Source organism: Pseudaestuariivita atlantica (genome assembly GCF_001205715.1).
Classification (GTDB): domain Bacteria; phylum Pseudomonadota; class Alphaproteobacteria; order Rhodobacterales; family Rhodobacteraceae; genus Pseudaestuariivita; species Pseudaestuariivita atlantica.
In genome coordinates this window covers 560,412-616,911 of sequence record NZ_AQQZ01000001.1, presented here as the reverse complement: position 1 = coordinate 616,911, position 56,500 = coordinate 560,412, and the positions used below count along the sequence as shown (strand labels likewise).

Below are 56,500 nucleotides of genomic sequence, written 5' to 3'. Positions count from 1 at the left end.
CTCTTCCACCGTGCCCGCGTTGATGTCGCGCAGTTCGACCCGACCGTCGCCGAACCCGATCACCACGATGTCGCAGATATCGATGAAGAGCCCGTTTTCAACCACGCCCGGCATCTGGTTGAGAACCATCGCCAGCTGGCGCGGGTTGCCGATGCGCTTGAGGTGGCAGTCGAGGATGTAATTGCCCTCGTCCGTCACGAAGGGCGCATCGCCGTTCATGCGCAGGGTGGTGTTGCGGCCCAGAACGTCCATCTGGATCAGCGTTTCCTCGACCAGCGCCTTGGTGGTCTGCCAGCCGAAGGGGATGACCTCGCACGGCAGGGGGAACGCGCCCAGCGTTTCGACCTCCTTGCCGATATCGGCGATCACGACCATCTGGTCCGACGCCGTCGCCACGATCTTTTCCTGCAAGAGCGCCCCGCCGCCGCCCTTGATGAGGTTCAGGTCGCCGTCGAATTCGTCGGCCCCGTCGATGGTGAGGTCGAGCCAGCGCGCCTCGTCGAGGCTGACCACCTCGATCCCCACTTCGCGCGCCAGCGCCGCGGTGCGGGTCGAGGTCGGCACGCCTTTGAACTTGAGCCCCTCCTGGCGCACCATCTCGCCCAGGCAGCGGACCAGCCACGCGGCGGTCGAGCCGGTGCCGAGCCCCACGCGCATCCCCGATTCCACGAGGTCGGCGGCGCGTTTGGCGGCCACGAACTTGGCCTTGTCGATGGGCGAGAGGTCTCCGGTCATGCTCTGCTCCGCGGTTCGGGTTGCGGGCTTATACGGGCTTTGCCACGGGCCGCCAACTGCTTGGCGCCCAGTTAGCACTGTTTCCGGGCCGGAGACAAAAAAAACCGCCGCACAGCGTGGGGCGCTGGCGGCGGAGAGGTGAGCAATCGCCCGTGTGGGACCCTTGAGACCCGGAAATCGGCATTGCGGAAGGCAGATCCGGAATGCGAGGCCGCGCGGACAGGCAGTGTTGCGCGGGCATGACGCTTGGGGAGCGCCACGGGGTCAAGGCACGGGGATGCAGGCAGAAAGGGTCAGAGAACCGGCAGGTAGAGCGCGGCGAGCAGCATCACGGTCAGTGCGGCGGCGCCGGCGGCATCCTCGATCAGGGTGGACCGGCTGCGGCGGAGGGTAGTTTTGACTTGGGCGTACATTGTTGGTGACCTGCTCTCGATCATGTTTGTTGCTTATTTGTTCTCATACGGGAAACGGTCTGTAAAGAACTTTTTGAGAACATTTGCGAACAAAATGACAATGGAGCGATCAACCCACTGAAATCAAACGGATCGCCCGATCCTGTTCCATCAGCCACAAAAGAACACGCGCGGCGCGGCCACGGGTCGTGTCGAGCGTGGGATCCTGTTCCAGCAGCGCGCGGGCATCGGTCTGCGCGGTGGCCATCAGGCCGGCCTGCCGTTCCAGATCGGCGATGCGGAACCGGGGCAGGCCCGATTGCGCCGTGCCGATCAGGTCGCCCGCGCCGCGCATCTCGAGATCGGTTTCGGCGATGCGGAAGCCGTCCTCGGTCTCGCGCATGATCTTGAGCCGTTTCTCGCCCGCCTCCGACAAGGGCGCCTGGTAGAGCAGCAGGCAGGTGGAGGCCTGGTCGCCGCGCCCGACCCGGCCCCGCAACTGGTGCAATTGCGCGAGGCCAAAGGATTCGGCGCGTTCGATCACCATGATCGTGGCGTTGGGCACGTTCACGCCGACCTCGATCACCGTGGTGGCGACCAGCACCGCCGTCTCGCCCCGCTGGAAGGCCGCCATGGCGGCATCCTTGTCGGCGGGCGGCATCTGGCCGTGCACGAGGCCCACATGGCCTTCGCCCAGGGCCGCGCGCAGGCGTTTGAACCGCTCTTCGGCGGCGGTCATGTCGACGACCTCGCTTTCCTCGACCAGCGGGCAGACCCAGTAGGCCTGCCGCCCCTCCTCGATCGCCTTGCGGAGCCGCGCGACCACGTCCTCCATCCGGCTGGTGGGGACAAGCGCGGTGGTGATCGGTTTGCGGCCGGGCGGTTTTTCGTCAAGGATCGACACGTCCATGTCGCCGTATTGCGCGAGGCTGAGCGAGCGCGGGATCGGCGTGGCCGTCATCACCAGCACGTCCGCCGCCGCCCCCTTGCGGCCCAGTTCCAGCCGCTGGCGCACGCCGAACCGGTGCTGTTCGTCGACGATGGCAAGCCGCAGGTCGGCAAAGGCCACGTCCTGCTGGAACACCGCATGGGTGCCGACCAGAAGCTGGATATCGCCGCGTTCGAGTGCCGCGAGCTTCGCGCGCCGCTCCGCCCCCTTGTCGCGCCCCGTGAGGATTTCGAGTACCACGCCCGCCGCCTCGGCCAGCGGTTGCAGCCCTTCGAGGTGCTGACGCGCGAGGATTTCGGTCGGCGCCATCAGCACGGCCTGACCGCCGGCCTCGACCGCCGTCAGCATCGCCATCAGCGCCACCAGCGTCTTTCCCGCGCCCACGTCGCCCTGCAACAGGCGGTTCATGCGGCGCTCGCTCGCCATGTCCTCGGCAATCTCCGCAATCGCGTGGGTCTGGGCATCGGTCGGCTGATAAGGCAGGCTTTTCAGCACCTTGCGCTGCAAAGCTCCGGTACCGCGTGAAGGCTGGCCCTTGCCGCTGCGGTGGCCGCGACGGGCCAGCGCGAGGGTCATCTGGTGGGCGAGAAACTCGTCATAGGCCAGCCGCTGCCGCGCCGGGTGCTCGGCCGATATGTCGGCAAGCCGCGCGGGCGCGTGGGCCTGACGGACCGCATCGGCCCAGCCGGGCCAGCCTTTCGACGCGACCAGCGGCGCGTCGATCCATTCGTCCAGACCGTCGGGCAGCCGGGCCAGCGCGCTTTGCATCGCCTTGTAGATCCCGCGCTGGGTCACGCCCGAGGTCAACGGGTAGACCGGTTCGAACGCTGGCATCTCGCCCGCCTCTTCGGGGCGCAGCATGTAGTCGGGGTGCACCATCTGGGCGATCCCGTCGAACAATTCCACCCGGCCCGACACGACGCGGCGCTGGCCGGTGGGCAATTGCCGGGACAGGTAATCGCCGCGGGCGTGGAAAAACACCAGTTCGAACGAGGTCTCGGCATCCTCGACCGTGACGCGGTAGCGCCCGCCCTTGCTGCGCGGCGGCACATGCGCGCCGATCGTGACCTCGACCGTCAGGACGGCGGGAAGGTCAGCGCCGCGGATCGTGGGGCGGCGCGCGCGGTCGATCCCAGAATGCGGCAGCGTCAGGATCAGGTCGCGCGGCTTGGTCACGCGCAGGTTTTCATAGGCCTTCGCCGTCTTCGGCCCGATTCCTTCCAACGTGTCGAGCCCCGCGAAGAGCGGGAACAGGACCGGCGGGCGGCCTTTCGGAGCCTCGGTGGTCATGCGTCCCCGATCAGCGCGAGCCAGCCGTCTTCATCGAGCGTCTCGATGCCCAGATCGGCGGCCTTTTTCGCCTTGGACCCGGCACCGGGACCGGCGACGAGGATGTCGGTCTTGGCGGACACCGAGCCCGAGACCTTGGCGCCGAGCGCCTCGGCCCGCGCCTTGGCCTCGGCCCGCGTCATGCGTTCGAGCGTGCCGGTGAAGACGACGGTCTTGCCCGCGACGGGGCTGCCGGAGGTGTCGGGGGCGGTGGCTTCCTCGATCGTCAGGTGCGCGACGAGGCGGTCGATGGCGGCGCGTTCGCGCGGTTCGTTCAGCGTGGTGACAAGGCTTTGGGCCAGCACCTGCCCCACCCCGTCGATGCCCACGAGGTCGTCCCATGCGGGGCCGGGTTCGGCCGCCTCGGCCATGGCCGCGATCAGCGCGTCCCACGTGCCGTAATGGGTGGCGATCAGGTTGGCCGTCTGCTCGCCCACGTGGCGGATGCCGAGCGCAAACAGGAACCGGCCGAGCGGCACGGTACGGGCGGCGTCGATCGCGTCGAAGAGGTTGGAGGCCGATTTCTCGCCCCAGCCCTCGCGGTTCTTCAGCTGTTGCAACCCGCTGCCGTAGCGGTCGCGCAGGGTGAAGATGTCGGCGGGTTCGGAAATCCAGCCATCGGCGTGGAATTGTTCGACCTGCTTGGCACCCAGCCCATCGATGTCGAAGGCGGCGCGGGAGACGAGATGTTTCAGCTTTTCAACCTGTTGCGCGGGGCAGATCAGGCCGCCCGAGCAGCGCCGCACGGCATCGCCCGGTTCGCGCGGCGCGGGGCTGCCGCAGCGCGGGCAGGTATCTGGAAAGACGAAGGGTTCGGCGCCCTCGGGGCGTTCGGCGAGGTTGACGTCGGCCACCTTGGGGATGACGTCGCCGGCGCGGTAGACCTGCACGAGGTCGCCGACCCGGATGTCCTTGCCGTCGCGGATGGGGGCGCCGTTCGAATCGCGGCCCGCGATGTAATCCTCGTTGTGCAGCGTCGCGTTCGACACGACGACGCCGCCCACGGTCACCGGGGTCAGGCGCGCGACGGGGCTGAGCGCACCGGTGCGGCCCACCTGGATGTCGATGGCTTCGAGCCGCGTCCAGGCCAGTTCGGCGGGAAACTTGTGCGCGATGGCCCAGCGGGGCGTGGTGGAGCGCAGGCCGAGCCGCGCCTGAAGCGCGAGGTCGTCGACCTTGTAGACGACGCCGTCGATGTCATAGCCGAGGCCCGCGCGGTCGGTCGCGATCTGGTCGTAATGGGCGAGGATGTCGTCGAGCGTGTCGCAGCGGCGGGTGCGCGGGTTGGTCTGGAACCCCAGCGAAGCGAGCCGGGCGAGCGCGTTCATCTGCGTGTCGGCCAGCGGTTCCGACACCTGCCCCCAGGCATAGGCGAAGAACCTCAGCGGGCGCGCGCGGGTGATCGCGCTGTCGAGCTGGCGCAGCGACCCGGCGGCGGCGTTGCGCGGGTTGGCGAAGGGTTTCGCCCCGGCCTCTGCCTGCCGGGCGTTGAGCGCGGCGAAATCGGCGTGGCTCATGTAGACCTCGCCCCGCACTTCGAGGATGTCGGGCGCGCCGTCGAGCGTTTCGGGAATGTCGTCGATGGTGCGGGCATTGGCGGTCACGTTCTCGCCCACGCGGCCATCGCCGCGGGTGGCCGCCTGCACCAACTTGCCGGATTCGTAGCGCAGCGACAGCGACAGCCCGTCGATCTTGGGCTCGGCGGTGAAGGCGAGCGGCGCATCGTCGTCAAGGCCGAGATACCGCCGGATCCCGGCGATGAACTCGGCCACGTCATCGCGATCGAAGGCGTTGGCAAGCGACAGCATGCGTTCGGCATGTTCGACCTTGGCAAAACCGTCCGAGACGGGCGCGCCGACCTGGTCGGTGGGGCTGTCGCTGCGCTTGAGGTCGGGAAAGGCGGCTTCAATCGCGGCGTTGCGTCGTTTCAGCCGGTCATATTCGGCATCGCTGATATCGGGCGCGTCGTCGCGGTGATAGGCGAGGTTGGCCGCACCAAGCGCTTCGGCAAGCCGCGCGAGTTCCGCCCGTGCCGCCGCCTCGTCCATCCCTGCGATGTCGGGAAATTCGTCTGACATTGCCGCCCCCGGTTCGGTCCCCGCGTCGCGACAAGTGTTATTGCGCCCGCCCGGTCAGGTCCAGCACCGGGCGGACGGGATCGGGTCAGGCGCCGACGGCGAACCGGGGCGACTCCTCTACCGGTTCGGGATCGCGCAGGACGTAGCCGCGGCCCCAGACGGTTTCGATGTAATTGTCCCCGCCCGTCGCCTCGCTCAACTTCTTGCGCAACTTGCAGATGAACACGTCGATGATCTTGAGTTCGGGTTCATCCATGCCGCCGTAGAGGTGGTTGAGGAACATCTCCTTGGTGAGCGTCGTGCCCTTGCGCAGGCTCAGCAGCTCGAACATCTGGTATTCCTTGCCGGTCAGGTGCACCGGCTTGGAATCCACCGTCACCGTTTTGGCGTCGAGGTTGACCGACACCCGCCCGGTATTGATGATCGACTGCGAATGGCCCTTGGACCGGCGAATGATCGCGTGGATGCGCGCGATCAGTTCCTCGCGGTGGAAGGGTTTGGTCAGGTAGTCGTCGGCACCGAAGCCGAAGCCCTTGATCTTGTTCTCTGTATCGTCGGAGCCCGACAGGATCAGCGTGGGCGTATCGATCCGCGCCATGCGCAGTTGCCGCAGCACTTCGTGACCGTTCATGTCCGGCAGGTTCAGGTCGAGCAGGATCAGGTCGTAATCGTAGAGCTTGGCAAGATCGATCCCTTCCTCACCGAGGTCGGTGGCGTAGACGTTGAGGTTGGCATGCGTGAGCATCAGTTCGATGCTTTTCGACGTTGCCGGGTCGTCTTCGACCAAAAGGACGCGCATCTATTCTCTCCAAAATGTGTTTGTTTCGCAAACACAGTCGCCAAGAAAAGTTAATCAGCGGTTACTGTCCCTGAACAAATACTGAAACAACTTAAAGTTGTCTATACTTTTGCAGCGCGGTCGTCTTCAGGGCCTCTTCCCCGTGTTCGGCGGCAAGCCCCACCCACTCGGCAAATTCGTCGGCGCTGATGTCGTAGGTCCTGAGCGCCTCTTCCTGCGTCATCAGCCCGTAGAGCACCCCGCGGATCACCGCGGCCTTGCGCGAGGCGACCCATCGTCGCGTGTCGGGCGGGGGCAGGTCCGCACGGGTCATTACCGAGCCATCGGGCAACGTCACGGCGCGCGGCCCTTCGACTTTCTTCAGAAACATCACCGGTCCCTCTCGTTGGCGTGCAGGGGTTGTCGCGGCTCGCGCTTAACGACCGGTGAAACGACACCTTGAGAGTGTGTCGGATTTTCATATATTGCCGGGGTTCCCCTAGGACCCGTGGAGACCCCGCCCATGCCGCTTGACGCGCGCCTCAATTCGCTTGGATTTGCCAAGCCCCCGGCCGAGACCCGCGTGGTCGTGGCGATGTCGGGCGGCGTGGACAGTTCGGTCGTGGCGGCGGAGCTGGCGGGCGAAGGGTATGACGTGGTGGGTGTGACGCTGCAGCTTTACGATCACGGCGCGGCACTGGCCAAGAAAGGCGCGTGCTGCGCCGGGCGCGACATCCACGACGCGCGGCGCGTGGCCGAGGAGATGGGCTTTCCGCATTACGTGCTGGATTACGAGAACGTCTTCCGCGACGCGGTGATCGACGAGTTCGCCGAAAGCTACCTTGCCGGCGCGACCCCGGTTCCGTGCATCCGCTGCAACGAGCGGGTGAAGTTCCGTGACCTGCTGGAGACGGCGAAGGACCTCGATGCCGATTGCATGGCGACGGGGCATTACATCCAACGCAAGATGGGCGATGCGGGGGCCGAGTTGCACCGGGCGGCGGATGCGGCGCGGGACCAGAGCTATTTCCTGTTCTCCACCACGCGAGAGCAGCTGGATTACCTGCGCTTCCCGTTGGGGCATCTGCCGTCGAAGGCGGAGACGCGGGCGCTGGCGGTCAAGCACGGATTGCCGGTGGCCGACAAGCCCGACAGCCAGGACATCTGTTTCGTGCCCGACGGCGATTACGCGCGGGTGATCGAGAAGCTGCGCCCCGGAGCGGCGGAGCCGGGCGAGATCGTGGACCCCGAGGGCCGCGTGCTGGGCACCCATCGCGGCGTGATCCACTACACGATCGGGCAACGGCGGGGGCTGGGCATCGGCGGGCTGGCAGAGCCCTTGTACGTGGTGCGGCTGGATGTCGACACGCGGCGCGTGGTCGTGGGCCCGAAAGAGATGCTTGCCACGCGCACGGTGCCGGTCAGGGAGGTGAACTGGCTGGGCGACGGCGGGTTCGAGGACGTGGCCGAGCGCGAGATCACGGTCAAGGTCCGCTCCACCCGCCCGCCCGCGCCCGCGATCCTGCGCGCGCGCCCCGGCGGGTTGGCCGAGGTGGAACTCCTGTCGCCCGAACAGGGCGTGTCGCCGGGACAGGCCTGCGTGTTCTACGCCCCCGAAGGCTCGCGCATCCTTGGTGGCGGCTGGATCTGGCGCGGCGCGTGAGGCGGGTGATGGTCGGGTGAGGATCACCCGACCTACTTTTCGATAGCGGAGCGGGTGTGTGTCGGCTGGGGATCAGCCGACCTACTTTCAGTTAGCGGAACGGATGGGCGTCGGCTGAGGGTCAGCCGACCTACTTCTCGGCAGCGGGACGGATGGGTGTCGGCTGGGGATCAGCCGACCTGCCGTGAGCCTCTTGTAGGTCGGCTGCTAGTCAGCCGACCGCCTTTCAGGACATGCCGGGGGTCACGTGGATGAGCGTTGGGGCGTCCGCGGCGAAGGCCTCCTGCACCGCGCGCGTCATCTCGGCGAGCGTGGCGGGGCGTACGGCATACGCGCCCCAGGCGCGGGCCAGCGCACAGAAATCGGGGTTTTTCAGGGTGACCGCGTTGGGGGCGATCTGGGCGGCGACCATGCTGTCCTCGATCTCGCCCAGTTTCTCGTTGTCCCAGACGAAGATAGGCAGCGGCAGGCCCAGTTCGACCGCCGTACCCAGCTCCTGGATGGTGTATTGCAGGCCGTAATCGCCCGCGATGGCGAGCGTCGGCAGGCCGGGTCGCCCCACCGCCCCGCCGATCGCGGCGGGCAGCGCGTAGCCGAGCGTTCCGAACCCCGTGGGGTGGTGCCAGTGGCCGGGGCGGTCCATGTCCCAGACCTCTTTCGCGGCATAGGCGAACTGGGTCATGTCGGAATAGATCATGCAGCCTTCGGGCAGCGCCGCTTTCAGCGCGTCGATCACGGGCAGGATACCGGGGCGCTCGGCGTCGACTTCGGCGCGCCACGTCTCCTTGGTTCTGGCCACATCACGCGGCTGCCACGGGTGTGCGCGTTCCGACATCGGGAAAGGTCCCTCCGGCAGGTGCGCGGAGATTGCGGACAGTGCCTCGCCCGCATCGCCCTGGATCGCGATGGACGCGAATTGATGCGACAGCACCTCGGCATCGATATCGACGCGGATCAGCGGACAATCGTGCCCCAGTTCGTCGCGCCAGAGGTCGGTTTCGCTCAACTCGCACCCAACCACCATGAGCAGATCCGCCTGCGCCACGATGGCGGCGCTGGACGGACGCGCAAGATAGCTGCCGAAATGCAGCGGCGCGCCGGGCGGAACCACGCCGCGCCCGGCATAACTGACGAAACTGGCCGCGCCGCACCGCGATAGAATATCCTGTGCCACGTCCCGACACTGCCTCGCCCCGCCGCCAAACACCACAAGAGGCCGTTCGGCCTGCACCAGCGCATTTGCCGCCCTGGCCGCCAACCGGTCCTGCACACCCGCGCCGTGAAACGGAGGGCCATCCGGTACCTGCACCGGTTCGGGCGGTGCAGCGGCAACACCTTCGGCCTGCTTGATCGGCACTTGAACATGTTTGGAGCGGGGCCGTTCCGCGAAAAACTCGAACCACGCCCGGTCGATCAGGGCATAGGCCGCATCTGCCGTGGTTGCCTGATACGACCAGTCGCAGACCGTGCGCGCGGCGCCCGCCTGGTCGAGCATCTGGTGCAGCTGGCCGCGTGTCGCCGCGACGTCGTCGAGGCAAGAGGAGATCACCAGCATCGGCACGCTGTCGCTATAGGCCTGTCCCATGGGGGTCATGATGTTGCACAAGCCCGGCCCGGTGATGACGTAAGCCACGCCCGGACGGCCCGTGGCGCGGGCGTATCCGTCGGCCATGAAGCCCGCGCCCTGTTCGTGGCGGGCGAGGACATGGGTGATGCCCGCCTCCTCGATCCCGCGGTACATTTCCTGGTTGTGCACGCCGGGGATGCCGAAGATCACGTCGACCCCGCGGGCCTTCAGCATGTGCGAGATTTGGGCGCCTAGGGGGCGGTCGGGCATTCAGGCTCTCCAGAAGCGGATGGTGAAGAGGACGAAGACGGCCATCAGTTCCAGCCGTCCGATCAGCATGGCGATGGTCAGGATCACCTTCTCGGTATCGCCGAGCATGCCGAAATTGCCCGCCGGCCCGATCTGGTCGCCAAGGCCGGGGCCGATATTCGACAGGGCCGCCGCCGCGCCCGACACCGACGTCACGATGTCCTGCCCCGTCATGCCGAGCGCGACCGAGATCACGCCGAGCGTGACGAAGTAGAGGACGAAGAAGGCCATGACCGAGTTCAGCACGTCCTCGTCCACGGGCCGGCCGTTATACTTGGGCGTGAAGACGCCGTGGGGCGCGAGGATGCGGCGCACCTGCGCACGGATCGAGGCAAAGAGAAGCTGGTAGCGGAACACCTTGACCGAGCACGAGGTCGAGCCGGCGCAGCCGCCGATCAGCCCGGTGAAGAAGATCAGCGCGATCATGAACGGCCCCCAAAGCTGGTAATCGGTGGAGGAATAGCCGGTGCCGGTGATGATCGAGGTCACGTTGAAGAGCGCCTCGCGGAAGACCTCGGCGCTGAACGTGTCGAACCGCATGGCATAGCCAAACGAGGCAAGCAGCGTGATGCCCGCGACCAGCGCGAGGAAGACCTGCACCTGCCGGTCCTCGAACAGCGGCCGGGCGCTGCCGGCGGTGATCTGGACGAAACGCACGTATGGCAGGGCCGAGGCGAGCATGAAGAACACCGCGACATATTCCACCGCGCCCGGAAACGCGCCGAACGACTTGTCGGAATTGCCGAACCCGCCGGTCGACAGGGTGGTCATGGCGTGCACGGTGGCATCGAAGGCCGTCATCCCGCTGGCAAGGTAGGCCAGCGCGCAGGCCAGCGTCAGGGTGAGGTAGATGGTGGAGATGCGGGCCGAGATCTCGGTCGCGCGGGGCAGGATCTTGCCGAAGGTGTCGAACCCTTCGGAGCGGAAGATCTGCATGCCCCCCACGCGCAGTTCCGGCAAAAAGACCATGGCGACGACGATGATCCCGATCCCGCCCAGCCATTGCAGGATGCCGCGCCACAGCAAGAGCCCCTTGGGCAGATCGTCGAGCCCGGTGAACACCGTGGCCCCGGTGGTGGTGAGGCCTGACATCGCCTCGAAATAGGCATCGACGAAATCGGCCTCGGTCGCGCCGAGCGCGAAGGGGATGGCGCCGAAGAAGGGCAGCGCGGCCCAGACGCCGGTGGTGAGCAGGAAGGTCTGCTGCAGCGACAGCCCGCCGCTGATGCTGTTGGAACAGGACAGCGACAGGGTCAGCCCGCAGACGACGGTGATGATGGCGCTTTCGGCGAAGACGGGCCAGTGCCCGCGCCCTTCGGCCAGATCGACGACCATCGGGAGCAGCATGGTTGCGCCCAGCACCGTGACCAGAAGGCCGATGACGTATCCCACGGGACGCATGTCGAACATGGGGTTAAGCGGTGTCTCAGGTCGCGGCCACTGTCAAGCGGGCGCGCGAGGTCAGCGCGGCACTGTGGCCCCGCGCCTGCGCCGGGACAGTTCGCGGTAGAGCGCCTCGCGCGAGACGCCGATCTGCGCCGCGACCTCCTGGTACCGGCCCTTTTCGGGCATCTCCCCCGCCTCCCCCAGCCACGCGTCGAGCCGGTCGGCCACGGTGGCAAGCGACCGGATCTCGGCGCTCATCCGGGCCGATTGCAGGGAACGGGCGAGGTGGCGGGACCAGTCCCGCGCCGCATCGGGAGTGGCGTCGAGCCGGTCGAGGAAGCCTTGCACCGTGAGCCACCGCAGGTGCGTCTCCCCGGCCGCGACCCCGTCGCAATGGTAGGCCATGGCATAGGCCGCGGCTTCGGCGACGACCTCTCCGGCCCGGTATTGCGACAGCGTGAGCGCCGCGCCCGAGCGGGTGTGGCGGACGAGGTCGATCCGGCCCTCTTCGACAAGGTACATGCGGGTGACCGGGTCGTCGAACCGGAAGAGCCGCGCGCCGCGCGCGCAGGCCGTGTGCGGGGCATCGGAGAAAAGCGAGGCAAAGCCGTGGGACATGATCGCTATCATATGGCGGTCGGATCGGCGCGGCTAGCCTGTGGTGGATGACCCTGACCGGAGATTGCCATGTTCCCGCGCCTTGCCGCCCTGTCCACCGCCCTCGCCGCCTGCCTGCCCGCCGCCCTGTCGGCTGACGGGGACGGGACGCATGGCACGCAACCCTATGCCGGGTTCGAATCGCGCGAAATCAAGAGCCTGTCGGCGGCGGACCTCGAGGAATTGCGCGCAGGCGGTGGCTGGGGCCTTGCCCTGCCCGCCGAACTGGGCGGCCTGCCCGGCCCGGCGCATCTGCTGGAATTGCAGGAGCAACTGGGCCTGACGGGCGATCAGGTCGCGCGTATCACCGACATCCGGGAAACCATGCTGGCCGAGGCGATCGCGGCGGGCGCAAGGTTCATCGAGGCGGAGCGCGCGCTGAGCGACGCTTTCGCCGATCCCGGCCTTGGCCCCGAACGCCTGCGCGCCCTGATCGCGGAGGCCGGCGAGGCACGGGCCGCGCTGCGATACGTGCACCTGTCGCGCCACCTGATGACGCCGCCCCTGCTGACCGACGGCCAGATCGGGCGTTATGCCGTCCTGCGCGGCTATGCCGAGGACCCCTGCGCCAGCGTGCCGGAAGGCCATGACGCCACCATGTGGCGGCGTCACAACGGCTGCGAATGAGGCGCGGTCAGCCGTCGAGCGCGCGGAGGCGCTTGACGAGGCTCGACGTGTCCCAGCGCCCGCCGCCCAGCTTCTGCACGTCCTTGTAGAACTGGTCGACCAGCGCGGTGACAGGCAGCGATGCGCCGGTTTCGTTCGCGGTGGCGAGGCAGATGCCGAGGTCCTTGCGCATCCAGTCGACGGCGAAGCCGTGGTTGAACTCGTCGTCCAGCATCGTCTCGTACCGGTTGACCATCTGCCATGACCCGGCAGCGCCGCCGCCGATCACCTCGACCACCGCGCGGCCGTCGAGGCCCGCCTTCTCGGCGAAATGCAGGCCTTCGGACAGGCCCTGCACCAGCCCCGCGATGCAGATCTGGTTGACCATCTTGGTCAACTGGCCCGCGCCGCTGTCGCCGAGGCGGCGGCAGAGCTTGGCATAGGCGTCGATGATCGGCTCGGCCCGGTCATAGGCCGCCTGATCGCCCCCGCACATGACCACAAGCTGGGCGTTTTCCGCGCCCGCCTGCCCGCCCGAGATAGGCGCGTCGACGAAGTGCAGGCCCTTGTCGGAGGCCGCGCCATAAAGCTCGCGCGTGACAGCGGCAGAGACGGTTGTGTGATCGACAAAGACCGCATCGGCTGACATCCCCGCGAAGGCGCCATCGTCGCCCATGCAGACGCCGCGCAGGTCGTCATCGTTGCCGACGCAGGCCATCACGAACTCGGCGCCCTTCGCGGCCTCGGCCGGTGTGGCGGCATGGTTGCCGCCATGTTCCTTCGCCCAGGCTTCGGCCTTGGAAGCGGTGCGGTTGTAGACGGTCACGTCATGCCCGGCCTTCTGCAGGTGGCCCGCCATCGGGTACCCCATCACGCCCAATCCCAAAAACGCCAGCTTAGCCATTGGCAATCCCCTCAGGTTCCGGTTCATTACGGACGTTCCCTTGCCCGCGCGCGGCGCGCAAGGGGCAGACACCAAGAAACGCGCGATGAGGCGGTTATGGGGCTGATTTTTCGCTGGTTGCTGCGGCTGACGGGCACGGCGGTGATCCTTGCGGTGCTGGTGGTGATCGGGGTCTACTACCTCGCCTCGCGGTCGCTGCCCGATTACACCAAGACGGTGCCGGCGGCGGGTCTGGCGGCCGAGCTGGAGATCGTGCGAAACAATTCCAACGTGCCGCACATCTTCGGGCAAAGCGACAACGACGTGTTCTTGGGCCTCGGATACGCCCATGCGCAGGACCGGCTGTGGCAGATGATGACCATGCGCCGCACCGCGCAGGGCCGGCTGAGCGAGGTGTTCGGCGCGCGCACGGTCGAGATCGACACGCTTCTGCGGCGGCTCGACCTCTACCCGCTGGCGGTGCAGTCGGTCGAGGTTCAATCGCCCGAGGTGAAAGAGGCGCTGCGGGCCTATGCCGCGGGGGTCAACGCGCGGATCGACGAGATCAACCGCGATGCACTGGGCCGGGGCGCGCCGGAGTTCTTTCTCTTTCCCGGACCGCTGGCGCCGTGGAAACCCGCCGATTCGCTGGCGATCCTGAAGCTGATGGCGCTGCAACTGGCCGGGCATCTTGAAAACGAGGTGCTGCGGGCGCGCACGTCGCTGGTGCTGAACGATGCCGACCGGCTGGACGACCTGATGCCGGACATTCCGGGCAAGGGCAGCGCCGCCCTGCCCGGTTTCGCGGCGCTTTTTCCCGACGCGCCGCGCGTATTTGCGGCGAACCGAAAACCGCGCGATCCGCTTGATCCGCGTCCCGCGCCGGGCCGCGCGGGTGCGTCGAATGCATGGGCTGCGGCGACGTCGCGGTCGGCCAGCGGCGGGGCGCTTCTGGCCAACGACCCGCATCTGGAACTGACCGCCCCGACGATCTGGTACCTTGCGCGGCTGGACCTGCAATCGGGCGGCGTGATCGGCGGCACGATCCCCGGCATGCCCATCGTGCTGGCGGGGCGGTCGGAGGCGTTGGGATGGGGCGTGACCTCGTCCTACCTCGACGACCAGGACCTTTTCATCGAGCGGCTGAACCCCGACAATCCCGAGGAGGTAGAGACGCCCGACGGGTTCAAGCCCTTCCGCACCCGCCGGTCGATCGTGAAGATCAAGGATGCCGACCCGGTCACGCTGACGCTGCGCTGGACGGAGAATGGCCCGGTCCTGCCGGGCTCGGTCTATGATCTTGGGCTGATCACGCCGCCGGGGCACGTGGTGTCGCTGAGCTGGACGGCGCTGAGCCCCCGCGACACGTCGATGACGGCGGCGATGAACCTGCTGCATGCCCGGACCGTGACCGAGGGCGTGGCCGCGACGGCGGGATTCGTGGCGCCGGCGCAGAACATGACGCTGGCCGATTCCACCGGTGCGATCGCGCTGAAGCTGGTGGGCGCGATGCCGCGCCGGGACGAACGCCACCAGAGCCAAGGCCGCCTGCCCGCGCCGGGCTGGATCGCGGCCAATCGCTGGCAGGGGCGCCTGCCCTATGCCGCCAACCCCGAATTCATCCAGCCACCGGGCGGGATCGTGGGCAACACCAACAACAAGATCGTCGAACGCCCCTTCCCGCTCCACGTGTCGTTCCTGTGGGGCGACAGCCAGCGGGTGAAGCGGTGGGAACTGCTGATGCAGTCGCGCGAGGTGCATACGCGCGACAGCTTCATCGAGGCGCAGCTGGACACCGTCAGTTTCGCCGCGCGCTCGCTTCTGCCGCTGATCGGGGCGGAGTTGTGGTTCACCGGCTCCGCCGCGCCCGCGGGCACGTCCGAGCGGCTGCGACAGGACGCGCTGCGCCTGCTGGCGGACTGGAACGGGGAGATGAACGAGCACCTGCCCGAGCCCCTGATCTATGCCGCGTGGATGCGCCACCTGCAGGACCGGCTGATCCGCGACGAGCTGGGCCCGGTGGCGGAGGATTTCACGCGGGTCGAGCCGCTGTTCCTCGAACGGGTGTTCCGCGACGTGAACGGCGCCTCGGCCTGGTGCGACGTGATCCAGTCGGCGCGGGAGGAGACCTGCACCGACATCGCCCGCGCGGCGCTGGACGATGCGCTGGTGTGGATCGGCGACACCTATGGCACGCAGCTCGACAGCCTGCGCTGGGGCGACGCTCACCAGGCAACACATGATCACCAGATCCTCGGCAAGGTGCCGCTGTTGCGGTATTTCGTGAACATCCGCCAGTCGACCAGCGGCGGCGACAACACGCTGATGCGCGGCAAGACCTCGGGCGAAGGCGACAACCCGTACCTCAACGTGCACGCGGCGGGGTATCGCGGGGTCTATGATTTCCTCGATCCCGATTCGTCGGTCTTCGTCACCGCGACGGGGCAGTCGGGGCACCTTTTCTCGCGCCATTACGACGACCTGAGCGTTTTGTGGCGGCGGGGCGAATACGTGCCGATGTCGCTGGACGAGGGGCTGGCCCGCGCGGCGGCGGTGGGCGTGACGACGCTGGTGCCGATGGAGTGAGGCGGAATGCCTTTCGGCACGCTTTTCCCGCGTGGGGGCAGGCCCCCACACCCCCGGACGAGGGGCGCGGCCCCTCGCGCTCCCGAGGTATTTTTGAACCGAAGAAGCCGGATGCGGTAACGGGCGATTAACCTTAACGGGCCACGGTCAGGGGGCGGTACAGGGAGAGGTCCCGATGGCCGTAACCGGAGAAGCCCCGCGAGCCTCGGCGGATGCCGCCTCGCGGGGTGGACCTTGGTTTTCTTCGGTTCGGAAATACCTCGGGGGTGCGGGGGCTGGCCCCCGCTTTCCGATTCTCAGGCGCGCAGGCGTTCGCCTTTCGGGTCGAACGGCGGTTCCGACAGGATCGTGGCCTTGTGGGGTTGGCCGAGGATCATGACCTCGACCGCGTCGCCGGGACCCGCATCCTTCACGTAGCCGAGGGCCAGCGACATGCCGACGGTGTAGCCATAGGTGCCGGAGGTGACCCGGCCGATCCCCTTGCCGTCCTTGAAGATCGGCTCACCTCCCGTCGCGTCCGCGTTCGAGGCCGTGACCGCCGCTTCGTCGATATGCAGGAGGACGAGGTTTTCGCGGGCTTCCTTGGCCAGCACCTCGGCGCAGGCGGATTTGTTGAGGAAATCCTTGTCCATCTTGCACAGGCGGTCGAGGCCCACTTCCTGCGGCCAGTATTCCGGCGAGTATTCGCGGGACCACGAGCCATAGCCTTTTTCGACCCGCAGCGACATGAGTGCGCGCGCGCCGACGGGGCCAGCACCGAACTCTTTCCCGGCCTCGCAGAGCGCGGCGAAGAGTTTTTCCTGATCTTCCGTCTTGCAGTGCAGCTCCCAGCCCAGATCGCCAGTGAACGAAACGCGCAGGGCCAGCGCCTCGACGCCCGCGATGGTGATCATCTTGGAGCGCATGAACGGGAAGTCCTCGGTCGAGAGCGAGGCGTTCGTGAGGCGCGACAGCAACGCGCGGCTTTCAGGGCCCGCGACGTTGAAGCCGCACATGGCGACGGTCATCGATTCGAAGGTCGTGCCTTCGGGCAGCGGGACCGCGTCATAGAAGCGTTTCTGGTAGCGTTCGGCCATGCCGGACGAGATGATCCAGAACTCGTCCTCTGCCGTGCGGGTCACCGTGGCGTCGCCCGCGATCCCGCCGCGCACGCCGATCAGGGGCGTCAGGCAGGACCGGCCTACCGCCTTGGGCATGTTGTTGGCGAAGACCTTGTTCAGCCACTCGGCCGCGCCCGGCCCCTTGCAGCGGTACTTGGCGAAGTTCGAGATGTCGATGATGCCCGCGCGGTCGCGCAGCATGCGGCACTCGTCGCCGACCGGGCCCCACCAGTTCTGGCGGGTGAAGCCGTTGGTGTCCTCGGTGCCCGGCGTCTCGGCATACCATTGCGGATGTTCCCAGCCGTAGTTGAGGCCAAAGACCGCGCCCATGTCCTTCTGCATCTGGTAGGCGGGGCGCACGCGGCAGGGGCGGCCTGCGGCGCGTTCCTCGTTCGGGTAGTGGATGGCGAAGCGGTGGGCGTATTGGTCGGCCACCTTGGCCTTGGTAAACGCCTTGTCCGCGAAGTCGCCGAAGCGCGCCATGTCCCACGGGAACATGTCGTACTGCATCTCGCCCTCGATCATCCATTGCGCCGCCATCAGGCCCATGCCGCCGGATTGCGAGAAGCCGGGAATGATGCCGTTGCAGCAGAAATAGCCCTTCAGCTCCGGGACCGGCCCCATCAGAACGTTCGAATCCGGCGACCAGATCATCGGGCCGTTGATGACGCGCTTAATGCCCGCCTCACCCACGACCGGCACCCGGTCGATCGCGCGCATCATGTTGTCCTCGATCCGCTCCAGATCATCGGGGAACAGGTCATGCGCGAAGTCGAGCGGCGTGCCCTCCTCGGCCCAGAACTTCAGGTCGCGTTCATAGGCACCGATCAGCAGGCCCTTGCCCTCCTGACGCAGGTAATACTCGCCATCGCGGTCCGCGACCGACGGCAGACGGTCGGGCATCGCGTCGATTTCGGCGATGGTCTCGGTCACGAAATACTGGTGTTCGGTCGGTTGCAGCGGCAGTTCGAGACCGGCCAGAGCGGCGACCTCCCTGCCCCACAGGCCCGCGGCGTTGACCACCCATTCGGTGTGGATGTCGCCCTTGGTCGTGCGCACGATCCACGTGCCGTCGGGCTGCTGTTCGGTCGCGGTCACGGGGGTAAAGCGGTGGATTTCCGCGCCGCGCTGGCGGGCGCCCACGGCATAGGCGTTGGTCACGCCCGACGGGTCCACGTTGCCGCCATCGGGTTCGTACATGATGCAGCGGATGCCGTCGAAGTTGACCAGCGGGTGCAGGCGCTCGGCCTCGTCCCGGCTGACTTCGTGGAAGTTCATGCCGTAGAGCTTCGCTTTCGAGGCCTGCAGCCGCAGTTGGTGTTCTCGCGCCTCGGTCTGGGCAAGGTACAGCGATCCGGGCTGGAACACGCCGCAGGACTGGCCCGTCTCTTCCTCCAGCGAATTATACAGGTTCATCGTGTAGTGCTGGATGCGGCTGATATTCGTCGAGTCATGCAGGCCGTGGATGTTGGCCGCCGCGTGCCAGGTCGAGCCGGAGGTCAGCTCGTCGCGTTCCAGCAAGACAACGTCCGTCCATCCCAGCTTGGTCAGGTGATAGAGGATCGAGCACCCGATCACGCCCCCACCGATCACCACCGCCTGTGCCTTGTCCCGCATGTCACCGCTCCTGTTGGTCCCTTGGCGGCAGCGTGGCGGGGGGCGGGTCAAGATACATGCCGGTTCCCGACATTTCCCGGTCAGGTTCCGTCGCTTTTCAGTTTCGGCTCACTTTTTTCCGACATTTGGATCAGTTTCGGATCAACGCAATCGTCAAATTGCGCCCTTTGGACCGGATGTGGATCAGCCCGTCAGGCATCATCGCCACCGTCCAGATGGTCTTTCAGCCGGGCCTTGTCGGGCGCGAAAGCCAGCGCCTGTAGCGCACGTTGCCCACAGCGGTCACGTTCCTCGCGGGCGGCCTGCGCGATTCCCTTGTCCGGGTGCCGCGCGAGGCTTGCGAGGGCTTTTTGCAAACATATCTGCACGTCAAGCTGCCCCGCCCCGTGACGCGCGATCGGGCCGAACACATCATCGATCAGCGCGCCGGCGCTGAGGGGCCGCACGCACAGGCGTTCGTAGGCGGGCTTTTCCACCTCGGTTTCGTCGCGGTAGAGCGCGAGAATGCGCTGCCCGCGCGTGATGACGTCAATGGCCGTTCCGGGATCGTTGATGCCCGGCGACAGAGCGCGCGAGCCGATTTCCGACAAGACGACCAGCCCGAACCGCGGGTCCTGATCGTGGATGCGCACGTCCCCCAGCCGGATCTGTGCGTCCAGCGTGTCGCGCAGGTCGTCGGGGATATCCCCCTCCACCGCGACCAGCGGTTCGTGCAGGGACACGAAATCGCCCGGCATCACCAGAAGCCAGATCGTCAGGTCATGGTCCTCGCAATAGGCGTTCAGCGCCTCCTGGTAGATCCGCTGCACGTATCCGCAGCGCTCGGCGACGAGGATCTCGGCCGTGTCGGGCGGGTCCTCCTGCATCGGCACCGCGCCTAGGCAGGGCGTGTTCAGTCGTTCCTTCAACTGTTCGGTCGTGATGTCCTCCACCTGCCGGGTCGAGGCCAGGAGCGATCCGAAGGTCTGAAGGTGCAGAACCCAGCGGATCAGCGACCAGCCGACATAGACCAGCACCAGCACCGTGACGGCGAACAGCACCGTGGCCCCGTTATCTGGAAAGATGCCCAGTTCCCGCAGCACGATCCCCATCAGCGCGTAAACCCACGCGCCGATGAAGGTCGCCAGCGTGTGCAGCGTGACCTCGTCCTGCATGGCAAGGCGGTGGATGCGCGGCGTCCACTGGCTCGACACGTTGTTGAAGACCGTGACCATGACCGTGAGGGAGAAGATCGTGACCGACAGCATCGCGCCCGCGATGATGTCGAGCAGCCGGTCGGCGGCCGATCCCGCAAGCCGCGTCTGCAGGTCCTCGGGCAACAACCACGAGACCGGCTGGGTCAGGGCCATGGCCAGCCCGGCGAGCGCACCCATCAGCACCACCCGCACCCACAATTTCCGCCAGTATTCCAGAGCCTTGCGGACAACCGTGTGCGGCAGTTCAAGAAGTTCTCTCATCGGCTCCTCCACGACACAAAGCGTCGGTTTCGGCACTTGGTTCCCGACGGCGTCAAAGATAGTGTCGGCGCGTGTGCAAACGGGACGTACGGGCATGACAGAAACGACGCAAGTGGCGGTGATCGGCGGGGGTGTCGTGGGATGCTCGGTCCTCTACCACCTGACCAAGCTCGGCTGGTCCGACGTGATGCTGATCGAACGCTCGGAATTGACGAGTGGCTCGACGTGGCACGCCGCGGGCGGCTTCCACACGCTCAACGGCGACACCAACATGGCCGCGCTTCAGGGCTACACGATCCGGCTCTACCGCGAGCTGGAAGAGCTGACCGGCATGTCCTGCGGGCTGCACCACGTGGGCGGCATCACGCTGGCCGACAACCGCGACCGGTTCGACATGCTGCTCGCCGAACGCGCCAAGCACCGGTTCATGGGGCTGGAAACGCAGATCGTCGGTCCGGACGAGATCCGCCAGATCGCGCCCATTACCAACACCGACGGTATCCTCGGAGCCTTGTACGACCCGCTCGACGGCCACCTCGACCCCTCGGGCACCACCCACGCCTATGCCAAGGCCGCGCGGATGGGCGGGGCGACGATCAAGACCCACTGCAAGGTCACGGCGACCCTCCAGCGCCCAGACGGGACGTGGACCGTGCAGACCGAAGACGGCGACATCCACGCCGAACACATCGTCAACGCGGGCGGCCTCTGGGCGCGCGAGGTCGCGGCAATGGCGGGCGTCTACCTGCCCCTCCACCCGATGGAGCACCAGTATATCGTCACCGACGACGTGCCCGAGATCTATGACCGCGACACCGAACACCCGCACGTCATGGACCCGGCGGGCGAAAGCTATTTGCGGCAAGAGGGGCGCGGGCTCTGCATCGGGTTTTACGAACAGCCCTGCAAACCCTGGGCGGTCGACGGCACGTCATGGGAATTCGGGCACGAATTGCTGCCCGACGACCTCGACAAGATCGAGGACTCGATCGCCTTCGCCTACAAACGCTTCCCCGTCCTCGAACGCGCGGGCGTGAAATCGGTGATCCACGGCCCCTTCACTTTCGCACCCGACGGCAACCCGCTGGTAGGCCCGGTGCCGGGCCTGTCGAACTACTGGTCGGCCTGCGGCGTGATGGCGGGCTTTTCCCAAGGCGGCGGTGTCGGCCTGACGCTGGCGCAATGGATGATCGGTGGCGAACCCGACCGCGACGTGACCGCGATGGACGTCGCCCGCTTCCCGCGCTGGCTGACGCAGGAATTCACCCGGCCCAAGGTGATCGAGAACTACCAGAAACGCTTTTCCGTCGCCTACCCGAACGAGGAATTGCCCGCCGCGCGCGGCCTGCGCCGGACACCGATGTACGACCTCTTCGACGCGATGGGCGCGGTCTGGGGCGCGCAGTACGGGCTGGAGGTGCCGAACTACTTCGCGACCGGCGACGAGCCCCGGTTCGAAACCCCGTCCTTCCGCCGCTCCAACGCGTGGGACGCCACCCGGCGAGAGGTCAAGGCCGTCCGCGAGGCCGTCGGCATCAACGAGACCCACAATTTCGGCAAGTACGAGGTGACGGGAGCGGACGCCCGCGCATGCCTCGACCGGATCATGGCTGGCCGCATCCCCAAACCGGGCCGTGTGTCCCTGACGCCGATGCTGTCGCCCAAGGGCAAGCTGATCGGCGATTTCACCGTCTCCTGCCTGTCGGACACCCGCTTCCTTCTGACTGCCTCCTACGGCGCGCAGGACGTACATATGCGGTGGTTTGACAAGCACTTGTCAGGCGACGTTCACGTCGAAAACATGTCCGACCGCCGCACCGGGTTCCAGATCGCAGGCCCCAAGGCGCTCGAAGTCCTGAAAGCCGCCGCCCGCACCCTGCCCGATCTGCGCTTCCTCGACGTGGCAGAGGTCGACGTGGGCATGACCCCCTGTATCATCCAGCGCGTCAGCTATACCGGCGACCTCGGGTTCGAGATCTATTGCGACCCGATGTACCAACGCGGCCTCTGGGACACGCTCTGGCAGGCAGGCCAGCCCCACGGCATGCGCCCCTTCGGCATGCGGGCGATGATGTCGCTCAGGCTCGACCGCTTCTTCGGATCGTGGCTGTCGGAATTCTCGCCTGACTACACACCGGGAGAGACCGGCATGGACCGCTTCATCAACTGGTCGAAAGAGGTTGATTTCATTGGACGAAGCGCCAGTGAGGCCGAGCGCCAGCAAGGCGCCAATCGCCAACTCGTCACCTTCGCGGTCGACGCCGACGATGCCGACGTGCACGGCTACGAACCCGTCTGGATCGACGGCAAGGTCAGGGGCTTCTGCACCTCCGGCGGCTACTCGCACCACACCGACACGTCCATGGCGCTTGCCCTTGTCCCCGCCGACTGGGATGGAGACAGCGCCGAGATCGAAATCCTCGGCCAGATGCGCCCCGCCACCCGGATGCGCCAGCCCGTCTTCGACCCCGACGGCGCCCGGCTCCGCGCATGACGCCCGTCGCGATCCTTCTCCTTGCTGCGGGCGCGTCCAGCCGCATGAAGGGCCGCGACAAACTTACTGAAAAGATTGGCGAAACACCCCTTTTGGAACGGCAAGCAGAACGCGCCACCAAGGTCGCGCCAACCTGGGTCACGCTCCCCTCGCTCGACCACCCCCGCGCCGCGCTGATCGGCTCCGCCAAGCCCGTCGCCGTCCCGGACGCCGCCGAAGGCATGAGCGCCTCCATCCGCGCAGGCGTCTTGGCAATCCCCGAAGATCACGCCGTGATGATCCTCCCCGCCGACATGCCCGACATCACCTCCGACGACCTGCACCTCATTGCCGCAATGTTCCAAAGCGGCTCGGGCGAGCAGATCGTGCAGGGAGCCGGAGCGGACATGACACCCGGTCATCCGGTGCTTTTCCCCCCCGCCTGCCGAGGTGACCTGCTGAAATGCACCGGCGACACCGGCGCCCGCACCGTCATCGCGGCCCATGCGCACCGCCTCCTGCGCGTTTCGCTGCCGGACAATCATGCGCTGACCGACCTCGACACGCCCGAAGCCTGGGCCGCCTACCTTGCCAACCGCCCCGCACAAAGCTAACCCGCGCCCATGACCCAGCTTCGTTTCTACGACACCATGCGCCGCACCGCGGACCCGTTCGAACCCCTTGGCGAACCGGTCAGGATGTATTCCTGCGGGCCCACGGTCTATCACGACGCGCATCTGGGCAACCTGCGCACCTATGTCTTCGTCGACATGGCGAAAAAGGTGCTGCGGCACACCGGGCTTACGGTCAGACACGTGATGAACATCACCGATGTCGGCCACCTCGTCAGCGACGGCGACGAGGGCGAGGACAAGATGGAGGTCGGCGCCCGCCGCGAGGGCCTGACCGCGTGGGACATCGCCAAACGCTACGAGGCCGGGTTCATCCGCCAGTGCCTCGCGCTCAACATCGCCGCGCCCGACATCCTCAGCCGCGCTACCGCCCACATCCCCCAGCAGATCGACATGATCGCCACGCTCGAGGACAAGGGCCTCACCTACCGCACCGGCGACGGCATCTATTTCGATACGTCGAAGATCGACGATTACGGCAAACTCACCGGCTCCAGCCGCGAAGGGTTCGAGGCCGGCGCGCGCGTCGATGCCGGCGACAAGCGCAACCCGACCGACTTCGCGCTCTGGAAGTTCTCGGCAGAAGGCGAACAGCGCCAGATGGAATGGGACAGCCCGTGGGGCACAGGTTTTCCTGGCTGGCACATCGAATGTTCGGCCATGGCGCGCCAGTACCTCGGCGACCAGATCGACATCCACACCGGCGGGATCGACCACATCGCGATCCACCACTCGAACGAGATCGCGCAGACCGAATGCTGCACGGGCAAACCCTTCGCCCACACATGGATGCACGGCGCGTTTCTCGAAGCGACCGATGGCGTGAAGATGGCCAAGTCGTCGGGCGAATTCCTGACGGTCTTCACGCTGGAAGAGCGCGGGATCGACCCGCTCGCCTTCCGCCTCCTGTGCTTCCGCACCCATTACCGCAAGCGCATGCTCTTTTCATGGAAACATGTCGAAGACGCCGCCACCGCGCTCCGCCGCCTGCGCCTGCGCATCAAGACGCTGAACGACGAGGCCGAAGCCGTCCCGCCCACGTCCGAGGCCGCGAACCGCCACATCGCCAGGATCGAGGCGGCCCTGCGCGACGACCTCGCCATGCCGCAGGTCATGGTCGAGCTTCAGACGATCCTCAAATCCAAGGCGCTGGAACCCGGCGAAAAACTGGGCCTCGTCGCCCGGTACGACTCGCTCCTCGGCCTCGAACTCCGGCGCGAGATCGACGGCCCCCTGCCCACCGACCTCGCAAAGGCCGCGTGGGAAGAAGCCACCCGCGCCGGCGGCAGCGACCCGGTCACACTCTGACCACCCGCTTCTCTGGTTCCGAAATACCTCGGGGGTGAGGCCGCAGGCCGAGGGGGCTCCCCCCCTCCTGCCCCTTCTCAGACAAACGCGTCCGGCATCGATGCCTTCTTCTGGGCCACGTAGGCGTCGAGCGCCTCCAGCACCGCGGGGTCCATCGCGGGCTGCTGGTATTGCGACAACAGCGTCTGCACCCTTGCGGTGGCCAGCGCCTGCGTGTCGCGCGCGCCTTCGTCCGACCACGTCTCGAACGGTTTGTAATCGAACAGGTCCGACCGCCAGAACGCTTCCTTGAAGTTCGCCTGCGTGTGCGCGCAACCAAGGTAGTGCCCGCCCGGCCCCACCTCGTGGATCGCGTCCAGGGCTTGCGCGTTGGTGTCGATCGGAACGCCCTTCGCCAACTGGTGCAATGCGCCCAGCTGGTCGGCATCCATCACGAACTTCTCGAAAGACGACACAAGGCCTCCCTCCAGCCAGCCGCAGGCGTGCAGCATGAAGTTCACACCACCCAACAGCGCCGCATTATGCGTATGCGCGGTCTCGTAGGCCGCCTGCGCATCGGGGAGTTTCGAGCCACACAGCGACCCGCCCGACCGGAACGGCAGGTTCATCCGCCGTGCCAGCTGGCCCGCGCCGTACAGGATCTGCGAGGCTTCCGGCGTCCCGAAGGTCGGCGCGCCCGAGTTCATGTCGATCGACGACACGAAAGCGCCGAAGATCACCGGGGCACCGGGCTTCACAAGCTGGGAATAGGCGATGCCCGCCAGCACCTCGGCCAGCACTTGGGTCAGCGTACCCGCGACCGACACCGGCGCCATCGCGCCACCGACGATGAAGGGCGACACGACGCAGGCCTGGTTGTGAGCGGCATAGACCTCCAGCGCGCCCATCATCACGTCGTCGAACGTCATGGGCGAGTTGATGTTGATGAGCGAGGTCATGACCGTGTTCTCGGCCACGAAGTCCTTGCCAAACAGGATCTCGCACATCTCCACGCTGTCCTGCGCGCGCGACGGTTCGGTGACCGACCCCATGAACGGCTTGTCCGACAGCACCATGTGCGCCCGCAGCATGTCGAGGTGGCGCTTGTTCACCGGCACATCCGTCGGCTCGCAGACCGTGCCGCCCGAATGGTGCAGCCATTTCGACATGTAGCCAAGCTTCACGAATTTCTCGAAATCCGCCATCGTGGCATAGCGGCGGCCGCCTTCGGCATCGCGCACGAAGGGCGGGCCATAGACCGGCGCGCAGACGAGCGTGTTGCCGCCGATTTCCACGGTGCGTTCGGGGTTGCGGGCGTGCTGGGTGATCCGCGACGGCGCGGTGGCGCAGAGTTTCCGGGCCAACCCGCGCGGGATGCGCACGCGTTCACCTTCCACGTCGGCACCCGCCTCGCGCCAGCGATCAAGTGCGGCGGGGTTCGACACGAAGTTGACGCCGACCTCTTCAAGGATCGCATCGGCATTGGTTTCGATGACCTCGATCGCCTCGGCGGTCAGGATCTCGTAATTGGGGATGTTCCGCTCGATATACTTCGCGGTCTCGATCTTGACGCTGGTGCGCTCCGCCCGGCGCGCGGCACCGCCGCCACCCCGTCCGCGTCTGCGTGCTGTTGCTTCTGCCATGATCGCCCCCTTGGCCGCCGTGCATCGTGTTGCGATGCTGATACAGCGCCGGGGCCGACCCCCACGGGCAATAACCGTCCAAGCAGAGACAAAACCGACATCAACCGCCGGAAGCCGGGTAAACCCGCAGCGTGACCAGCGTGGCATCGAGCACGCTCTTGTCCTTCTCCGACACCACGACGCGCGCGCCGGGTGCCTCGAACGTCATGGCGCGATAGCTGTCGGGATGGTTCACACCGGTATCGGCCAGCCCCTCCCAGCAGGCCGACAGGTCCGCGACAAGGCCTTCGTACAAAGCCAGAGCCGCGGGCGCGCGCAGGTCAAACGTCCACTGGCAGGCATCATGCGCGGGCAAGGTGTCCGCCGGGGCGCAGGCGGCATCTGCCGTATCGAACATCTCCGACAGCGCCGCCATGTCGACTGTCCCCGCAGGACAGGCCCAACTACCCGACGCCGCGCCTGCGATGACCAACGCCAGGGCACCCGCCTGACTCACCCGATTTGCCATACCGTCCCCTCTCGACAAGCTTGCACGCGCTGCCTAAACCCTCGGGCCATGAGCAGCCCCCATGACCGCCTTCTTATCATAGACTTCGGCAGCCAGGTCACCCAGTTGATCGCACGGCGCCTGCGCGAGCTGAACGTCTATTGCGAAATCCACCCCTTCCAGAACGTGACCGAGGCCTTCCTGGCCGACTTCGCCCCCAAGGCAATCATCCTGTCCGGTGGCCCCGCCAGCGTCGTGCATGACCACGCGCCGCGCCCGCCGGCATCGGTGTTCGACATGGGAGTGCCGATCCTCGGCATCTGCTACGGCCAGCAGGTCATGATGGACATGCTGGGCGGCACGGTCGAAGGCGGCAAGATATCCGGCGGTGGCGGCACCGCCGAGTTCGGCCGCGCCTATGTCACGCCGACCGAGGACCGCTCGGACCTTCTGACCGGCTGGTTCATGGATGGATCGGGCCGCGAACAGGTCTGGATGAGCCACGGCGACCACGTCAGCAAGATCGCCCCGGGGTTCGAGGTCTATGGCACCTCCCCCAACGCGCCCTATGCCATCACCGCCGACCCGGACCGTCGGTTCTATGCCGTGCAGTTCCACCCCGAGGTGCACCACACGCCGAACGGCCGCACCCTGTTCGAGAATTTCGTGAAAAGCGCGGGCTTTTCCGGCGACTGGACGATGGGCGCCTACCGCGAACAGGCCATTGCCGCGATCCGCGAACAGGTGGGCGACAAGCGCGTGATCTGCGGGCTGTCTGGCGGCGTCGATTCGTCGGTCGCCGCCGTCCTGATCCACGAGGCCATCGGTGACCAGCTGACCTGCGTCTTCGTCGATCACGGCCTCCTGCGGAAGAACGAGGCCGACGAAGTCGTCACCATGTTCCGCGACAATTACAACATCCCGCTGATCCACGCCGATGAAAGCGAGTTGTTCCTTGGCGAGCTCGACGGCCAGTCCGACCCCGAGACCAAGCGCAAGATCATCGGGCGGCTCTTCATCGACGTCTTCCAGAAATACGCCGACCAGGTCGAGGGCGCGGAATTCCTCGCCCAAGGCACGCTCTACCCCGACGTGATCGAGTCGGTGTCCTTCTCGGGCGGCCCTTCGGTCACGATCAAGTCGCACCACAATGTCGGCGGCCTGCCGGAGAAGATGGGCCTCAAGCTCGTCGAACCCCTGCGCGAGTTGTTCAAGGACGAGGTCCGTGCGCTGGGCCGCGAGTTGGGCCTGCCCGCCAGCTTCATCGGTCGCCACCCCTTCCCCGGCCCCGGCCTCGCCATCCGCTGCCCCGGAGAGATCACGCGCCCGAAACTCGACATCCTGCGCGAGGCCGACGCCGTCTACATCGACCAAATCCGCAAGCACGGCCTCTATGACGAGATCTGGCAGGCCTATGTCGCGATCCTGCCCGTGCGCACCGTGGGAGTCATGGGCGACGGGCGCACCTATGATTACGCCTGCGCCCTGCGGGCCGTCACGTCCGTCGACGGCATGACGGCGGATTACTATCCCTTCACCCACGACTTCCTTGGCGAGACCGCCACGCGCATCATCAACGAGGTGCAGGGCATCAACCGCGTGACTTACGACATCACGTCGAAACCTCCGGGCACGATCGAGTGGGAATGATCCGGGATCCGATCCTCGCATGTCTTGCGATGACGGCTGGAGACGAGGCGGTCTCAATCAGACCCCGGCCGCTCAACCGGATATCCCGCAACACTCCCTTGCAGAGGGACACACCTGGCACCGCGCGCCGAGCCTGATCTAATCGAGGCACTCCGGACCGCGGTCTTGCTTGTGGGCGACGGAACCGCGACGGAACCGCCTAGCGCAGCGCGTCGATGAGGGGCGCGACCGGGATCTCGCCCACGGCGCAGGCCGCCACCTCGCCCTCTGCCTGACCCCTGGAGAACCACTCCGCCCGCGGCGCCAGCCCGATGGAGACCTGCGGACCACGCCGCAACGGGTCGCGGCCCCAATGGCTGCCGGTATGCGGCTCCTCGGCATAAAGCGTCGCAAGATCGGTGGCGGGCAGACCGGCCTCGGCGAACAGCACACCGGCCAGGCATTCCACCTGCCGCGTCACCAGACCGCGCAGCGCGGCTTCCTCGTCGCGGCGGCGCCGGATCTCGCGCAGGGCGATGTCGGCGATCCCGTGCCGGACCTGGATCGCGTGGCCCAGCACATGCGCCATGCGGTACCCCGCGTCGGGTGCGGACAGCGCGCCGGGACGCACGAGGATGGTGTTGTCGGAGGTGCAGTGCACCATGGGCGCGGAGACGGTCTGGTCGAGCCCGCATCGGTCGGGCGCGGCGGTCTCGACCACTTCGGGCATGTCGGGAAAAAGCCGCGTCGCGGCGTCGTGCACGGCCACCGGGTCGGCCTGCGCGGACCCGGCAGCGGACAGGGCGAGGATCAACAGGAATCGAGTGCTCATGTCCTGATCGTGGCGCGGCACGCACGCGCGTCAAGCCTTTGCGCTTGACCTTGTCGTGAAGCGCGCCCAACGGTGGCGCATGACCACCCCCCGCACGCCTGTCCTGACTGCCGGCCTCTGGATGCTGGGCGCCATCGTGTCCTTTTCGCTGATGGCGATTGCCGGGCGCACGCTGGCCAGCACGCTCGACACGTTCGAGATCATGTTCTACCGCAGCCTGATGGGCATCGTTCTGGTCACCGCCATCGCCACGGCGACCGGCACGCTGGGCCAGATCAACCGCCAGCGCATGGGCCTGCACGGGTTGCGCAACGTGGCGCATTTCGCGGGCCAGAACCTGTGGTTCTTCGCCATCACCGCCGCGCCCCTTGCGCAGGTCTTCGCGCTGGAGTTCACCACACCGCTCTGGGTGCTGATCCTGTCACCGCTGTTCCTTGGGGAGCGGCTGACCGGGCTGAAGGTCATCGCCGCGCTTCTTGGGTTCGCCGGTGTCCTCCTCGTGGTGCGGCCCGGTGCCGATTTCACGCTGGGCATCGGGTCGGTCGCGGCGGCGCTTGCCGCGATTGGGTTCGCGGGCTCGATGATCGCGACCAAGCTTCTGACCCGCACCACCGGGATCGTCTGCATCCTGTTCTGGCTGACCGTGATGCAGGCGGCGTTCGGAGCGATCACCGCCGGGTTCGACGGCGACATCGCGCTGCCCGACGCCGCGGGCTGGCCATGGGTGGTGCTGGTCGCGGTCTGTGGGCTGACCGCGCATTTCAGCCTGACCCGCGCGCTCACCATCGCGCCCGCCAGCGTCGTCGTCCCGTTCGACTTCGCCCGCCTGCCGGTGATCGCGCTGATCGGGTATTTCCTGTATCACGAACCGCTCGATACTTGGGTCATCGCGGGCGCGGTGGTGATCTTCGCGGGCAACTACATCAACGTCTGGGGCGCGACCCGGCCCGCCGTCGCGGGGCGCTGAACGCATTCCATGACAATGATGTAAAAACGTGACGCCGCGGAACGGCCTTCGCGGTGACGTTGCGTCAGCGATTGACCTAAAATTGCGCTCAAAGCAATTGTTTTGCACAATTCTGAGTCAAGGGCGGTTTTTCACTCAAAGCGGCCACTCAACGGGGACAGTACGTATGAAACATCTACTCGGCGGCGCGGCCACTCTCGCGCTTTTCGCAGGCGCCGCTTCGGCAGACGGTATCTCGCGCGCGGACCTTCCGCTTTCGGTCATGTTCGAGACCGGCAACTACGCGCAACTCAGCTTCAGCCAGGTGACGCCGGGCGTGTCGGGCGCCTACACCGCACCGCTCGCCTTTGCCGGTGGCGCATCGACCACGGGCAACATGGCCAAGAACTATGGCAACGTGTCCGCCGCGGTCAAAATGGACCTGTCGGAGAACCTGTCCTTCGGCCTGTTCCTGAACCAGCCCTACGGCGCGAACGCCGATTACCAGCAGGGGTTCTACAACGGCCTGCGCGCCGACTGGACGTCGCAACAGCTTGCAGCGGTTGCGAAATACAAGTTCACGAACAACTTCTCGGTCTATGGCGGTCTGCGCTACGTCACCTCCTCGGCTGACATCGCGATCCCCGACCAGCTGATCCGCCCCGGCGTTCAGAACAGCGTCAACACCAACCTCGCCGGCATCGACCTGATGAACGGCGGCACCGGTGACGTGGCCTCGGGCCGTGCCATCGCGCAAGGCAACGTGGCCGCCCTTTCGGGCATCGCCAACCCGACCGCCGCGCAGCAGGCACAGCTGGCGCAGCTGCAAGGTCTGCTGGCCGTCGACAACGCCGTTCAGAACGGCCCGGCGGGTACCTTCAACTACACCGCCATGGGTGAGCGCGACAGCCAGGTCGCCTACCTGCTCGGCGTCGCGTACGAGCGTCCCGAGATCGCGCTGCGCGTCGCGCTGACCTACGAATCAGGCTTCACGCACAGCTTCGAGACCGCCGAAACGCTGGCCGGTCTCGGCTTTGGCGCGGGCGGCACCGGCACGACCGAGGTCGACATGCCGCAATCGGTCCGCCTCGACTTCCAGTCGGGCGTCGCCGCGAACACGCTGGTCTTCGGCTCGGTCGAGTGGACGGAATGGTCCGTCTGGGAAGTCGCACCGCCGGAATACCAGGGCACGTTCGGCCAGGCCGTGACCGGCCTCGACAACGACACGTGGCGCTACCAGATCGGCGTCGGCTACCGCTTCTCGGAAACCTTCGCGGGCTTCGCACGGATCACCCACGAGCCGGGCAACGGCGGCATCGCATCGCGCCTGTCGCCCACCGACGGGTCGACCGCGTTCGGCATCGGCGGCACCTGGACCAACGAGAACGTCAAGCTGACGGCGGGCGTCGAATACGTCAAGCTGGGTGACGCGACCGACGGGTCGGGCGTCCAGTTCTCGGACAACAACGCGATCGGTTTCGGCCTGTCGCTGGGCTTCAGCTTCTGATCTGACGCCACCTGAATTGGAAAGCCCCCGGCCGGTCACCGGCACGGGGGCTTTTTCTTGCGAAGGCGCATGTTTCGGGTTGAGCCGCCACGGGTTCAGCGGACAGATGCGCGCATGACGACCACCGAGCAGAAATCCGTCTCACCGCGCGCCTGGGCCGAGCTTTTGACGCTGGGCCTGTTATGGGGCGGGTCCTTCTTTGCCATCCGCATCGCGCTGGACGAGATCGGGCCGATGACCGTGGTGCTGCACCGGACGGGATGGGCCATGCTGGTCCTGTGGGTCGTGGTGCTGTTGCGCGGCCTGCCGGTCCCGCGCTCGCCGCGGATCTGGGCGGCGTTCCTTGTCATGGGGTGCCTCAACAACGTGATCCCCTTCTCGCTGATGGCATGGGGGCAATTGCATATCGAAAGCGGCCTGACCTCCATCTTCAACGCGGCGACCGCGATCTTCGGCGTGCTGCTGGCCGCGCTGTTCTTTGCCGACGAACGGCTGACCCTGCGCAAGGGCGTGGGCGTGGCGCTGGGATTTGCCGGGGTCTGCGTCGCCATCGGGATCGAGGCGCTGATGCAGTTCGACATCCGCAGCGCGGCACAGATCGCGGTGCTGGCCGGTGCGCTGTCCTATGGCTTTGCCAGCGTCTGGGGCCGGGCGCGGCTGGGCGCGCTGCCGCCGATGGTGTCCGCCGCGGGGATGCTGACCGGCTCGACCCTTCTGATGATCCCGCTGGTTCTTTTGACCGAAGGCGTGCCGCCGCTGGTGATGGAGGCGCGCACGTGGGGCGCCATCGCCTATTTCTCGCTCGCTGCCACCGCGCTGGCCTACCTGATCTACTGGCGCGTCCTTGCCATGGCGGGCAGCGGAAACCTGATGCTGGTGACGCTGGTGATCCCGCCCATCGCCATCCTGCTGGGCGCCTGGGGGCTGGGAGAGACGCTGTTGCCGCAGGCCTATGCCGGGTTTGCCCTTCTGGCGCTGGGGCTTGTGGTGATCGACGGGCGGTTGCTGCGCCGGCTGACTTGACGGGGCGGGCGCGTCTGCCTACCAACCTTCAGCCGCCGCCGGAGACGCCGCCCATGCTTTACCAGACGCCGCAAGACTGGCGCGACGCCCCTCACAAACGCGTGCTGCTGTTCGGCATGTCGGGCCTTGGCAAGACGCACGTCTCCACCACGCTGCGCGCGCAGGGCGACTGGTTCCACTATTCCATCGATTACCGCATCGGGACGCGGTACATGGGCGAACACATCGTCGACAACGCCAAGCGCGAAGCGATGAAGGTGCCGTTCCTGCGCGAGCTTCTGATGACCGACTCGATCTACCTCGCGTCGAACATCACGTTTTCGAACCTCACGCCGGTCTCGACCTACCTTGGCAAGCCGGGCAACCCCGACAAGGGCGGCCTGCCCTTCGCTGAATATACCCGCCGGCAGGCCCAGTTCCGCGCCGCCGAAGAGGCCGCCCTGCAGGATACCGGCCACTTCATCGCGCGCGCGCAATCGCTCTACGGCTACCCGCATTTCGTCTGCGACACCGGCGGGTCGATCTGCGAATGGGTCGATCCCGACGACCCCGCCGACCCGATCCTGCGCACCCTGTCGTCCGAAACCCTGATGATCTGGATCGAGGGCAGCGACGCCCATACCGAGGAACTGATCCGCCGCTTCGACCGCGCGCCCAAACCCATGGCCTACCAGCCGGATTTCCTTGCCGATGGCTGGGCCGCCTACCTGGCAGAGACCGGCCAGACCGAGACGCAGGTCGACCCCGACGCGTTCATCCGCTGGACCTATGCCCGCGCGCTCGCCCACCGCCAGCCGCGCTATGCCGCGATGGCGCGCAACTGGGGCGTGACCGTGCAGGCCGAGGACCTTGCAGACCTCCGCGACGCCGCCGATTTCGACGCCGTGGTCGAGGCGGCGCTCGCCCGCTGACGCCCCCGTGACCACCCGAGGGTTGTGAGCACGGGGCGGCTTGCGTATGTCTCCGGTCCGAACCGAGGAAAGACCACACGCGATGCCCATCAAGATCCCTTCCACCCTCCCCGCCTACGACGTGCTGACGCGCGAAGGCGTGATGGTGATGTCGGACGATCAGGCCGCGCGGCAGGACATCCGCCCCCTGCGCATCGGGCTTCTGAACCTGATGCCCAAGAAGATCGACACCGAGAACCAGTTCGCCCGCCTGATCGGCGCGACGCCCTTGCAGATCGAGTTGTCGCTGATCCGCATGACCGAGCACGAGACGCGCAACACCGCGGCCGAGCACATGCAGGAATTCTACCGACCCTTCCAGGCGGTCAGGGACGAGAAATTTGACGGCCTCATCATCACCGGCGCGCCGATCGAACACCTCGCCTTTGACGAGGTGACCTACTGGAACGAGTTGCGCGAGGTCATGGACTGGACCCAGACCAACGTGCATTCCACCTTCGGCGTCTGCTGGGGCGGGATGGCGATGCTCTATCACTTCCACGGCGTCGACAAGCACATGCTGGATGCAAAGGCATTCGGCCTTTACCGCCAGAAGAACCTCGCCCCCGCCTCGCAATACCTGCGCGGCTTCTCCGACGAATGCCTGATCCCCGTCTCCCGCTGGACCGAGGTCCGGCAGGACGAGATCGACGCGGCCCCCGCGCTGCGCACGCTGCTTGCCTCGGACGAGGTCGGCCCCTGCCTTGTCGAGGACCCGGAACACCGCGCGCTCTATATCTTCAACCATTTCGAGTATGACAGCGGCACGCTGGGCGACGAATACGCCCGCGACCGCGACAACGCGCAGGTCGCAGGGACCGAGATCGAGGTGCCCGTCAATTACTTCCCCGGCAACGACCCGTCACAGACCCCGCGCAACCGCTGGCGCAGTCATGCGCATCTTCTCTATGGAAACTGGGTCAACGCGATCTATCAATCTACGCCCTACGACCTTGACGCGATAGGACGCTGAGACATGGGCTGGAAGGGAATTCTGACGGGAGTGGCGCTGCTTGCGGCGACCGGGGCGACGGTCACGGGCTGCGCGGCCTACCGCGAGGCGCAGGCCGAGGAAGACAACCCGCCGATCGGCCGCATCCTCGACGTCGACGGCCACCCGGTTCACGCATGGGTCAAAGGCTCCGGCCCCGATGTCGTCCTGATCCACGGCTCCAGCGGCAACCTGCGCGACTTCACCCATTCCTTCGCCGGGCGCCTGACCGACCGCTACCGCGTCATCGCCTTCGACCGTCCCGGCCTTGGCTACACGCCGGAAATGGCACCCGGCGGCGACAGCATGAAGGCGCAGGCGGCGCTGTTGCAGAAGGCCGCCGCGCAACTGGGCGCCAACAGGCCCATCGTCGTGGGCCAGTCGCTTGGCGGCGCCGTGGCGCTTGCCTGGGCGACCTACACGCCCGACACGCTTGCGGCGCTGGTGACGATCAGCGGTGTCTCGCACCCGTGGACGACGCCGCTTTCGACCTATTACAAGGTCCTGTCGAACCCCGTCGGCCAACACACGGTCGTGCCCCTGATGACCGCCTTTGTACCCGAAAGCACCATCGAGGCGTCGATCAAGAGCATCTTCGACCCCTTCCCGGTGCCCGACGGCTACGCCGATTATGTCGGCGCCCGGCTGACCCTGCGCCGCGCCTCGCTGCGTGCCAATGCCGACCAGCGCGCACGGCTTTTGAGCGACGTGAAGACGCAATCGCAACTCTACGGCTCCGCCATCACCGTCCCGGTCGAAGTCGTGCACGGCACCGAGGATTCCACCGTCGGCCCCGAACTGCACGTCCCCCAGATGGAGCGCGACGTGCCCCAGACCCGCGTCACCCTGATCGCGGGGGCCGGCCACATGCCGCACCACACCCATCCCGACCCGGTCGTCGCCGCCATCGACAGCGCCGCCGCCCGCGCCGGATTGCGCTAAGGCCGGTGGGTCGCCATATATAAGTCAACGACTTAAAGGGGACCCCATGACGAAACCGTTCGATGGCGCGATCAGCCGGTTCTACAGGGACACCGCGCCGGACGCCGTGCGCGATGCCATCGCCGCGCGCAAGAAGGGCCAGATCCTCGATCCCGCCTTCCCCTATGACAAGCGGCTCGACCGCGACACGTATGAAACCGACCTCGCCGCGCTGCAGATCGAACTGGTGAAACTGCAATCCTGGGTGAAGGAAAGCGGCGCCCGTGTCGCCATCATCTTCGAAGGCCGCGACGCGGCTGGAAAAGGCGGCACGATCAAGCGCTTCCGCGAGAACATGAACCCCCGCATCGCGCGCACCGTGGCCCTGTCCAAACCGTCCGACAGGGAGGCCGGCGAGTGGTACTTCCAGCGCTACGTGCGGCACTTGCCCACGGCGGGCGAAATCGTGTTCTTCGACCGGTCATGGTACAATCGCGGCGTCGTCGAAAAGGTCTTCGACTTCTGCGAGGACGAGGATCGCGACCGCTGGTTCAGGCAGGTGGTGCCGTTCGAACGCATGCTGGTGAATGACGGCATCCACCTCTTCAAGCTCTGGCTCAATGTCGGGCGCGCGGAACAGCTGCGCCGCTTCCTCGACCGCGAATCCGATCCGCTCAAGCACTGGAAACTCAGCTGGATCGATGTCGAGGGCCTCAACCGCTGGGACGCCTACACGCAGGCCATTGCCGAAACGCTCGACCGCACGCACCACGATCCCGCGCCGTGGACGGTGATCCGCACCGACGACAAGCGCCGCGCCCGGCTAAACGCCATCCGCAGCGTGCTGTGTGCGCTGCGATACCACCACAAGTCCGACCGTGCCTGCGGCCATGTCGACCCCAAGATCGCCGGCGGCCCCGAAATCTGGAATGCCTAAACGCGGCTATCATCACGGCAACCTGCGCCAGGCCCTCGTCGACGCGGCGCTGGACCTGATCGAGAAGAAGGGTCCGACCGGCTTCACCCTGTCCGAAGCCGCCAAGACCGCGGGCGTCACCCCCGCCGCCGTCTACCGCCATTTCGAAGGCCGCGAGGACCTGATCGCAGAAGCCGCGCGGCAGGGCTACGACATCTTCGCCGACCTGATGGAATACGCCTATTCCAAGGAATCCACCGCGCTGGCCGCGTTCGAGGCCACGGGCCGCGCCTACCTCGCCTTCGCCCGCCGCTATCCCGGCCACTACATCGCGATGTTCGAATCGGGCATTAGCGTGAACCGCACGCCCGACCTCGCCAAGGTCTCGGCCCGTGCCCGCGCCGTGCTGGAAAAGGCCGCCGCCGATCTCAGCCAGCACATCCCGCCCGACAAGCGCCCCCCGGCCTCGATGTTCTCGGCCCATATCTGGGCGCTCAGCCACGGCGTGGTCGAACTGTTCGCCCGCAACACCGGCAGCCAGTCGCCCTTCCCCCCCGACGAACTCCTGGAATCCGCCATCGGCGTCTACCTGCGCGGCCTCGGCCTGATCGCGCCCGATGGATAGGCTCCTGCGCAGGCTGTCCCCCCGCGCGCAGACATGGGTGCTCGAATACGGGGCCCTCTTGCTGGTCGGTCTGACAGCCGCCATCGGGCTCGTCGCCTACATCGCCCTGCTGAAACCCGACAAGGTCATGGCCGAGACGCCGCAACGCCTCCCGGTCATCCGCAGCATGGACACGTCCGGCGAGGACGGGTTCGAGGCCAGCTTCATCCTGAAAACCCCCGACGAAACACTTGTGCGGGTCACCACCACCTCGCTCGCACTCGCCCAGACGGTTGTCGACACGGCTTGCGTGCTGCGGCTCGACCGCGCCAGCGGCCGCGTCTCGTGGCGCCTTGCGCCCCCGCATCGCTGCCCGGTGTCATAGCGCACCCCCTTCCCCCTTCTTCTCTTTCCAAATATGGCGGGGGTGCGGGGTCTGGCCCCCGCAACGGCCGGACACGACGCGCATGACCAGAACCTTCTTCCTAGGCCTCGGCGGCCAGAAATGCGGCTCCACCTGGATGCAGGCGCAACTAGCGCGCGCGCCGGGGTCCGATTTCGGTCGGCTGGGCGAATACCAGGTGTGGGAGGGCGATCTCGGCTCGGTCTTCGCCCGCTACCGCGTGGCGGAGCCATCAACGTGGGGCAAGATCAAGGGCGAGGCGATGCGCCGCCTGCGCCGCCCGGTCCCCGCGCGCTACCTGCGCTGGCGCATGCAGACGGACCGGGACGAGTATTTCGACTATTTCGCCCGCCTGCTCGCGCCTCGGGACATCGTCCGTACGGGCGATGTCACACCGTCCTACGCGGCCCTGCCCGCGCCCATGCTGGCGGGCATCCGCGACGGCATGGCCTCGCGCGGCATCACGACGAAGGTGATGTTCGCCATGCGTGACCCAGTGGCGCGGCTGCGCTCGCACCTGAACATGGACATCGCCAAGGGCCGGATCCCGCCGGGGGACGAGACCGAACGCCTCGCCGCCTTCTACGCCACCGAAGAGGCCGCAGCCCGCTCCCGCTATGACCTGACCCTCGCCGCCCTCGCGCAAGAATTTTCGCAGGAAAATTCTTTCCTCTGCCTCTTCGAAGAGATGTTCACGGCAGACGGCATCGCCGCCTTCGCCGCCTTCGCCGGGATCGACATTCCCCAAAGCGCCGGCGGCACCCGCGTCAACGCCCGCCAGACCGACATCGCGCCCCTGCCCGACACCCTCGAAGCGGAAATCGCGCGGCACTACGCCCCGGTCTACCATGCCGCGGCAGAGGCCCTGCCGCAGGTCGCAACGCTCTGGCCCTCGGCCCGCCACGTTCTCACCAGCGCATGAGGCCCGCGTCGATCAACTGGTCCGGCCCCTCGTACCGCACCGAGGCGGCGTCGAGGAACGATCCGCCCTCCGCCTCCATCCGCTCCAGCAACCGCGCGTAGTACCGGTACTTGGACGCGCCGTTTGCATGCGCGCCCCAGGCTTGCGCGCGGGCGATCTTGTCGGCGAATTGCGCGGTAAAGACGAAATGCGCGATGGTCAGCAGGATGTCGGAGCTGGGCGGCAGGTTGGCCGCATGACTTCCCGTCAGCCGCGTGTGCGCGTCCCGCCGCACGATGGGCGTCTTGTGGCGGGGCGAGCGCATGAAACTTTGCGCCTCCCGCGCCTTGCGGGGCATCCACAGCCTTTGCCAGCCGGTGCGCCTGACCTCGGGCCTGATGTCGAAGGCGCGGAACAGCCGCGCGGTCTTGCTCTCACCGACGAGGGTTGGCTGCGCGCCCGCGACCGTCTCCACCAGCCGCTCGGGCTGGAACCAGGGATAAGCCGCGATCAGGCCCGCGAAATCGTGCGGCATCGGCGCCTTCAGGCCCGCGACGGTTTCGGGGAAAAACTCCACGACCGACGCCACCGCCGCCGCCGCGCCCTCCGCCTCGAGCCGCGCCCAGACATCGGCCAGCGTCATGCCATCGGGCAGGATCAGGAACTCGTCCGCATCGAAATAGGCGACATAGGCCCCGTCGAACCAAAGATGCGGCACGGCGATCTTCAGGTAGGTCCCCACCCTTTCGACCCGCGCCGCGCCTTCGGGATCGACATACCGGATCTGCTCCCCGAACCCGCGCGGCCCGGCCAGCACGACGCAATCGGGCTGCTGGGCGAGAAACGCGCGCGTGTCGTCGGTCGAGGCATCGTCGAAGACCACGAATTGCTCGATCCCGAGCGCGCGGTAATGAGCGACAAACGCCGGCAGCAACGCCATCTCGTCCTTGACGATGGCGAACATGCTGCGCGCGGCCGGATCGACCGTGCCATGCACCACCTGCGCCAGCCCTGCCGCGTCCTCGATCCGAAACGTGTCCATGACGTTCTGCCTAACGCAAAAGGGCCGCCCGAAACAGGCGGCCCCTCGTAACCTTGGCGTGGGCGATCAACCCACCCGACCTTAGCGTTTCGAGAACTGGAAGCTGCGGCGCGCCTTGCGCTTACCGTATTTCTTCCGTTCCACCACGCGGCTGTCGCGGGTCAGGAAACCTGCCGCCTTCAGCGCACTGCGCAAGCTGGGGTCATACAGCTGCAGTGCTTTCGAGATGCCGTGCTTGACCGCACCGGCCTGACCGGACAGGCCACCGCCCTTGACGGTCGCCATCACGTCGAACTGGTCCTCGACACCGGCCACGGTGAAGGGCTGGCGCAGGATCATCTGCAGAACCGGACGCGCGAAATAGACGGGCATGTCCTTGCCGTTGACCGATACCTTGCCCGAGCCCGGCTTGATCCAGACGCGGGCAACCGCGTCCTTCCGCTTGCCCGTGGCATAAGACCGGCCCAGATCGTCACGCACCGGCTCACGCGGTTCCGCTTCGACCATGTCCATGGCAACCGCCGCTTCAGCGACGCCGCCTGCGAGGGCATCCAGCCCGTCGAGGGATTTCACTTCATCAGCCATCAGCTTGCCACCCGGGTGTTCTTGGAATTCATCGATTTCACATCCAGCACTTCCGGCGACTGCGCCTCGTGCGGATGTTCGGTGCCGGCATAGACGCGCAGGTTGGTCATCTGCTGGCGCGACAGGCGGCCGCCCGGCAGCATGCGCTGAACGGCCTTGATCACCACGCGCTCGGGATGCGCGCCTTCAAGGATCTGCTCCTTGGTGCGCGACTTGATCCCGCCGGGGTGGCCGGTGTGCCAGTAATAGTTTTCCTGGCGCTTGTTGCCGGTCAGCTGAATCTTCTCGGCATTGATGACGATCACGTTGTCGCCCATGTCCATGTGCGGCGTGAAGGTGGCCTTGTGCTTGCCACGCAGACGCATGGCGACGATCGAGGCAAGACGGCCAAGCACCACGCCTTCGGCGTCGATGATGATCCATTTCTTGTCGATGTCCGCCGGTTTTGCGGAATAGGTTTTCATCTTGGTCTCTCGGGTTCGATGCGGGCAGGCCCGCCGTACAAATTCGATTGCGCGGTTATACGCGGCGAAAATGCCGTGTCAATCGACCATGTGCCGTCTTTTCCGTTGCAAAACAATGGCTTCAAAATAAGGTATCATAATACCCCATATTTTCGGCCGGTTTTCACCCCCGCGCGGGCGGGATGGCATAGGTCATCGAGGCCCGCGCGACGGGATCGGTCTCCCCGACCGACCGGATCAGGCAATCCCCGACCGCCAGTTGCCGCCCCAGTTTCAAAAGCCGCGTGTCGCTCACAAGGTCGACGCCCGATGCCGGTTTGCGCATGAAATCCATCGAGATGTTCGTTGTCACCGCCAGCGCCTGCGGCCCGATCATCGCCAGCGTCGCAAGGTAGACCGACACGTCCGCCAGCGCGAACATCGACGGCCCCGACACGGTCCCACCGGGCCGCAGGTGGGCGTCCGACACTTTCAGGCGGATCGTGGCCTGCATCGGCGCGATGGCCTCGACCACGAAATCATCGGCCACCTGCGGAAACGCCGTGCCAAGGAACTCGGTCAAGGCCGCCACATCCATCTTCACGTCCATGCTTCCCTCCCCCGGCACGCGCGGCTAACCTGTCGCGCAAATCCGGGGAGGACAAGATGGCTTTGCTAGAGAGGGAAGATGCAGGCGGGATCGCGACGCTCACGCTGAACGCGCCCGAGCGTCTGAACGCGCTGTCGGACGAGATGCTGGCCGCCCTGTCGGAAACGCTGGCCGGGCTTGAAGACGACCGCGACACGCGCGCCGTGGTGCTGAAAGGCGCGGGCAAGGCGTTCTGCGCGGGCCATGACCTGCGGCAGATGCAGGCGGGGCGGCAGGCCGAGGATGGCGGCGCGGCCTATTTCAAGGACCTGTTCGACCGCTGCACGCAGGTCATGCTGGCGATCCGCGCCCTGCCCCAACCGGTCATCGCGCAAGTCCACGGCATCGCCACCGCCGCGGGCTGCCAGCTTGTCGCCACCTGTGACCTTGCCGTTGCGGCCTCGGACACGCGGTTCGGCGTGAACGGCGTCAAAATCGGCCTTTTCTGCTCGACCCCCATGGTCGCGCTCAGCCGCAACGTGCCGCGCAAGCAGGCGTTCGAGATGCTGACGACCGGCGAGTTCATAGACGCCGCCCGCGCGCAGGAGCTTGGCCTCGTCAACCGCGTGGTCGCGCGGGACGAGCTGGACGACGCCGCGCAGCACCTGGCCGCGAGCATCGCCGACAAGCTTGCCGCCGCCGTGTCGATAGGCAAGCGCGCCTTTTACGACCAGATCGAAATGTCCCTTGCCGACGCCTATGCCTTTACCGGCGACGTGATGGTCGAAAACCTGCGGTTGCGCGATACCGAGGAAGGCATGGCCGCCTTCCTTGAAAAACGCCCGCCGGACTGGTCGCGCTAGGCCGCGTCAACAATTTCCCTGTTCCTTGGTTAATTGTCTCCGCCAGCGCAACAAAAGCGCCGCGGACGACCTCCTGTTTCACATGAATTGTCGCCGATAAGCGCCTGAAAACGCTCTACCATCGGATTGTTTTTGATCTGGAAACGATCTGTCGCGCATCGTGGTCTTGGGGTGCGGGCAAGGGATCGGCCAAGCTGTTCACATATTTGTGAAAATGCCATTCATTGAGGGGGCTCTGATGAAGCGCATTCCTACGTTTATTGCTCTGTCCTTTGCCGCGACCACGCTGTCGGCCGACGAATTGCCGCGCGCGCTGGACCCGTCCGATTTCTTCGACGTGAACATCGAATGGGCCGCGATCGGGCGAAACCTGTTCTTCGACAAGGCCCTTTCGGGCAACGACAACATCTCCTGCGCCACCTGTCACCACCCCGCTCTCGGGACCGGTGACGGCATGGCGCTGCCGCTTGGCGAAGGCGGCATCGGGCTTGGCCTGCAACGGGTCGCGGGGGAGACCAACATCCCGCTGGAACGCGTGCCGCGCAACGCGCCGCCGCTCTTCAACCTCGGCGCGCGCGATTTCGACGTCTTCTTCCACGATGGCCGCATGTTCCGCGATCGCAGCGCGCCGTTCGGCATCCGCCTGCCCAAGGGCAACGAACTGGAACGCCGGATGCCCACGATGCTGTCGGCGCAGAACCTGCTGCCGCTCCTGAACGTGGAGGAAATGGCCGGCCAGCCCGACGAGAACCCGGTGGGCCGCGCGGTGGCGCGCAACCGCCTGACCGGGCCGGGCGGCGCATGGGATCTGATCGCCAAGGAGATCGAGGGGATCGATGATTACCGCAACGCCTTCGACTGGCTGATCGGTGCCGATGAACCCCTGCATATCAGCCATATCGGCATCGCCCTGTCCTCCTTCATCATGTACGAATTCCGCGCCGCCAACACGCCGTTCGACCGCTACCTGCGCGGCGATGACGACGCGCTCGACGCCGCGCAGATGCGCGGGATGGAGCTGTTCTACGGCAAGGCCGAATGTTCCTCCTGCCATTCCGGTCCGCTGATGTCGGATTTCGAGATGCACGCGCTCGCCCTGCCGCAATTCGGACCGGGCAAGAAGGAAAACGCCGACTTCCCGCATGCCGACGAAGGCCACATGCGCACCTCGGGCGCCTACGAGGACATCTATAGTTTCCGCACGCCGATGCTGCGCAACGTGACCCTGACCGCGCCTTACGGCCATAATGGCGCCTTCACGACGCTCGAAGCCATGGTCCGGCACCACCTGAACCCGCTGCAATCGCTGGGCAATTTCGACCGCGCGCAGGTCCTGCTGCACGACGTGCCCTCGATCACCGACGACTGGGTGGCGCTTGATACCACCGGGGAGACGTTCCGCATCGCCACGGCGATGTCGATCAACCCCGTGCCGCTGAACGATGCCGAGGTCGACGACCTCCTCGCCTTCCTCGACGCGCTGACCGATCCGGTGGCGCTCACCGGGCGGCTGGGCATCCCGGTCACCGTGCCCTCGGGCCTCGATATCGACATGCCGCAGGACCAGCCATAAGCGAGGCCGCCCACCAGGGCGGATGAGCGGCCCCTTTCCAACGGGGCCGCGCACCGCTACATGCCCCTCTATGGCAGAGGTTCTCAACATCGTGGGCGGCGGGCTGGCAGGCTCCGAGGCCGCCTGGCAGGCCGCGCAGGCGGGCGTCGACGTGGTGATCCACGAAATGCGCCCCCGCGTCGGCACCTTCGCTCACCAGACCGGTGACCTCGCCGAAATGGTCTGCTCCAACTCCTTCCGCTCGGATGACGACGAACAGAACGCCGTCGGCCTGCTGCACTGGGAAATGCGCGCCGCAGACGGCCTCGTCATGGCCACCGCCGACCGCCACCGCCTGCCTGCCGGTGGTGCGCTCGCGGTCGACCGTGATCCCTTCGCCGCCTCGGTCACCGCCGCCCTCATGGCGCATCCCCGCATCACCCGCCGCGATGCGGAAATCACCGACATCCCCGCGGACGGCCACTGGATCATCTCCACCGGCCCGCTCACCTCCGCCGCCCTCGGGCAGGCAATCCAGCGCGAAACGGGGTCCGAGGCGCTCGCCTTCTTCGACGCCATCGCCCCGATCGTGCACGCCGACTCGATCGACATGTCGAAGGCGTGGATGCAGTCGCGCTACGACAAGGGCGAGACCGAGGAAGAGCGCACCGCCTACCTCAACTGCCCGATGGACAAGGCGCAGTACGAGGCCTTCATCGACGCGCTCCTCGCCGCCGACAAGACCGAGTTCCACGAAGGCGAAACCGCGGGCTATTTCGACGGCTGCCTGCCGATCGAGGTCATGGCCGAACGCGGCCGCGAAACCCTGCGCCACGGGCCGATGAAACCCGTGGGCCTGACCAACCCCCACGCCCCCGACATCAAGCCCCACGCCGTGGTGCAACTGCGCCGCGACAACGCGCTGGGGACGCTCTTCAACATCGTCGGTTTCCAGACCAAGATGAAATACGGCGCGCAAACCGACGTCTTCCGCATGATACCGGGGCTTGAAGAGGCGCGTTTCGCCCGGCTTGGCGGCATCCACCGCAACACCTTCCTCAACTCGCCCACCCTGCTCGACCGCCAGATGCGCTGGCGCGCCCATCCCCATATCCGCTTCGCGGGCCAGATCACCGGCGTCGAAGGCTACGTGGAAAGCGCCGCGATGGGCCTTATCGCGGGCCGCATGGCCGCCGCGCAAATCCTTGGCCAGCCCCTGCCCGACGTGCCGCAGGACAGCGCCATGGGCGCGCTCATCCACCACATCACCGGCGGGGCCGAAGCAAAGACCTTCCAGCCCATGAACGTGAATTTCGGCCTCTTCCGCCCGCTCGACGGCGTGCGTGGCGGGCGCCGGGGCCGCAAGGACCGCTACAAGGCCTATACCGACCGCGCCAAGGCGGCATGGCAGGGCTGGCTCGCGCAGTCGACACTGGACGCGGACGCACCCGCGGCCTAGCGTGGCGCCATGACCGGTTTTCTCGACAAGGCCTATGGCCTCGACGGCGTCGATGACACGCGCGACATGTACGATGCCTGGGCCGCGACCTACGAGGCCGAGGTCGCCGATAACGGCTATGCCACGCCCGGCCGCTGTGCCGAGGCCCTGCTTGCCCACATGGACCGCGCCGACCTGCCGATCCTCGATTTCGGCTGCGGCACGGGGCTGTCCGGCCTTGCGCTGGCCACCGCCGGATTCACCATGATCGACGGCTGCGACATCTCGGCCGAGATGCTGGACGTCGCCCGCGCCAAGCCCGGCCTCTACCGCAACCTGCACCATTACGACCCGGCAAACGGCGTGCCCTTCGCCCCCGGCGACTACCACGCCGTCGCCGCCATCGGCGTCATCGGATCGGGCGCCGCCCCGGTCGAGGTGCTGGACCAGTTGATCGACGCACTCGACCCCGAGGCGCTGCTGGTCTTCTCCTTCAACGACCACACGCTCGCGGACCCGAGCTTCGAAGGCCGCCTCAACGCCCGCATCGCCGACGGATCGGTCGAACTGTTGTTCAAGGAATACGGCGACCACCTGCCCGGCCGGGACATGAAATCGAACGTCTACGTCCTGAAACGTCTGTGACCTGCGTCACCCGCTTCGCGCCTTCTCCCACCGGCCCCCTGCATCTCGGCCACGCCTTCTCGGCCTTCATCGCCCACGACATGGCCCGCGCCTCGGGCGGCCGGTTCCTCCTGCGGATCGAGGATATCGACACCACCCGCTCCCGCCCCCAATGGGACACGCAGATCCTCGACGACCTCGCATGGCTCGGCCTTACATGGGACGGCCCCGTCATGCGTCAGACCGACCGGCTCGACGCCTACCGCGCCGCCCTCGACACGCTCTGGCAACAGGGACTGCTCTACCCCTGCACCTGCACCCGCCGCGACATCGCCACCGCGCTCTCTGCCCCGCAGGAAGGCGCCGACCCGCCCATGGGCCCCGATGGCGTCATCTATCCCGGCACCTGCCGCGACCTCTCCCCGCGCACCGGCCCCATACCCACGGAGGCCGCCCTCCGCCTCGACCTCGGCGCGGCTCTCCACCACCCGCGCTACACCTTCACCGAAACCGGCACGCCCGCCAACGGCACCCCCCGCACCATGACCCGCAGCGCCGACGTGCTCCTCTCGCAGGTCGGAGACATCGTCCTGTCACGCAAGGACTTCCTCGGCTCCTACCACCTCTCCGTCATCCTCGACGACGCCGCGCAACAGATCACCCACGTCACCCGCGGCGAGGACCTCTTCGACGCCACATGGATCCACGTCGTCCTGCAGGTCCTGCTCTCCCTGCCAACGCCCACCTACCACCACCACCGCCTCGTCCGGGACGAGACCGGCAAACGGCTGGCCAAACGCGACGACGCCCGCAGCCTCGCAACCTACCGCAGCGAAGGCCGCACCCCGGACGACATCCGCCATCTCGCGGGCCTCGCCCCTTCTTCTCTTTGAAAATATGTCCGCCGGAGGCTCCCGCCCTCACGGCCAGCGCACCACATGATCCTCAAGGCACTGCGAAAGCCGGTAGGATGGGTGATCTTCACCCATCATCCCCTGACAAAAATAGCGTAGGACGGGTGATCTTCACCCGTCACACCCGGCGCAGGGCGAGCACCGCGTTCATGCCGCCGAAGGCAAAGGCGTTGGACAGCGCGACCTCGACCCGCGCATCGCGCGCCTCGTTCGGGACCACGTCCAGCGCGCATTCCGGGTCGGGCTCTTCATAGCCGATCGTGGGCGCCACCACGCCGTCGCGCAGCGCCATGATGCAGGCCAGAAGCTCCACCGCGCCGGTCCCCCCGATGCAATGCCCATGCATCGACTTGGTCGAGGAGATCATCAGCGCATCCGCCTGCGGCCCGAACACGTCCGCCACCGCCGCGCATTCGGTCTTGTCATTGGCCGCCGTGCCGGTGCCATGGGCGTTGATATACTGCACGTCGCGGGCATCGACCCGCGCATCCTTCAGCGCCCCGGCAATCGCCCGCGCCGCGCCCTGTTTCGACGGCATCACGATATCGGCGGCGTCCGAGGACATGGCGAACCCGATCACCTCGGCCAGGACCTCGGCCCCGCGCGCGCGGGCATGTTCGAATTCCTCGAACACGAAAACCCCCGCGCCTTCGCCCTGCACCATCCCGTTGCGGTTGGCCGAAAACGGGCGGCAGGCGTCCTTCGACATGACCCGCAACCCTTCCCATGCCTTCACGCCACCAAAGCACAGCATCGATTCCGACCCGCCCGTGACCATCGCGTCCGACATGCCCGACCGGATCATCGCGAAAGCCTGCGCCATGGCGTGGTTGGACGAGGCGCAGGCCGTCGACACCGTGAAGGACGGCCCCTTCAGGTTGAACTCCATCGACACGTGCCCGGCGGCGGCATTGTTCATCAGCTTGGGCACCACGAACGGGTGCACCCGGTTCTTCCCGTCCTCGTAGACGGTGCGGTAATTGGCATCGAGCGTGTTCATCCCGCCGCCCGAATTGCCCAGCACCACGCCTGCCCGCGCGGCCAGCTCGCCGGAAAACTCGATCCCCGCCTGCGCCACCGCCTCGCGCGCGGCGATCAGCGTGAACTGGGTGAACCGGTCATAGAGCGCGATCTGCTGGCGGTTGAACACCTCCTCGGCGTGGAAATCGTGCACCTGCCCACCGATCCGGATCGACAGCCGGTCGACGTCGCGGATGTCCAGCTCGCCGATCCCGCAGCGCCCCTCGCGCATCGCTTCCAGCGTGGCGGGCACCGAGTGACCCAGCGCGTTGATCGTTCCCGCGCCCGTGATGACGACCCGCCGCATCGCTTAGGCCTGCGCCTTCACCAGAGCCTCGACCTCGCCGATGATCGACCGGACAGAGGAGATATCGAACCCGCTTTTCTCTGGCTCGTTGGCGTTGAAGGGCACCTGGATGTCGAAGGCTTCCTCGATGGCGAAGATCGCCTCGACCAGCCCGAGGCTGTCGATGCCCAGATCCTCCAGCGTCTGGTCCTCGCTGATATCCGAAGGTTCAAGAACCGCCTGCTCCGCGATGATCGCGATCACCTTGTCCTTAACGGTCATGCTCGTCCCCGATTTCTTCTCTGCCGAGGATTTAGTCAGTCCCGCCGTCTTTGAAAACCGCCTTTTTGAGACTTGCGACATCCGCCAGCAGGCGCGGCAGGCGGCGCGAGGCCTTGTAGGCCGCGACGTTGGTTTCCATCTTCACCGCCGGATAGCCCATGACGGCCCGTCCAGCGGGCACGTTCGACAGAACGGCAGAGGCCGCGGCAATCACCACGTTGTCGCCCACGGAGATGTTGTCGGCCACGCCCGCCATGCCCGCGACCACCACGTTGTCGCCCAGCCGCGATGATCCCGCGATCCCCGCGCCCGCACAGACAAGGCAGTTGCGGCCCAGCACGACGTTGTGGCCGATCTGGACAAGGTTGTCGATCTTGCAGCCATCGCCCACGCGGGTCGGGCGCACGGTGCCCCGGTCGATGCAGGAATTCGCGCCGATCTCGACATCGTCGCCCACCAGTACGCCCCCCAGCGAATGGATGCGGGCCCAGGCCTGCCCTTCGGCGGTGACGGTATCGCCCAGCGTCTCGCGCACGTCCTCGGCGGTGGATTTCTCGGGCGTGACGAACGAGAACCCGTCGCCGCCCACGACCGCGCCAGGTTGCGCGATGAAGTTGTCGCCGATCACGACCCGCGCGCCGATCCGCACGCCTTCGCGCAGCAGCGCGCGCTGGCCCAGCTGCGCCTGCGCGCCGACATGCACCTGCGGCCCGATCACCGAATTGGCGCCGATCTGCGCGCCCGCGCCGATCACCGCCAGCGGCCCCACGCTCACCCCGTCACCCAGCTGTGCCGACGGGTCGATGAAAGCGGTCGGGTGCAGACCGGCGGGGTAGCCTTCGCCCGCATCCATCATGGCCGACGCCCCGGCCAGCGCATAACGCGGCCGGTCGGGACAGATCGCGCCCTTCAGGCCAAGCGCCTGCCAGTCCGTGCCCGCCGGCAGCAGCGCTGCCACCGCGCCACCCTTGGCAAGATCGTCGATATAGGCAGGCTGCATCGCCAGAGCGAGGTCCTCGGGACCCGCATCGGCGGGTTCGGTGATGCCGGTGATGACAAGATCGGCGTCGCCAAGGGGATCAACCCGCAGCGCCGCCGCGATGTCTGCCAATGTGGTGCGCATGGGGGCCATCCCGTTCTTGCGGTCTGGCCCCGAGCCTTACCCCTGAACCGCGCGCAGCGAAACCCCGGCGCGGCTCAGCGCGGCGAAGATCTTCCTGTCACGATTGTAGACATCGCGCCGGAACTGCATCTGCCCCTTCGGAGTGGTATAGGCCGTGCGGTAGATGATGTGCACCGGCACGTCCTGTTTCAGGTTCACCCGTGTCTCGGACCCGGTGTTCAGGACCGACTGGAAATAGGCCTCGGGGTTGCTTTCCTGCCGGGCCAACAACGCATAGGCAAAGTCGAACGGCTTGCCGAGCCGCACGCAGCCATGGCTGAAATCCCGGCGTTCGCGGTCGAACAGGTTCTTGGCCGGCGTGTCATGCAGGTAGATGTTGTGCTTGTTGGGGAACATGAACTTCACCAGCCCCAGCGCGTTGCGGCGGCTGGGAGGCTGGCGCATGTTGAACGGGAAGTTGCGCTCGTTATATTGCGCGAAATTCACGGCGCCCCGGTTGACCACCCGCCCCCGGCTGTCGGTGATTTCCAGATGCCGCACCGCACCCGAGTTGCGGCGCAGGAGCGGCAGGTATTCCTTGGTCGCGATCGACCGCGGCACGTACCACGACGGGTTGATGACCATGAATTCCATCACGTCCGAGAATTCGGGCGTTTCCCGGTCGGGGTCGTTCTTGCCCACCACCGTGATGGTTTCGAAGGTGACCTTGCCGTTATCCATGATCTTGGCGGTGAAATCGGGGATGTTGACCAGCACGTGACGCTTGCCGCGGCCTTCGGGGATGTTCATCCAACGTTCGCGCTCCATCGCCACGATGATGGACTGCAACCGCTTGTCCATGCCGGTATTGATCTCGATCATCGTGCCTGCGCCCGCGACGCCATCGGGGGTCAGCCCGTGCGCCAGCTGGAACTGCTGCACACCCGCCGCCAGCGCCCCGTCATACGAGGCGGACGAGCTGCGCTTCATGTACCCCATCGCCACCAGCCGGTTGCGCAATGCCACGACCGGCGCGCCCGACGCGCCGGGTTTGAGCGACTTGGCCGGTACCTTGGGGCCCCAGCCCCCGCGCGCCAGCGCCTTTTCATAGGTCAGCTTGGCCTTCATCAGGCGTGCATATTCCTCTGACCGGGGCGCCAGCGCCTTGAAGAACCCGCGCGGCGACGATTTCACGAGGTTGGTCAGGTAGGACACGCGCGACCGGTACGGCACCTGCCGCACCATGAAGACCGGGTCGATCCGGCGCGGATCGACCGCGCCGGTCTGCATGTCGGTCGCATATTCGAGGAACGTGGTGGAGATGTCGACTTCAAGCTGCGCCCGCGCTTCCGCGCCCTTGACCGATTTCATCCGCGCCACGAGGTCGTCGATCGCGTATTTCGGTGCGGGCAACCCGTGCATGGGCGCCGCGCGCACCGCCTTGATGAACGCCTCGCGGCGGGAACGGTCCTTGCCGGTGCGCCCCACCCAGATCGGTTTGAACTTGTTGGCCTTGTAAAACGCGGCGAGGTCCTTGTCCTTCGCGGCCGCCTCGGCGATTGCCTGTTTGAAGGCCGTCACCTGCGCGCTGGCGGGCGCGATGCTGACAAGGTGCAAAACCACGGCCATGGCGCAGACCGCCACCACCCGGAAGATCGCGGCACGCGCGCCGCCCTGAGAATTCATTGTCAAAATCAATGTCCGCATCCCTTTTGTCCCACTCGAACACCATACCTCGTGCCAAACGGGCACCTCTACCGCATGATATGTCCCGCGACGGGCCCGTTTTGTCCAATCACATCTGCCCGCACCCGCCCTGCACCGCAACATTTCGGCGACAATGGCGCAGAAATATCACCCTCACGCCACGATCGCCATAATTTGAGCATATTTCTGCCGATTACCCTTGATCCCTAAAAATAGCCCGGATTCTCGCTTGGTATAAGATTCGTCCTGTGCCATACACGCGAGGCATCTGGGGATGAGATGGCAGAAGCCGGGGAAACACCTGGCACCAGGCAAGCGACGAGGCTCGCAAGACATGACGAAATCAAACGGCGGCTTCACGCGCCGCGGGGTATTGGGTGCGTTTGCCGCAACCCTGGTCACCGCAGCGCCGACCTACACCAACGCAGCAGGTTTCCTGCGCGGCTCCGGCGACATCCGCCGCATCCGGATGATGTCCGGCCGGACGGGCGAGCGGATCGATATGATCTATTGGGTCGAAGGCGACTACATCAAGGACGCCGTGTCCGAGGTGAACCGCTTCATGCGCGACTGGCGCACCAACCAGGTCAAGACGATCGACCTGCGCACCGTCGACATCCTGGCCGCCGCACACAACCTCATGGACGTGAACGAACCCTACATGCTCCTGTCGGGCTACCGCAGCCCGCAGACCAACGCGATGCTCCGGGCGCGTTCGCGCGGCGTGGCCAAGAATTCGCTGCACATGGTCGGACAGGCCGCGGATATCCGGCTCAACTCCCGCTCCGTCGGCCAGATCGCGCGCGCCGCGGGTGCCTGCAACGGCGGCGGCGTCGGCCGGTATTCCAAGTCGAACTTCGTGCACATGGATTGCGGTCCGGTTCGCGCCTGGGGCCGGTAACCGGGACCCATATCCACTGACCATCTTCTACCACACGCCCGCCTCGCGCGGGCGATTTTGTTATGACGATTTTAACGAATGGCCGCGCAGCAGATCACCGCCCCTTCCAGACCGGATCGCGCTTTTCGGCGAAGGCGCGCGCGCCTTCCAGCTGGTCTTCGGACGCATAGAGGTGATCGACGGTGCCGAACTGGCGCTGCGTGATCCGGTTCATCGCGTCCTGGAACGTCATCGCCTCGGCCTCGCGCACGATCTCCTTGATCGCGGCGTAGACAAGCGGCGGACCGGATGCGAGCAACTCCGCCGTCTGCCGCACCTCGTCCATCAGCGACGCCGCCGGCACGATGCGGTTGATCATGCCCCAGCGCGCCGCCTCTTCCGCGTCGATCCAGCGCCCCGTCAGCAGCATCTCCATCGCGATGTGGTAGGGGATGCGCTTGGGCAGCTTGACGCTCGCCGCGTCCGCCACGGTGCCCGACCGGATTTCGGGCAGGGCGAAACTCGCATGATCCGCCGCGATCAGGATGTCGGCTGACAAGGCCAGCTCCAGCCCGCCGCCACAGCAGATGCCGTTGATCGCCGCGATCACCGGCTTGTTCATCGCCCGCATCTCCTGCAAGCCGCCGAACCCGCCGACGCCGTAATCGCCGTCGACCGCGTCCCCGTCCGCCGCCGCCTTCAGGTCCCACCCGGCGCAAAAGAACTTCTCTCCCCCGCCGGTGATGATCGCGACCCGCAGATCGGGATCGTCGCGGAAGTCACGAAAGACCTCGCCCATGGCACGGCTTGTCTGCAGGTCGATGGCATTGGCCTTGGGCCGGTCCAGCACCACTTCCAGGATTGCACCGTTCCGGGTCACCTTCAGGGCGTCACTCATCGCGCATGTCTCCTCTTTCGATCAGCGCATCCACCGCGACCGCGCGGTCGGGCGTCACGATCACCGGGTTGATCTCAACTTCGTTCAAACGGGCCGCGTCGGCAATGACCGCGGCCTGCACCGCCATCACCAGGTCGAGCAGCGCCGCCTTCGCCCCCGCGGGCCGCCCGCGATATCCGTCAAGCAGCGTGGCGACGCGCAAGCCGTTCAGCCCCTGTTCGACCTCGGCACGCGAGGCCGGGACCAGCATTGACACCGTATCGCGCAACATCTCGGTCAGCACACCGCCCGCGCCCAGCGTCAGGACGAACCCGTGCGCGGGGTCGCGCACCACGCCCACGAGGATCTCGGCCACGCCGCCTTCAATCTGCTCCTCGACCAGAAACCCCGGAGCCGCCATTTCTTCCGCCGCCGCGCGCACTGCGTCGGGCGACGTCAGCCCCAGCCGCACCGCCCCTGCCTCGGATTTATGCGCCACGCCCTCGCCTTTCAGGACCAGCGGCACGGTCAGCGCCCGCGCCGCATCGGCAATTTCGGCAGCATCGCGGGCCCGCGCGCGCCGGGGCACCGGCACGCCGTGCGCGGCCAGCCAGTCCTTCGCCGTGCCCTCCTCGACCCGCACCGGATCACGCGGTTCGGTTGCCAACAGCACCGGATCAGGCGTCGTGGCAGGGCCGGGCGTGGCCGCCAGCCGCACCGCCTCCAACCCCTCGGTCAGCCCCGACAGGCAGGCGATTCCGTGCGGCGCAAGCGCGGCCACCACGTCCTCGGGCATCGTGTCAGGCAGGCTTGCGATCAGCGCCAGCCGCCCGCCCGCCTTTGCCTGAGCGTCCCGCGCGGCGTCGACGATGCAGGCCCAGTCGGCGGGATCGCAGCGATCCGCGCGCGGGAAATCCGCCACGATCAGCGTCAGGTCCTGCGGCCCGGCCAGCATCGCCGCGTAGGCGCGGGTCATCGCGGGCACGTCGTTCCAGATATACGTGTGATAATCCAGCGGGTTGGCGAGCGTCACCCTGGGGCCAAGCGCCTCTGCCAGCCCCGTGCGCTGCGCCTCCGTCATCGGAGCCCAGTCGAGCCCCGGCAATCCCTCCACCGCATCCGCGATCAGCGACGCCTCGCCCCCGGAACAGGACATCGACGCGAGGCGCCCGCCCTTGAGTGGCCCGGTTACGTGCAGAAATTTGAGCGTCTCAAGGAAGGCCGCAATCCCTTCGGTCTCCACGCAGCCCAGCCGCCGAAAGAGCGCCGAGGCCCCGGCGCTGCTGCCCGCAAGGGATGCCGTGTGCGACAGCGTCGCTTCCCGCGCCGCTGCCGACCGTCCCGCTTTCAGCACCACGACCGGCTTGCCAAGGGCGCGGGCCGTTGCCGCCATCCTCTCGAACGCGCGAAGGTCGCCGACGCCTTCGATATGCAGGCCAAGCGCCGTGATCCGGTCATCGCGCAAAAGCGCTTCTCCCAGGTCGGCCAGCCCCAGCTGCGCCTGATTGCCCGCCGTCACGATCGCGGCGATGGGCAGACCGCGACGCTGCATCGTCATGTTGATCGCGATGTTCGACGATTGCGTCACGATGGCGACGCCGCGCGCCACGGGTACCAGCCCGTGCTGGTCCGGCCAGAGCGCCGCTCGATCCAGCGCGTTGACGAAACCATAGCAATTCGGCCCGATCACGGGCATCTCACCCGCAACCTCGACCAGCCGCGCCTGCCGGTCACCCGCATCCGCGTCCTCGACCTCGCCGAACCCGCTGGCAAAGGCCACGGCACCCCCTGCCCCGCGCGCATCCAGCGCCGCGATCACGTCAAGCGTGGCGGCATGGTTCACACCCACGAAGGCCGCATCGGGCGCATCAGGCAAGGCATCGACGCCGGGCACGGCGGGCAGGCCCGCCACCTCGGTCCGCGTCGGATGCACCGGCCAGATCGGCCCGTCGAACCCGAACTCGGTCGCCGCGCGGATCACGTTCCGACACCACGCGCCACCCCCCACAACCGCGATGGATCGCGGCGCCAGCAACCGGCGCAGCCCGTCGGTCATGCGCCCAGCGGACGCAGCAGACTGCGCGAGATGATGTGCCGCTGGATTTCCGAGGTCCCGTCCCAAATCCGTTCGACCCGCGCATCGCGCCAGAACCGTTCGATCGGGAAGTCCGACATTAGGCCCATGCCCCCGAAGATCTGCAAGGTCGCGTCGGTGACATGTGCCAGCATCTCGGTCGCATAGACCTTGGCCGATGCGATTTCGCGATTGGCATCAAGCCCCTGATCGAGCCGCCACGCCGAGGCGAGCGTCAGGTAATCGGCCGCGTCGATCTCGGTGATCATGTCGGCGATCTGGAAGCTCACGCCCTGGAACTTGCCGATCTGCTGGCCGAACTGCTTGCGCTCGGCGGCGTAGTCGAGCGCATAGTCGAAACAGCGCCGCGCGCGGCCCACCGACATCGTCGCCACCGTGATCCGCGTGGCGTAAAGCCACGTGTTCATCACGTCGAACCCGCCATCGACCTCGCCCAGAACCTGCGCGTCGGGCAACCGGCAATCGGTGAACTCCAGCACGCAGTTCTTGTAGCCCCGGTGAGAGACCGACTGGTACCCATCCCGCACCTCGAACCCCGGATGGCCCCGGTCGACAAGGAAGGCCGTGATGCGTTTCTTCGGGCCCTTCGGCGTCTCGTCCACGCCGGTTGCGATGAAGACGATGAAGAAATCCGCGTGGTCGGCGCCCGAGATGAAATGCTTGGTCCCGTTCACCACCCAGTCGCCGCCATCCCGCACCGCCGTGCAGCGCATCCCGCGCACGTCCGATCCGGCCTCGGGCTCGGTCATGGCAAGCGCGTCCATCCGCTCGCCCCGCACGGCGGGCAGCAGGTACTTCTCCCGCTGCTCGCCCTCGCAGGCCATCAGGATGTTCTGCGGACGGCCAAAGAAATGCGTCAGCGCCATCGACCCGCGCCCCAGCTCCCGTTCGACCAGCGCGAAATCAAGGTGGTTCAGCCCCGCGCCGCCGACCTCTTCGGGGAAATTGCAGGCATAGAACCCCAGATCGAGCGTCTTGCGCTTGATCTCCTGCGCGAGGTCGGACGGCACTTCACCGGTCCGCTCCACCAGGTCCTCGTGCGGGTAAATCTCGTTCTCGACAAAGCTCCGCACGGTGGAGACGATCATCTCCTGCTCGTCACTCAATCCGAAATTCATGCGCCCGCTCCGTGACTTGCGGCCAGCTCTTCGACCTTTTTCTCAACATCGGCGCGCGGCGGGCAACTGCGCCGCGTCTCAAGGCTGACATGGATCAGCATCTGCTCGCAGGTGGCCTGCACGGTGCCGTCTTCGCCCCGCATCTCGTGATAAAGCTTCAGCTTCTTGCCCGCGCCTTCCAGCACCTGCGTGACCACGTGAAACGGCGCACCGGCATGGGTTTCGGCAAGGTACTTCACCGTCGTCTCGACCGTGAAATAACTCAGCCCCGACGCGATATAATCGGCGTCCGCGCCCACAAGGCGCATCACGAAATCGGCGGCGTCGGAAAAGACCTGCCCGTACCGGCCTTCGTTCATGTGGCCGTTGTAATCCGTCCAGTCGACCGGCACCGTCCGGCGCACCGTGACAAGGGGCGAGGCATCGGCGATCGCGGGCGCGATCTGCGCCTCGTGCGCGTTCAGATGCGCGCCCGCCGCCGACCCCTGCTGCCGCAGGGCGCGCAGCATGGCGACGAGATTGTCATCGCGCAGCCGCTCAAGCTCCCGGATCGACAAATGGCCCGATTGCGCGTCCGACTGCGCCGCGATCCGGTCGATCAGCGCGTCGTCCAGCTCGGGCACATCCATCAGCTTGGTCCACGGCCATGCCAGCGCCGGGCCGAACTGTTCGATGAAATGGCGCATGCCCGCCTCGCCGCCTGCGATGCGGTAGGTTTCGAACAACCCCATCTGCGCCCATCTGAGACCGAACCCCATGCGGATCGCCTCGTCGATCTCTGCCGTTGTGGCGATCCCGTCCTTGATGAGCCACAGCGCCTCTCGCCAGACGGCTTCGAGGAATCGG

Annotated in this window: 49 protein-coding genes (2 of these 49 only partly in view); 23 read left to right on the top strand and 26 right to left on the bottom strand. The window is 66.6% G+C overall.

All coding sequences use genetic code 11. The annotated features are described in order from the left end of the window. The 5 genes from rpiA to sciP form a co-directional block, all read right to left on the bottom strand. Positions 1-735 carry the 5' portion of a ribose-5-phosphate isomerase RpiA gene (rpiA, locus tag ATO11_RS02985; RefSeq protein WP_050529310.1) on the bottom strand. The gene continues 54 nt to the left of window position 1, outside the view, so 735 of the gene's 789 nt are visible here — the first part of the coding sequence; the start codon lies at positions 733-735; its stop codon lies off the left edge, out of view. 522 nt (positions 736-1,257) lie between these two features. Further along, the gene (recG, locus tag ATO11_RS02980) at positions 1,258-3,366 is read right to left on the bottom strand and encodes an ATP-dependent DNA helicase RecG (protein ID WP_050529309.1); all 2,109 of its coding nucleotides are present in this window, start codon (positions 3,364-3,366) and stop codon (positions 1,258-1,260) included. Next, entirely contained in the window at positions 3,363-5,483 is a 2,121-nt protein-coding gene (gene ligA / locus ATO11_RS02975) for an NAD-dependent DNA ligase LigA (RefSeq protein WP_050529308.1), read from the bottom strand. The genes recG and ligA overlap by 4 nt, the downstream gene beginning before the upstream one ends. A gap of 85 nt (positions 5,484-5,568) precedes the next feature. Beyond that, positions 5,569-6,282, bottom strand: a complete 714-nt coding sequence (gene ctrA, locus ATO11_RS02970; protein WP_050529307.1) for a response regulator transcription factor CtrA — start codon at positions 6,280-6,282, stop codon at positions 5,569-5,571. Between the two features lie 91 nt (positions 6,283-6,373). Beyond that, complete coding sequence (sciP, locus tag ATO11_RS02965; protein WP_050529306.1) at positions 6,374-6,652, bottom strand: CtrA inhibitor SciP; 279 nt, start codon at positions 6,650-6,652, stop codon at positions 6,374-6,376. A 132-nt stretch (positions 6,653-6,784) separates the two neighbouring features. On the opposite strand from sciP, the gene mnmA reads away from it, so the two are divergent. Next, complete coding sequence (gene mnmA / locus ATO11_RS02960) at positions 6,785-7,924, top strand: tRNA 2-thiouridine(34) synthase MnmA (RefSeq protein WP_050529305.1); 1,140 nt, start codon at positions 6,785-6,787, stop codon at positions 7,922-7,924. A gap of 226 nt (positions 7,925-8,150) precedes the next feature. Here mnmA and ATO11_RS02955 read toward each other — a convergent pair whose 3' ends face one another. From ATO11_RS02955 to ATO11_RS02945, 3 genes are read right to left on the bottom strand one after another with little or no spacing between them, the layout of a single operon-like run. Continuing rightward, a complete protein-coding gene (locus tag ATO11_RS02955; RefSeq protein ID WP_050529304.1) occupies positions 8,151-9,725 on the bottom strand; it encodes a thiamine pyrophosphate-binding protein in 1,575 nt (524 codons plus the stop codon). Positions 9,726-9,761: 36 nt separating this feature from the next. Beyond that, a complete protein-coding gene (locus ATO11_RS02950; RefSeq protein ID WP_050529303.1) occupies positions 9,762-11,210 on the bottom strand; it encodes a TrkH family potassium uptake protein in 1,449 nt (482 codons plus the stop codon). 51 nt (positions 11,211-11,261) lie between these two features. Then, positions 11,262-11,816, bottom strand: coding sequence for a Crp/Fnr family transcriptional regulator (locus ATO11_RS02945; protein ID WP_050529302.1), 555 nt, complete (start codon positions 11,814-11,816; stop codon positions 11,262-11,264). Positions 11,817-11,873: 57 nt separating this feature from the next. Here ATO11_RS02945 and ATO11_RS02940 point away from each other — a divergent pair, with 57 nt between their 5' ends. Further along, complete coding sequence (locus tag ATO11_RS02940) at positions 11,874-12,470, top strand: hypothetical protein (protein ID WP_207382930.1); 597 nt, start codon at positions 11,874-11,876, stop codon at positions 12,468-12,470. Between the two features lie 7 nt (positions 12,471-12,477). Here ATO11_RS02940 and ATO11_RS02935 read toward each other — a convergent pair whose 3' ends face one another. Then, on the bottom strand, positions 12,478-13,353 hold the full coding sequence (locus tag ATO11_RS02935; RefSeq protein ID WP_050529301.1) for an NAD(P)-dependent oxidoreductase: 876 nt from the start codon (positions 13,351-13,353) through the stop codon (positions 12,478-12,480). 96 nt (positions 13,354-13,449) lie between these two features. On the opposite strand from ATO11_RS02935, the gene ATO11_RS02930 reads away from it, so the two are divergent. Further along, complete coding sequence (locus ATO11_RS02930; RefSeq protein WP_050529300.1) at positions 13,450-15,918, top strand: penicillin acylase family protein; 2,469 nt, start codon at positions 13,450-13,452, stop codon at positions 15,916-15,918. A 296-nt stretch (positions 15,919-16,214) separates the two neighbouring features. Here ATO11_RS02930 and ATO11_RS02925 read toward each other — a convergent pair whose 3' ends face one another. Further along, positions 16,215-18,635: a GcvT family protein gene (locus tag ATO11_RS02925; protein WP_050529299.1), complete on the bottom strand. Its 2,421-nt coding sequence runs from the start codon at positions 18,633-18,635 to the stop codon at positions 16,215-16,217. 191 nt (positions 18,636-18,826) lie between these two features. After that, positions 18,827-20,092 carry a DUF2254 domain-containing protein gene (locus ATO11_RS02920; RefSeq protein ID WP_050529298.1) on the bottom strand — a complete coding sequence of 422 codons (1,266 nt, stop codon included), beginning with the start codon at positions 20,090-20,092 and terminating at the stop codon, positions 18,827-18,829. A gap of 94 nt (positions 20,093-20,186) precedes the next feature. Here ATO11_RS02920 and ATO11_RS02915 point away from each other — a divergent pair, with 94 nt between their 5' ends. Genes ATO11_RS02915 through cysS form a run of 3 tightly spaced genes read left to right on the top strand, consistent with a single transcriptional unit; the run spans position 20,187 to position 24,505 of the window. Further along, positions 20,187-22,586: a GcvT family protein gene (locus tag ATO11_RS02915; protein ID WP_050529297.1), complete on the top strand. Its 2,400-nt coding sequence runs from the start codon at positions 20,187-20,189 to the stop codon at positions 22,584-22,586. Beyond that, positions 22,583-23,179: a nucleotidyltransferase family protein gene (locus ATO11_RS02910; protein ID WP_050529296.1), complete on the top strand. Its 597-nt coding sequence runs from the start codon at positions 22,583-22,585 to the stop codon at positions 23,177-23,179. The genes ATO11_RS02915 and ATO11_RS02910 overlap by 4 nt, the downstream gene beginning before the upstream one ends. Before the next feature lie 9 nt (positions 23,180-23,188). After that, positions 23,189-24,505, top strand: a complete 1,317-nt coding sequence (cysS, locus tag ATO11_RS02905) for a cysteine--tRNA ligase (RefSeq protein WP_050529295.1) — start codon at positions 23,189-23,191, stop codon at positions 24,503-24,505. Positions 24,506-24,582: 77 nt separating this feature from the next. Here cysS and ATO11_RS02900 read toward each other — a convergent pair whose 3' ends face one another. After that, positions 24,583-26,127, bottom strand: a complete 1,545-nt coding sequence (locus tag ATO11_RS02900; RefSeq protein WP_050529294.1) for a trimethylamine methyltransferase family protein — start codon at positions 26,125-26,127, stop codon at positions 24,583-24,585. Between the two features lie 100 nt (positions 26,128-26,227). Next, positions 26,228-26,542, bottom strand: coding sequence for a hypothetical protein (locus tag ATO11_RS02895; RefSeq protein ID WP_050529293.1), 315 nt, complete (start codon positions 26,540-26,542; stop codon positions 26,228-26,230). A gap of 141 nt (positions 26,543-26,683) precedes the next feature. Here ATO11_RS02895 and guaA point away from each other — a divergent pair, with 141 nt between their 5' ends. Beyond that, entirely contained in the window at positions 26,684-28,264 is a 1,581-nt protein-coding gene (guaA, locus tag ATO11_RS02890; RefSeq protein ID WP_050529292.1) for a glutamine-hydrolyzing GMP synthase, read from the top strand. 199 nt (positions 28,265-28,463) lie between these two features. Here the strand turns inward: guaA and ATO11_RS02885 are convergent, their stop codons facing one another. After that, on the bottom strand, positions 28,464-29,075 hold the full coding sequence (locus ATO11_RS02885; RefSeq protein WP_134643054.1) for a hypothetical protein: 612 nt from the start codon (positions 29,073-29,075) through the stop codon (positions 28,464-28,466). A 79-nt stretch (positions 29,076-29,154) separates the two neighbouring features. Here ATO11_RS02885 and ATO11_RS02880 point away from each other — a divergent pair, with 79 nt between their 5' ends. From ATO11_RS02880 to ATO11_RS02835, 10 genes are all read left to right on the top strand, one after another. Further along, positions 29,155-30,042, top strand: coding sequence for a DMT family transporter (locus ATO11_RS02880; protein ID WP_050529290.1), 888 nt, complete (start codon positions 29,155-29,157; stop codon positions 30,040-30,042). Between the two features lie 166 nt (positions 30,043-30,208). Then, positions 30,209-31,528 carry an outer membrane protein transport protein gene (locus ATO11_RS02875; RefSeq protein ID WP_050529289.1) on the top strand — a complete coding sequence of 440 codons (1,320 nt, stop codon included), beginning with the start codon at positions 30,209-30,211 and terminating at the stop codon, positions 31,526-31,528. Positions 31,529-31,642: 114 nt separating this feature from the next. Beyond that, the gene (locus ATO11_RS02870) at positions 31,643-32,551 is read left to right on the top strand and encodes a DMT family transporter (RefSeq protein WP_050529288.1); all 909 of its coding nucleotides are present in this window, start codon (positions 31,643-31,645) and stop codon (positions 32,549-32,551) included. Positions 32,552-32,604: 53 nt separating this feature from the next. Beyond that, the gene (locus ATO11_RS02865) at positions 32,605-33,462 is read left to right on the top strand and encodes a hypothetical protein (RefSeq protein WP_050529287.1); all 858 of its coding nucleotides are present in this window, start codon (positions 32,605-32,607) and stop codon (positions 33,460-33,462) included. A gap of 82 nt (positions 33,463-33,544) precedes the next feature. Then, positions 33,545-34,474, top strand: coding sequence for a homoserine O-acetyltransferase MetA (gene metA, locus ATO11_RS02860; protein ID WP_050529286.1), 930 nt, complete (start codon positions 33,545-33,547; stop codon positions 34,472-34,474). 3 nt (positions 34,475-34,477) lie between these two features. Continuing rightward, entirely contained in the window at positions 34,478-35,434 is a 957-nt protein-coding gene (locus ATO11_RS02855) for an alpha/beta fold hydrolase (RefSeq protein ID WP_050529285.1), read from the top strand. A gap of 46 nt (positions 35,435-35,480) precedes the next feature. Then, a complete protein-coding gene (gene ppk2, locus ATO11_RS02850; protein ID WP_050529284.1) occupies positions 35,481-36,350 on the top strand; it encodes a polyphosphate kinase 2 in 870 nt (289 codons plus the stop codon). Then, positions 36,343-36,954: a TetR/AcrR family transcriptional regulator gene (locus ATO11_RS02845; RefSeq protein WP_050529283.1), complete on the top strand. Its 612-nt coding sequence runs from the start codon at positions 36,343-36,345 to the stop codon at positions 36,952-36,954. Before ppk2 ends, ATO11_RS02845 begins: the two co-directional genes overlap by 8 nt. Next, positions 36,947-37,318: a hypothetical protein gene (locus tag ATO11_RS02840; RefSeq protein WP_050529282.1), complete on the top strand. Its 372-nt coding sequence runs from the start codon at positions 36,947-36,949 to the stop codon at positions 37,316-37,318. Before ATO11_RS02845 ends, ATO11_RS02840 begins: the two co-directional genes overlap by 8 nt. Before the next feature lie 82 nt (positions 37,319-37,400). Next, positions 37,401-38,258, top strand: a complete 858-nt coding sequence (locus ATO11_RS02835; RefSeq protein WP_134643053.1) for a sulfotransferase family protein — start codon at positions 37,401-37,403, stop codon at positions 38,256-38,258. Here ATO11_RS02835 and ATO11_RS02830 read toward each other — a convergent pair. The 4 genes from ATO11_RS02830 to ATO11_RS02815 all read right to left on the bottom strand — a co-directional run bounded on the left by ATO11_RS02830 (position 38,245) and on the right by ATO11_RS02815 (position 40,917). After that, positions 38,245-39,279, bottom strand: a complete 1,035-nt coding sequence (locus tag ATO11_RS02830; RefSeq protein ID WP_050529280.1) for a glycosyltransferase family 2 protein — start codon at positions 39,277-39,279, stop codon at positions 38,245-38,247. The two genes, ATO11_RS02835 and ATO11_RS02830, sit on opposite strands and share 14 nt — an antisense overlap. An 81-nt stretch (positions 39,280-39,360) precedes the next feature. Further along, positions 39,361-39,864: a 30S ribosomal protein S9 gene (rpsI, locus tag ATO11_RS02825; RefSeq protein WP_050529279.1), complete on the bottom strand. Its 504-nt coding sequence runs from the start codon at positions 39,862-39,864 to the stop codon at positions 39,361-39,363. Beyond that, positions 39,864-40,328: a 50S ribosomal protein L13 gene (rplM, locus tag ATO11_RS02820; protein WP_050529278.1), complete on the bottom strand. Its 465-nt coding sequence runs from the start codon at positions 40,326-40,328 to the stop codon at positions 39,864-39,866. The genes rpsI and rplM overlap by 1 nt, the downstream gene beginning before the upstream one ends. Before the next feature lie 163 nt (positions 40,329-40,491). After that, positions 40,492-40,917: a PaaI family thioesterase gene (locus tag ATO11_RS02815; RefSeq protein ID WP_050529434.1), complete on the bottom strand. Its 426-nt coding sequence runs from the start codon at positions 40,915-40,917 to the stop codon at positions 40,492-40,494. 56 nt (positions 40,918-40,973) lie between these two features. Here ATO11_RS02815 and ATO11_RS02810 point away from each other — a divergent pair, with 56 nt between their 5' ends. The 5 genes from ATO11_RS02810 (at position 40,974) to gluQRS (ending at position 46,266) form a co-directional block, all read left to right on the top strand. After that, the gene (locus tag ATO11_RS02810; RefSeq protein ID WP_050529277.1) at positions 40,974-41,759 is read left to right on the top strand and encodes an enoyl-CoA hydratase; all 786 of its coding nucleotides are present in this window, start codon (positions 40,974-40,976) and stop codon (positions 41,757-41,759) included. A gap of 238 nt (positions 41,760-41,997) precedes the next feature. After that, on the top strand, positions 41,998-43,332 hold the full coding sequence (locus ATO11_RS02805) for a cytochrome-c peroxidase (protein ID WP_050529276.1): 1,335 nt from the start codon (positions 41,998-42,000) through the stop codon (positions 43,330-43,332). 70 nt (positions 43,333-43,402) lie between these two features. After that, on the top strand, positions 43,403-44,770 hold the full coding sequence (gene trmFO / locus ATO11_RS02800; protein WP_050529275.1) for a methylenetetrahydrofolate--tRNA-(uracil(54)-C(5))-methyltransferase (FADH(2)-oxidizing) TrmFO: 1,368 nt from the start codon (positions 43,403-43,405) through the stop codon (positions 44,768-44,770). A 9-nt stretch (positions 44,771-44,779) separates the two neighbouring features. Continuing rightward, positions 44,780-45,394 carry a class I SAM-dependent DNA methyltransferase gene (locus ATO11_RS02795; RefSeq protein ID WP_050529274.1) on the top strand — a complete coding sequence of 205 codons (615 nt, stop codon included), beginning with the start codon at positions 44,780-44,782 and terminating at the stop codon, positions 45,392-45,394. Next, on the top strand, positions 45,391-46,266 hold the full coding sequence (gene gluQRS, locus ATO11_RS02790; protein ID WP_050529273.1) for a tRNA glutamyl-Q(34) synthetase GluQRS: 876 nt from the start codon (positions 45,391-45,393) through the stop codon (positions 46,264-46,266). Before ATO11_RS02795 ends, gluQRS begins: the two co-directional genes overlap by 4 nt. Before the next feature lie 139 nt (positions 46,267-46,405). Here the strand turns inward: gluQRS and ATO11_RS02785 are convergent, their stop codons facing one another. From ATO11_RS02785 to ATO11_RS02770, 4 genes are read right to left on the bottom strand one after another with little or no spacing between them, the layout of a single operon-like run. Beyond that, positions 46,406-47,614: a beta-ketoacyl-[acyl-carrier-protein] synthase family protein gene (locus tag ATO11_RS02785; protein WP_050529272.1), complete on the bottom strand. Its 1,209-nt coding sequence runs from the start codon at positions 47,612-47,614 to the stop codon at positions 46,406-46,408. A gap of 3 nt (positions 47,615-47,617) precedes the next feature. Further along, positions 47,618-47,875, bottom strand: coding sequence for an acyl carrier protein (locus tag ATO11_RS02780; protein ID WP_050529271.1), 258 nt, complete (start codon positions 47,873-47,875; stop codon positions 47,618-47,620). 31 nt (positions 47,876-47,906) lie between these two features. Next, a complete protein-coding gene (gene lpxD, locus ATO11_RS02775; protein ID WP_050529270.1) occupies positions 47,907-48,998 on the bottom strand; it encodes a UDP-3-O-(3-hydroxymyristoyl)glucosamine N-acyltransferase in 1,092 nt (363 codons plus the stop codon). Between the two features lie 36 nt (positions 48,999-49,034). Next, positions 49,035-50,663 carry a L,D-transpeptidase family protein gene (locus ATO11_RS02770; protein ID WP_050529269.1) on the bottom strand — a complete coding sequence of 543 codons (1,629 nt, stop codon included), beginning with the start codon at positions 50,661-50,663 and terminating at the stop codon, positions 49,035-49,037. Between the two features lie 355 nt (positions 50,664-51,018). On the opposite strand from ATO11_RS02770, the gene mepK reads away from it, so the two are divergent. Next, a complete protein-coding gene (gene mepK, locus ATO11_RS02765; protein WP_050529268.1) occupies positions 51,019-51,585 on the top strand; it encodes a peptidoglycan L,D-endopeptidase MepK in 567 nt (188 codons plus the stop codon). A gap of 94 nt (positions 51,586-51,679) precedes the next feature. On the opposite strand, the gene ATO11_RS02760 is transcribed toward mepK, so the two are convergent. The 4 genes in view from ATO11_RS02760 to ATO11_RS02745 are tightly spaced (each overlapping or abutting the next) and all read right to left on the bottom strand, a layout consistent with a single transcriptional unit that may run on beyond the window. Beyond that, the gene (locus tag ATO11_RS02760; protein ID WP_050529267.1) at positions 51,680-52,462 is read right to left on the bottom strand and encodes a carnitinyl-CoA dehydratase; all 783 of its coding nucleotides are present in this window, start codon (positions 52,460-52,462) and stop codon (positions 51,680-51,682) included. Beyond that, positions 52,455-54,497 (bottom strand): acetate--CoA ligase family protein, encoded by a 2,043-nt coding sequence (locus tag ATO11_RS02755; protein WP_050529266.1) that lies wholly within the window; start codon positions 54,495-54,497, stop codon positions 52,455-52,457. Before ATO11_RS02755 ends, ATO11_RS02760 begins: the two co-directional genes overlap by 8 nt. Further along, a complete protein-coding gene (locus ATO11_RS02750; RefSeq protein ID WP_050529265.1) occupies positions 54,494-55,654 on the bottom strand; it encodes an acyl-CoA dehydrogenase family protein in 1,161 nt (386 codons plus the stop codon). Before ATO11_RS02750 ends, ATO11_RS02755 begins: the two co-directional genes overlap by 4 nt. Then, positions 55,651-56,500, bottom strand: partial view of a carnitine 3-dehydrogenase gene (locus ATO11_RS02745; protein ID WP_050529264.1) — the 3' portion only. Its footprint extends 569 nt past the window's final position; only the last 850 of its 1,419 coding nucleotides appear in the window; the start codon falls outside the window, past its right edge; the stop codon is at positions 55,651-55,653. Before ATO11_RS02745 ends, ATO11_RS02750 begins: the two co-directional genes overlap by 4 nt.

What these genes read in the sequence shown, in the direction of transcription:
- recG (WP_050529309.1), bottom strand. Translation starts at nt 3,366, where the DNA reads ATGACCACCGAGGCTCCGAAAGGCCGCCCGCCGGTCCTGTTCCCGCTC.
- ligA (WP_050529308.1), bottom strand. Translation starts at nt 5,483, where the DNA reads ATGTCAGACGAATTTCCCGACATCGCAGGGATGGACGAGGCGGCGGCA.
- ctrA (WP_050529307.1), bottom strand. Translation starts at nt 6,282, where the DNA reads ATGCGCGTCCTTTTGGTCGAAGACGACCCGGCAACGTCGAAAAGCATC.
- sciP (WP_050529306.1), bottom strand. Translation starts at nt 6,652, where the DNA reads ATGTTTCTGAAGAAAGTCGAAGGGCCGCGCGCCGTGACGTTGCCCGAT.
- mnmA (WP_050529305.1), top strand. Translation starts at nt 6,785, where the DNA reads ATGCCGCTTGACGCGCGCCTCAATTCGCTTGGATTTGCCAAGCCCCCG.
- ATO11_RS02955 (WP_050529304.1), bottom strand. Translation starts at nt 9,725, where the DNA reads ATGCTGAAGGCCCGCGGGGTCGACGTGATCTTCGGCATCCCCGGCGTG.
- ATO11_RS02950 (WP_050529303.1), bottom strand. Translation starts at nt 11,210, where the DNA reads ATGTTCGACATGCGTCCCGTGGGATACGTCATCGGCCTTCTGGTCACG.
- ATO11_RS02945 (WP_050529302.1), bottom strand. Translation starts at nt 11,816, where the DNA reads ATGATAGCGATCATGTCCCACGGCTTTGCCTCGCTTTTCTCCGATGCC.
- ATO11_RS02940 (WP_207382930.1), top strand. Translation starts at nt 11,874, where the DNA reads ATGTTCCCGCGCCTTGCCGCCCTGTCCACCGCCCTCGCCGCCTGCCTG.
- ATO11_RS02935 (WP_050529301.1), bottom strand. Translation starts at nt 13,353, where the DNA reads ATGGCTAAGCTGGCGTTTTTGGGATTGGGCGTGATGGGGTACCCGATG.
- ATO11_RS02930 (WP_050529300.1), top strand. Translation starts at nt 13,450, where the DNA reads ATGGGGCTGATTTTTCGCTGGTTGCTGCGGCTGACGGGCACGGCGGTG.
- ATO11_RS02925 (WP_050529299.1), bottom strand. Translation starts at nt 18,635, where the DNA reads ATGCGGGACAAGGCACAGGCGGTGGTGATCGGTGGGGGCGTGATCGGG.
- ATO11_RS02920 (WP_050529298.1), bottom strand. Translation starts at nt 20,092, where the DNA reads ATGAGAGAACTTCTTGAACTGCCGCACACGGTTGTCCGCAAGGCTCTG.
- ATO11_RS02915 (WP_050529297.1), top strand. Translation starts at nt 20,187, where the DNA reads ATGACAGAAACGACGCAAGTGGCGGTGATCGGCGGGGGTGTCGTGGGA.
- ATO11_RS02910 (WP_050529296.1), top strand. Translation starts at nt 22,583, where the DNA reads ATGACGCCCGTCGCGATCCTTCTCCTTGCTGCGGGCGCGTCCAGCCGC.
- cysS (WP_050529295.1), top strand. Translation starts at nt 23,189, where the DNA reads ATGACCCAGCTTCGTTTCTACGACACCATGCGCCGCACCGCGGACCCG.
- ATO11_RS02900 (WP_050529294.1), bottom strand. Translation starts at nt 26,127, where the DNA reads ATGGCAGAAGCAACAGCACGCAGACGCGGACGGGGTGGCGGCGGTGCC.
- ATO11_RS02895 (WP_050529293.1), bottom strand. Translation starts at nt 26,542, where the DNA reads ATGGCGGCGCTGTCGGAGATGTTCGATACGGCAGATGCCGCCTGCGCC.
- guaA (WP_050529292.1), top strand. Translation starts at nt 26,684, where the DNA reads ATGAGCAGCCCCCATGACCGCCTTCTTATCATAGACTTCGGCAGCCAG.
- ATO11_RS02885 (WP_134643054.1), bottom strand. Translation starts at nt 29,075, where the DNA reads ATGAGCACTCGATTCCTGTTGATCCTCGCCCTGTCCGCTGCCGGGTCC.
- ATO11_RS02880 (WP_050529290.1), top strand. Translation starts at nt 29,155, where the DNA reads ATGACCACCCCCCGCACGCCTGTCCTGACTGCCGGCCTCTGGATGCTG.
- ATO11_RS02875 (WP_050529289.1), top strand. Translation starts at nt 30,209, where the DNA reads ATGAAACATCTACTCGGCGGCGCGGCCACTCTCGCGCTTTTCGCAGGC.
- ATO11_RS02870 (WP_050529288.1), top strand. Translation starts at nt 31,643, where the DNA reads ATGACGACCACCGAGCAGAAATCCGTCTCACCGCGCGCCTGGGCCGAG.
- ATO11_RS02865 (WP_050529287.1), top strand. Translation starts at nt 32,605, where the DNA reads ATGCTTTACCAGACGCCGCAAGACTGGCGCGACGCCCCTCACAAACGC.
- metA (WP_050529286.1), top strand. Translation starts at nt 33,545, where the DNA reads ATGCCCATCAAGATCCCTTCCACCCTCCCCGCCTACGACGTGCTGACG.
- ATO11_RS02855 (WP_050529285.1), top strand. Translation starts at nt 34,478, where the DNA reads ATGGGCTGGAAGGGAATTCTGACGGGAGTGGCGCTGCTTGCGGCGACC.
- ppk2 (WP_050529284.1), top strand. Translation starts at nt 35,481, where the DNA reads ATGACGAAACCGTTCGATGGCGCGATCAGCCGGTTCTACAGGGACACC.
- ATO11_RS02845 (WP_050529283.1), top strand. Translation starts at nt 36,343, where the DNA reads ATGCCTAAACGCGGCTATCATCACGGCAACCTGCGCCAGGCCCTCGTC.
- ATO11_RS02840 (WP_050529282.1), top strand. Translation starts at nt 36,947, where the DNA reads ATGGATAGGCTCCTGCGCAGGCTGTCCCCCCGCGCGCAGACATGGGTG.
- ATO11_RS02835 (WP_134643053.1), top strand. Translation starts at nt 37,401, where the DNA reads ATGACCAGAACCTTCTTCCTAGGCCTCGGCGGCCAGAAATGCGGCTCC.
- ATO11_RS02830 (WP_050529280.1), bottom strand. Translation starts at nt 39,279, where the DNA reads ATGGACACGTTTCGGATCGAGGACGCGGCAGGGCTGGCGCAGGTGGTG.
- rpsI (WP_050529279.1), bottom strand. Translation starts at nt 39,864, where the DNA reads ATGGCTGATGAAGTGAAATCCCTCGACGGGCTGGATGCCCTCGCAGGC.
- rplM (WP_050529278.1), bottom strand. Translation starts at nt 40,328, where the DNA reads ATGAAAACCTATTCCGCAAAACCGGCGGACATCGACAAGAAATGGATC.
- ATO11_RS02815 (WP_050529434.1), bottom strand. Translation starts at nt 40,917, where the DNA reads ATGGACGTGAAGATGGATGTGGCGGCCTTGACCGAGTTCCTTGGCACG.
- ATO11_RS02810 (WP_050529277.1), top strand. Translation starts at nt 40,974, where the DNA reads ATGGCTTTGCTAGAGAGGGAAGATGCAGGCGGGATCGCGACGCTCACG.
- ATO11_RS02805 (WP_050529276.1), top strand. Translation starts at nt 41,998, where the DNA reads ATGAAGCGCATTCCTACGTTTATTGCTCTGTCCTTTGCCGCGACCACG.
- trmFO (WP_050529275.1), top strand. Translation starts at nt 43,403, where the DNA reads ATGGCAGAGGTTCTCAACATCGTGGGCGGCGGGCTGGCAGGCTCCGAG.
- ATO11_RS02795 (WP_050529274.1), top strand. Translation starts at nt 44,780, where the DNA reads ATGACCGGTTTTCTCGACAAGGCCTATGGCCTCGACGGCGTCGATGAC.
- ATO11_RS02785 (WP_050529272.1), bottom strand. Translation starts at nt 47,614, where the DNA reads ATGCGGCGGGTCGTCATCACGGGCGCGGGAACGATCAACGCGCTGGGT.
- ATO11_RS02780 (WP_050529271.1), bottom strand. Translation starts at nt 47,875, where the DNA reads ATGACCGTTAAGGACAAGGTGATCGCGATCATCGCGGAGCAGGCGGTT.
- lpxD (WP_050529270.1), bottom strand. Translation starts at nt 48,998, where the DNA reads ATGCGCACCACATTGGCAGACATCGCGGCGGCGCTGCGGGTTGATCCC.
- ATO11_RS02770 (WP_050529269.1), bottom strand. Translation starts at nt 50,663, where the DNA reads ATGAATTCTCAGGGCGGCGCGCGTGCCGCGATCTTCCGGGTGGTGGCG.
- mepK (WP_050529268.1), top strand. Translation starts at nt 51,019, where the DNA reads ATGACGAAATCAAACGGCGGCTTCACGCGCCGCGGGGTATTGGGTGCG.
- ATO11_RS02760 (WP_050529267.1), bottom strand. Translation starts at nt 52,462, where the DNA reads ATGAGTGACGCCCTGAAGGTGACCCGGAACGGTGCAATCCTGGAAGTG.
- ATO11_RS02755 (WP_050529266.1), bottom strand. Translation starts at nt 54,497, where the DNA reads ATGACCGACGGGCTGCGCCGGTTGCTGGCGCCGCGATCCATCGCGGTT.
- ATO11_RS02750 (WP_050529265.1), bottom strand. Translation starts at nt 55,654, where the DNA reads ATGAATTTCGGATTGAGTGACGAGCAGGAGATGATCGTCTCCACCGTG.